Origin of the sequence: Pseudomonas typographi (assembly GCF_014694385.1) — a bacterium.
Taxonomy (GTDB): domain Bacteria; phylum Pseudomonadota; class Gammaproteobacteria; order Pseudomonadales; family Pseudomonadaceae; genus Aquipseudomonas; species Aquipseudomonas typographi.
In genome coordinates, this window is the sequence record NZ_JAAOCA010000002.1 from 226,399 (window position 1) to 274,962 (window position 48,564).

Annotated in this window: 44 protein-coding genes (1 of these 44 only partly in view); 29 read left to right on the forward strand and 15 right to left on the reverse strand. The window is 63.6% G+C overall.

From position 1 onward, the window contains the following. The 5 genes from HAQ05_RS02350 to HAQ05_RS02370 form a co-directional block, all read left to right on the forward strand. Positions 1-60: the end of an HlyD family secretion protein gene (locus HAQ05_RS02350; RefSeq protein WP_190416976.1), read on the forward strand. It extends 1,101 nt beyond the left edge of the window; 60 of the gene's 1,161 nt are visible here — the last part of the coding sequence; the start codon falls outside the window, past its left edge; its stop codon occupies positions 58-60. Next, on the forward strand, positions 57-1,445 hold the full coding sequence (locus HAQ05_RS02355; protein WP_190416977.1) for an efflux transporter outer membrane subunit: 1,389 nt from the start codon (positions 57-59) through the stop codon (positions 1,443-1,445). Before HAQ05_RS02350 ends, HAQ05_RS02355 begins: the two co-directional genes overlap by 4 nt. A gap of 140 nt (positions 1,446-1,585) precedes the next feature. Then, a complete protein-coding gene (locus HAQ05_RS02360; RefSeq protein WP_190416978.1) occupies positions 1,586-2,662 on the forward strand; it encodes an aldo/keto reductase in 1,077 nt (358 codons plus the stop codon). 76 nt (positions 2,663-2,738) lie between these two features. Beyond that, the gene (locus HAQ05_RS02365) at positions 2,739-2,984 is read left to right on the forward strand and encodes a hypothetical protein (RefSeq protein ID WP_190416979.1); all 246 of its coding nucleotides are present in this window, start codon (positions 2,739-2,741) and stop codon (positions 2,982-2,984) included. A gap of 520 nt (positions 2,985-3,504) precedes the next feature. Further along, the gene (locus tag HAQ05_RS02370) at positions 3,505-4,359 is read left to right on the forward strand and encodes an oxidoreductase (RefSeq protein ID WP_190416980.1); all 855 of its coding nucleotides are present in this window, start codon (positions 3,505-3,507) and stop codon (positions 4,357-4,359) included. 40 nt (positions 4,360-4,399) lie between these two features. On the opposite strand, the gene HAQ05_RS02375 is transcribed toward HAQ05_RS02370, so the two are convergent. Continuing rightward, the gene (locus HAQ05_RS02375) at positions 4,400-4,810 is read right to left on the reverse strand and encodes a PA2817 family protein (RefSeq protein WP_190416981.1); all 411 of its coding nucleotides are present in this window, start codon (positions 4,808-4,810) and stop codon (positions 4,400-4,402) included. 75 nt (positions 4,811-4,885) lie between these two features. Further along, positions 4,886-6,238 (reverse strand): class II 3-deoxy-7-phosphoheptulonate synthase, encoded by a 1,353-nt coding sequence (locus tag HAQ05_RS02380; RefSeq protein ID WP_190416982.1) that lies wholly within the window; start codon positions 6,236-6,238, stop codon positions 4,886-4,888. Positions 6,239-6,337: 99 nt separating this feature from the next. On the opposite strand from HAQ05_RS02380, the gene HAQ05_RS02385 reads away from it, so the two are divergent. Together HAQ05_RS02385 and HAQ05_RS02390 are read left to right on the forward strand one after the other, a co-directional pair. Then, positions 6,338-7,123 carry a spermidine synthase gene (locus HAQ05_RS02385; RefSeq protein WP_190417059.1) on the forward strand — a complete coding sequence of 262 codons (786 nt, stop codon included), beginning with the start codon at positions 6,338-6,340 and terminating at the stop codon, positions 7,121-7,123. Between the two features lie 319 nt (positions 7,124-7,442). Next, positions 7,443-9,101 (forward strand): DEAD/DEAH box helicase, encoded by a 1,659-nt coding sequence (locus HAQ05_RS02390; RefSeq protein WP_190416983.1) that lies wholly within the window; start codon positions 7,443-7,445, stop codon positions 9,099-9,101. Positions 9,102-9,178: 77 nt separating this feature from the next. Here the strand turns inward: HAQ05_RS02390 and HAQ05_RS02395 are convergent, their stop codons facing one another. Next, positions 9,179-9,628, reverse strand: a complete 450-nt coding sequence (locus HAQ05_RS02395) for an MFS transporter (protein WP_190416984.1) — start codon at positions 9,626-9,628, stop codon at positions 9,179-9,181. 161 nt (positions 9,629-9,789) lie between these two features. After that, positions 9,790-10,557, reverse strand: a complete 768-nt coding sequence (locus tag HAQ05_RS02400; RefSeq protein WP_190416985.1) for a DODA-type extradiol aromatic ring-opening family dioxygenase — start codon at positions 10,555-10,557, stop codon at positions 9,790-9,792. A gap of 107 nt (positions 10,558-10,664) precedes the next feature. Between HAQ05_RS02400 and HAQ05_RS02405 the strand changes: the two genes are divergently transcribed. Beyond that, positions 10,665-11,321 (forward strand): thiopurine S-methyltransferase, encoded by a 657-nt coding sequence (locus HAQ05_RS02405; protein WP_190416986.1) that lies wholly within the window; start codon positions 10,665-10,667, stop codon positions 11,319-11,321. On the opposite strand, the gene HAQ05_RS02410 is transcribed toward HAQ05_RS02405, so the two are convergent. The 3 genes from HAQ05_RS02410 to HAQ05_RS02420 form a co-directional block, all read right to left on the reverse strand. Beyond that, a complete protein-coding gene (locus tag HAQ05_RS02410) occupies positions 11,300-11,935 on the reverse strand; it encodes a DUF2959 family protein (RefSeq protein ID WP_190416988.1) in 636 nt (211 codons plus the stop codon). The genes HAQ05_RS02405 and HAQ05_RS02410 overlap by 22 nt on opposite strands. Positions 11,936-12,071: 136 nt before the next feature. After that, positions 12,072-12,959, reverse strand: a complete 888-nt coding sequence (htpX, locus tag HAQ05_RS02415) for a protease HtpX (RefSeq protein ID WP_190416990.1) — start codon at positions 12,957-12,959, stop codon at positions 12,072-12,074. 246 nt (positions 12,960-13,205) lie between these two features. Beyond that, the gene (locus tag HAQ05_RS02420) at positions 13,206-14,417 is read right to left on the reverse strand and encodes a pyridoxal phosphate-dependent aminotransferase (RefSeq protein WP_190416991.1); all 1,212 of its coding nucleotides are present in this window, start codon (positions 14,415-14,417) and stop codon (positions 13,206-13,208) included. A 158-nt stretch (positions 14,418-14,575) separates the two neighbouring features. Here HAQ05_RS02420 and msrB point away from each other — a divergent pair, with 158 nt between their 5' ends. Then, complete coding sequence (msrB, locus tag HAQ05_RS02425; RefSeq protein WP_190416992.1) at positions 14,576-14,980, forward strand: peptide-methionine (R)-S-oxide reductase MsrB; 405 nt, start codon at positions 14,576-14,578, stop codon at positions 14,978-14,980. Beyond that, positions 14,977-15,462, forward strand: a complete 486-nt coding sequence (locus HAQ05_RS02430) for a glutathione peroxidase (RefSeq protein WP_190416993.1) — start codon at positions 14,977-14,979, stop codon at positions 15,460-15,462. Before msrB ends, HAQ05_RS02430 begins: the two co-directional genes overlap by 4 nt. A gap of 15 nt (positions 15,463-15,477) precedes the next feature. Here the strand turns inward: HAQ05_RS02430 and HAQ05_RS02435 are convergent, their stop codons facing one another. Next, positions 15,478-17,790 (reverse strand): response regulator, encoded by a 2,313-nt coding sequence (locus HAQ05_RS02435; protein ID WP_190416994.1) that lies wholly within the window; start codon positions 17,788-17,790, stop codon positions 15,478-15,480. 123 nt (positions 17,791-17,913) lie between these two features. On the opposite strand from HAQ05_RS02435, the gene HAQ05_RS02440 reads away from it, so the two are divergent. Then, positions 17,914-18,804, forward strand: a complete 891-nt coding sequence (locus HAQ05_RS02440) for a DUF815 domain-containing protein (RefSeq protein WP_190416995.1) — start codon at positions 17,914-17,916, stop codon at positions 18,802-18,804. Next, positions 18,801-19,283, forward strand: coding sequence for a GAF domain-containing protein (locus HAQ05_RS02445; RefSeq protein WP_190416996.1), 483 nt, complete (start codon positions 18,801-18,803; stop codon positions 19,281-19,283). Before HAQ05_RS02440 ends, HAQ05_RS02445 begins: the two co-directional genes overlap by 4 nt. Positions 19,284-19,361: 78 nt before the next feature. On the opposite strand, the gene HAQ05_RS02450 is transcribed toward HAQ05_RS02445, so the two are convergent. Further along, on the reverse strand, positions 19,362-20,138 hold the full coding sequence (locus tag HAQ05_RS02450; RefSeq protein ID WP_190416997.1) for a hypothetical protein: 777 nt from the start codon (positions 20,136-20,138) through the stop codon (positions 19,362-19,364). A 249-nt stretch (positions 20,139-20,387) separates the two neighbouring features. Between HAQ05_RS02450 and HAQ05_RS02455 the strand changes: the two genes are divergently transcribed. From HAQ05_RS02455 to HAQ05_RS02500, 10 genes are all read left to right on the forward strand, one after another. Continuing rightward, positions 20,388-21,425: an ABC transporter substrate-binding protein gene (locus HAQ05_RS02455; protein WP_190416999.1), complete on the forward strand. Its 1,038-nt coding sequence runs from the start codon at positions 20,388-20,390 to the stop codon at positions 21,423-21,425. Next, positions 21,425-22,294, forward strand: a complete 870-nt coding sequence (locus HAQ05_RS02460) for an ABC transporter ATP-binding protein (protein WP_190417001.1) — start codon at positions 21,425-21,427, stop codon at positions 22,292-22,294. The genes HAQ05_RS02455 and HAQ05_RS02460 overlap by 1 nt, the downstream gene beginning before the upstream one ends. A 2-nt stretch (positions 22,295-22,296) precedes the next feature. Beyond that, complete coding sequence (locus HAQ05_RS02465) at positions 22,297-23,076, forward strand: ABC transporter permease (RefSeq protein WP_190417003.1); 780 nt, start codon at positions 22,297-22,299, stop codon at positions 23,074-23,076. 1 nt (position 23,077) lies between these two features. Beyond that, positions 23,078-23,890 (forward strand): type 2 periplasmic-binding domain-containing protein, encoded by an 813-nt coding sequence (locus HAQ05_RS02470; protein ID WP_238935004.1) that lies wholly within the window; start codon positions 23,078-23,080, stop codon positions 23,888-23,890. 153 nt (positions 23,891-24,043) lie between these two features. Further along, the gene (nadA, locus tag HAQ05_RS02475; RefSeq protein WP_190417005.1) at positions 24,044-25,102 is read left to right on the forward strand and encodes a quinolinate synthase NadA; all 1,059 of its coding nucleotides are present in this window, start codon (positions 24,044-24,046) and stop codon (positions 25,100-25,102) included. Between the two features lie 162 nt (positions 25,103-25,264). After that, complete coding sequence (locus HAQ05_RS02480) at positions 25,265-25,831, forward strand: DUF1120 domain-containing protein (RefSeq protein ID WP_238935003.1); 567 nt, start codon at positions 25,265-25,267, stop codon at positions 25,829-25,831. A gap of 72 nt (positions 25,832-25,903) precedes the next feature. Then, the gene (locus tag HAQ05_RS02485; RefSeq protein ID WP_190417009.1) at positions 25,904-26,539 is read left to right on the forward strand and encodes a DUF1120 domain-containing protein; all 636 of its coding nucleotides are present in this window, start codon (positions 25,904-25,906) and stop codon (positions 26,537-26,539) included. Positions 26,540-26,638: 99 nt separating this feature from the next. Then, positions 26,639-27,346 carry a fimbria/pilus chaperone family protein gene (locus tag HAQ05_RS02490; RefSeq protein ID WP_190417010.1) on the forward strand — a complete coding sequence of 236 codons (708 nt, stop codon included), beginning with the start codon at positions 26,639-26,641 and terminating at the stop codon, positions 27,344-27,346. A gap of 5 nt (positions 27,347-27,351) precedes the next feature. After that, positions 27,352-29,787 carry a fimbria/pilus outer membrane usher protein gene (locus HAQ05_RS02495; protein WP_190417016.1) on the forward strand — a complete coding sequence of 812 codons (2,436 nt, stop codon included), beginning with the start codon at positions 27,352-27,354 and terminating at the stop codon, positions 29,785-29,787. Between the two features lie 2 nt (positions 29,788-29,789). Next, positions 29,790-30,299: a DUF1120 domain-containing protein gene (locus HAQ05_RS02500; protein ID WP_190417018.1), complete on the forward strand. Its 510-nt coding sequence runs from the start codon at positions 29,790-29,792 to the stop codon at positions 30,297-30,299. Here the strand turns inward: HAQ05_RS02500 and HAQ05_RS02505 are convergent. Continuing rightward, a complete protein-coding gene (locus HAQ05_RS02505) occupies positions 30,283-31,446 on the reverse strand; it encodes an OpgC family protein (protein WP_190417019.1) in 1,164 nt (387 codons plus the stop codon). The two genes, HAQ05_RS02500 and HAQ05_RS02505, sit on opposite strands and share 17 nt — an antisense overlap. Before the next feature lie 307 nt (positions 31,447-31,753). Further along, entirely contained in the window at positions 31,754-32,686 is a 933-nt protein-coding gene (locus tag HAQ05_RS02510; RefSeq protein ID WP_190417021.1) for a dihydrodipicolinate synthase family protein, read from the reverse strand. Between the two features lie 196 nt (positions 32,687-32,882). On the opposite strand from HAQ05_RS02510, the gene HAQ05_RS02515 reads away from it, so the two are divergent. The 6 genes from HAQ05_RS02515 (at position 32,883) to HAQ05_RS02540 (ending at position 37,662) form a co-directional block, all read left to right on the forward strand. Then, entirely contained in the window at positions 32,883-33,815 is a 933-nt protein-coding gene (locus HAQ05_RS02515) for a 4-hydroxyproline epimerase (RefSeq protein WP_190417023.1), read from the forward strand. Next, positions 33,812-34,915 carry an FAD-dependent oxidoreductase gene (locus HAQ05_RS02520; protein WP_190417025.1) on the forward strand — a complete coding sequence of 368 codons (1,104 nt, stop codon included), beginning with the start codon at positions 33,812-33,814 and terminating at the stop codon, positions 34,913-34,915. The genes HAQ05_RS02515 and HAQ05_RS02520 overlap by 4 nt, the downstream gene beginning before the upstream one ends. Next, complete coding sequence (locus tag HAQ05_RS02525) at positions 34,912-35,145, forward strand: (2Fe-2S)-binding protein (protein ID WP_190417027.1); 234 nt, start codon at positions 34,912-34,914, stop codon at positions 35,143-35,145. Before HAQ05_RS02520 ends, HAQ05_RS02525 begins: the two co-directional genes overlap by 4 nt. Further along, on the forward strand, positions 35,142-36,410 hold the full coding sequence (locus tag HAQ05_RS02530) for an NAD(P)/FAD-dependent oxidoreductase (protein WP_190417029.1): 1,269 nt from the start codon (positions 35,142-35,144) through the stop codon (positions 36,408-36,410). Before HAQ05_RS02525 ends, HAQ05_RS02530 begins: the two co-directional genes overlap by 4 nt. Beyond that, positions 36,403-37,191, forward strand: a complete 789-nt coding sequence (locus tag HAQ05_RS02535; RefSeq protein WP_190417031.1) for a helix-turn-helix transcriptional regulator — start codon at positions 36,403-36,405, stop codon at positions 37,189-37,191. The genes HAQ05_RS02530 and HAQ05_RS02535 overlap by 8 nt, the downstream gene beginning before the upstream one ends. A 246-nt stretch (positions 37,192-37,437) precedes the next feature. Continuing rightward, a complete protein-coding gene (locus HAQ05_RS02540; protein WP_190417033.1) occupies positions 37,438-37,662 on the forward strand; it encodes a DUF2188 domain-containing protein in 225 nt (74 codons plus the stop codon). A gap of 23 nt (positions 37,663-37,685) precedes the next feature. Here HAQ05_RS02540 and HAQ05_RS02545 read toward each other — a convergent pair whose 3' ends face one another. The 4 genes from HAQ05_RS02545 to HAQ05_RS02560 all read right to left on the reverse strand — a co-directional run bounded on the left by HAQ05_RS02545 (position 37,686) and on the right by HAQ05_RS02560 (position 47,100). Beyond that, a complete protein-coding gene (locus HAQ05_RS02545; RefSeq protein WP_190417035.1) occupies positions 37,686-41,960 on the reverse strand; it encodes a DEAD/DEAH box helicase in 4,275 nt (1,424 codons plus the stop codon). Positions 41,961-42,064: 104 nt separating this feature from the next. After that, on the reverse strand, positions 42,065-43,423 hold the full coding sequence (locus tag HAQ05_RS02550) for an HlyD family type I secretion periplasmic adaptor subunit (protein WP_190417036.1): 1,359 nt from the start codon (positions 43,421-43,423) through the stop codon (positions 42,065-42,067). A gap of 11 nt (positions 43,424-43,434) precedes the next feature. After that, positions 43,435-45,597: a type I secretion system permease/ATPase gene (locus HAQ05_RS02555; protein ID WP_190417038.1), complete on the reverse strand. Its 2,163-nt coding sequence runs from the start codon at positions 45,595-45,597 to the stop codon at positions 43,435-43,437. A gap of 147 nt (positions 45,598-45,744) precedes the next feature. Further along, complete coding sequence (locus tag HAQ05_RS02560; RefSeq protein ID WP_190417040.1) at positions 45,745-47,100, reverse strand: TolC family outer membrane protein; 1,356 nt, start codon at positions 47,098-47,100, stop codon at positions 45,745-45,747. A 515-nt stretch (positions 47,101-47,615) separates the two neighbouring features. Here HAQ05_RS02560 and HAQ05_RS02565 point away from each other — a divergent pair. After that, on the forward strand, positions 47,616-48,564 hold a 949-nt coding region (locus HAQ05_RS02565; protein WP_190417045.1), incomplete at its 3' end, for a retention module-containing protein.

Sequence of the window (48,564 nt, forward strand, 5' to 3'; positions counted from 1 at the left end):
GGCATGTCGGTGGTCACCCATGTCGATACCGCCTCTGCCACCAACGGTACGCAGCCATGATAGGTGGCTATTCTCGTGCATGGTCGTGCCTACCCCTGCTGGCGGCCCTGGGCGTGGCGGCCTGTGCCCCGGCTAAAAAGCCGCCGCCGGTAGAGGCCAAGGTGTTTGCGCCGGCAGCGTGGCGAGCGACCGACCAAGCCGACGGGGTGGTATCGGCCACTTGGTGGCAGGCGTTCAACGACCCACAGCTCAGCGCATTGGTTGAACAGGCCCTGCAACACAACACTGACGTACTCACCGCCATATCCCGTGTCGAAGAGGCGCGGCAGCAGATCCAATTGTCACGCTCTGCGCTGTTTCCCACCGTGGATTTATCGGTGGGGGGGCAGACCACCCGTGAGCTGGGTGTAACCGGGATTACCCATACCCGGTCCGTACAGCCCGAACTGCAAGTGTCTTATGAAGCGGACCTCTGGGGGCGGTTGCGTACACTGGAACAGGCCGCGCGTTTGCAATACCAGGCCACCCAGGCGGACCGTGACAACGTGCGGTTGTCCATTGCCAGTACCACTGCCCAGGCGTACATCACGCTGTTATCGCTCGACACCCAGTTACAGGTAACCCGCGATACCGAAAAATCCCGCCTCGGCGCACTGGCCGTCGCCAAGGACCGTGCAGAGTCCGGGTATACCTCGCAACTGGAACTGACCCAGGCGCAGTCCGAATATGAATCGGCGGCGCAAATGGTGCCGCAAACAGAACAAGCGATACGCCAGCAAGAGAACGCCTTGGCCTTGTTGACCGGGCAACTGCCAGGTTATATCGCCCGGGACCACGGCTTGGAGACGTTGAAGCCGCCCGTGGTCCCGGGCTCGTTGCCGTCTACCTTGCTGCGCAGGCGCCCAGACATCCAGCAAGCCGAGCATTTGGTCGCGGCCAGCGACCTGAACCTTGAGGCGCGCCGCGACGATTACCTTCCGCAGGTGCAGTTGTCTGCCGGTATAGGGCGGCTGTATGTCAATGCGCTTAACTACGACCCGATAAAAGTGTGGGACTTGGGTTTAAGTGTGCTTGCGCCCATTTTTACCGGCGGGCAGTTGGAGGCACAGGTGAACGTGGCGACCGCCGAACGTGACCAAGCCGCTTATGCGTACCGTGCGACGGTATTGAATGCATTTTCCGAGGTGGAAACAGCGCTTTCGGGCGTTACCCGGCTTGAACAACAGATCGTTTGGGTCAGGGCGCGGATCAACACGTTGCGCCGGTCGCTGGAGATCGCCACAGACCGATACCAGGGCGGTTATTCGTCTTACCTGGAAGAGCTGGATGCGCAACGCAACCTGTTCGACAGTGAACTGGCCGCTATCCAGGTGCGCGAAACCCAACTGAACAACATCGTGGCGCTGTACCAGGCGCTGGGTGGTGGCTGGGCGCCAACCCCTTGAGGGGCGAACCGTGGCATACGGGCCAGGCGAACAGCGTATTCGGCGCAAGCGGGGCGGGCGGCCCAGGGCCTTTTCGCTGAACCTTCGCCGGCATGCGGTGTTCCCACCCAGAGACGTTCTTGAACAGCTCTGGAGGCATCATGCAATACCGACAGCTTGGCGATTCGGGCTTGCTCGTTTCCCAATTGGTACTGGGCACACTGCCGTTCGGCGGCCGTGATGGCTTCGAAAAGTGCGGCACTGTGGATGTGGCCACCGCCACCCGGCTATTCGACATCGCCTTCGACGCCGGGGTAAACATGGTCGATACCGCCGACCTCTACTCCCATGGCTTGGCCGAAGAGGTGGTCGGTAAGGCGCTGGGCGGCCAGCGCGATAACATTTTGCTGGCGTCCAAGGGGCGCAGCCCGGTCGACCAGAACCCTAACAACAGCGGTGCCTCGCGTTACCACTTGATCCGCGCCTGCGAAGCGAGCCTCAAGCGCCTGCGCACCGACCACCTGGACCTCTACCAAGTGCACAACTGGGATGGCCTGACGCCGATCGAAGAAACCCTCGAAGCGCTCGGCCACTTGGTGCGTTCCGGCAAGGTGCGCTACTTCGGCACCAGCAACTACACCGGCTGGCAGATGATGAAAACCCTGGGCAAGGCCGAGCTGCACGGCTGGCTCAAACCCATCAGCCAGCAGATCTACTACACCCCGGAATCGCGCGAGGCCGAATACGAATTGCTGCCGCTGGCGCTGGACCAAAAGCTTGGCACGCTGGTATGGGGGCCGATGGGCGAGGGGCTGCTGACCGGTTCCACCCGCCGTGGTAAGCCCGCCCCGCCGAGCACCCGCCAGGGCAGTGGCTGGCCAGAACCTTATGTGCACGATACCGAGCGCGCGCTGGACATCATCGAAACCCTGGCCAGCGTGGGTGACGAGCACGGCGTATCGGTAGCCCGGGTGTGTCTGGCCTGGCTGCTGGAGCGCCCGGGCATCACCGGGTTGATCGTGGGGGCGCGCACCGAAGAACACTTGCGCGATAACCTGGCCGCCACCGAATTGAAGTTGACCGTTGCGCAGCGTAGCCGCATCGAAGCCGCGAGCCGGCCCGCACCGCTTTACCCGTACTGGCACCGCTTCACCGCCGGTATCGACCGCTTCGACCCGGCCGAGCAGCCATTTTTGAACGAGCACCGGCAAACCCTTGAGGCGCGCAAAGACAAATAAGCCATCAATCACTACCAGTGAACGAAGTGGAGAGGGCATCGGTCTATCGTTCAGTAATGGCAAAACGGCAGCAATCATGACTTCCGAAGAAGCACAGCGCTTTCTGGGTGCCTGTATCGCCGAGATCACTCGGGCGACGGTGGCCTCGTCATGCCAGGCGTTCTACCGTAAATCCCTGGCGCTGATCCAGGACATGGCCGAATGTGGTTTGATCGATGGGCAGGATGGCGAACGCTTACGCCTGGCAGCGGCCCAGGCCCATGTCCATTGGGCCTTGCACGAGGCCCAGCCCGCCTCGGAACGCGCCGCGCCGATGCAATGATCGCGGTGGTCGGCCCGTTACCGAAGCGCTAGCGCTTCGGCGGTCAGTTGTCTGAACATCGAACCGCCTACCTCTTCACTCGGGCTGCCGAGGCAATGCGCCATCCCCCTCGAACTCCTTGCTCACAACGGCGTTTCGCCGGCACGAAGGGAATAGGTGGGATGCTGAAGCCGGTTAGTTAGCCGGCCGTAGCGTTGACCGCGTATGGCGTGGGTATTTCCGGGCTTTTGATTAGCAGCAGCGATCGCTTCTCGCATCGCTACCCTGGTAATCACGCCAGTACCGAAGATTTGACGGGGGCAGATAATCCGCGGATCAAGCTCGGTTTACTGCCGTTCGGAACAGCCGACACCGCCAGGCGGCGGTGGCGGGTTTCTCCGTTGGGGGTGCCCTGGTGAAATCACAACGGCCTGGTTAGATTGCCCATTCCTGCCCTTCTGACCTGAGGTCGGGCCTTCGACGAAACGACAGCGATTATGGCCTGTCGCAATCATCAGGTCCTAATGACGGAGAAAGAAACATGCCAAACGACACAACCCACACCCCAGTGTGGCTGATCACCGGCTGTTCCAGCGGCTTCGGTCGCGAACTGGCGAAACTGATCATTGACCGAGGATGGCACCTGGTGGCGACGGCTCGGGACAAGTCACGCCTCGGCGACCTGGTCCAACGCGCTGGGGAGCGTGTGCTGGCCGTCGAACTCGACGTCGGCAAGGCCGATCAGGTCGAGGCCGCCGTGGCGGCCGCCAGGGAACACTTTGGCCGCGTCGACGTGCTGGTCAACAATGCCGGCTACGGTTACCAGAGCTCGATTGAAGAGGGCGAAGAAGCTGAAATTCGCGCGCAGTTCGATGCCAACGTTTTTGGCTTGTTCGCGGTCACCCGTGCGGTATTGCCGATCATGCGCGCGCAACGCAGCGGCCACATCATCAATATCACCTCGGTGGCGGGGTTGATTGGGTTTCCCGGTTCTGGCTACTACGCCGCGTCCAAGCATGCCGTGGAGGGGTTCTCCGATGCATTGAGTGCGGAGGTCAAGCCGTTGGGCATCTCGGTTACCTGCGTAGAGCCAGGGCCATTTCGTACCGACTGGGCGGGGCGGTCGTTACGCCAGACGCCTTCACGTATCGATGACTACAAGGACACGGCCGCCAAACGGATGAACTCGACCAAGCAATTGAGCGGCACCCAGGCCGGGGACCCGGTGCGGGCCGCCGACGCGATGATTGCCTTGACGCAGCGGCCGGACGCCCCGCGCCACTTGGTGCTGGGCAGTTGGGGCTATGACACTGTACTGGCTGATCGCCGGGCGCGGTTGGAGCAGACCGAGCTGCTTCGCGATATAAGTGTTGGGGCAGATTTTCCGAACGAGTGAGGGGCGGTTGGTCTGAGCGGTATTGCAGCGCCGATGATGCTCAATGCTTGCTGGCGCTGTCGCCCAGGGCCAGCAGCTGCTTTTCCTGATTCCAGTCGAACGCCTCGCCCTGTTCCTCGGCCTCGAAGCGGCGTTCGTCCAGTTGCTGGTACAGGTCGATTTCGTCGTCGGGCATGAAGTGCAGGCAGTCGCCGCCGAAGAACCACAATAGGTCACGTGGCACCAGGTGGGCGATTTGCGGATAGCGCTGGATCACTTGGGCGATCAGGTCCTGGCCCAGGTATTGGCTTTGGATCGGGTCCTGCGGCAGCAGCGTGAGCAGTTCGTCGAAGCGCTCCAGGAACAGGGCGTGGCTTTCTTCCGGCACTTGTTCGGCTTCGCCGAGGGCCACGAGGATGCTGCGCAGGTGGGTGAGCAGCGCCAAGTGGTGTTCGAGGTGTGGGTGGGTCATGGCCACTGGCTCCTGGAAAACGGCCGGGCAGTATAACGCCTTGCTGCCCCTTACGGCAGGGGCAGGGGTGGGCGGCTAGGCGGCGGGCTGGGCCTGTTTGAGGGTATCGGCGATCATGAAGGCCAATTCCAGCGATTGGTCTGCGTTCATGCGCGGGTCGCAGTGGGTGTGGTAGCGGTCGCTCAGGGCGTCTTCGGTGATGGGCCGGGCGCCGCCGATGCATTCGGTCACGTTTTGCCCGGTCATTTCGATGTGGATGCCGCCGGGGTAGCTGCCTTCGGCACGGTGCACCTGGAAGAAGGCCTTGACCTCGCTGAGGATCTGGGCGAAGTCGCGGGTTTTGTAACCGCTGCTGGCCTTGATGGTATTCCCATGCATCGGGTCGCTGCTCCATAGCACCTGGCGGCCTTCGCGCTGTACCGCGCGAATCAGCGCCGGCAGGTGTGCCTCGACCTTGCCCGCGCCCATGCGCGCGATCAGGTTGAGGCGCCCGGGGTCGTTGCTGGGGTTGAGCGTATCGATCAACCGCAGTAGGTCATCCGGCGCCATGCTGGGCCCGACCTTCACCCCGATGGGGTTGTGCACCCCGCGTAGGAACTCTACGTGGGCACCGTCCAGTTGCCGGGTGCGGTCGCCGATCCACAGCATGTGCGCCGAACAGTCGTAGTAGTCGTGGGTCAGGCTGTCGCGGCGCACGAAGGCTTCTTCGAAATTCAGCAGCAATGCCTCATGGGCGGTAAAAAAGCTGGTTTCACGCACTTGCGGGGCATTTTCCAGGCCCACCGCGCGCATGAAGGCCAGGGTTTCGTCGATGCGGTCGGCCAGGCGGTGGTATTTGTCCGCCAGGGCCGAGCCGGCGATGAAATCGAGGTTCCAGCGGTGCACTTGGTGCAGGTCGGCGAAACCCCCTTGGGCGAAGGCGCGCAGTAGGTTAAGGCTGGCGGTGGCTTGGTGGTAGGCCTGCAGCAGGCGCTCGGGGTCGGGGGTGCGGTTTTTTTCGTCGAAGCCGATGGCGTTGACGATGTCGCCCCGGTACGCCGGCAGGGTCACGCCCTGCTGGGTTTCTTCGCCACTGGAGCGCGGCTTGGCGAACTGCCCGGCCATGCGCCCCACCTTCACCACCGGGCAACCAGCGGCGAAGGTCATGACGATGGCCATCTGCAACAGTACCTTGAAGGTGTCGCGGATCTTCGCCGCGGAAAACTCCGCGAAGCTTTCGGCGCAGTCGCCGCCCTGCAACAGGAACGCGCGGCCTTGGGTCACTTCGGCGAACTGCCGGCGCAGTTCACGCGCCTCGCCAGCGAACACCAGCGGCGGCATCGCTGCCAGGGTGTGTTCAACCCGCGCCAAGTGGGCGGCGTCGGGGTAGGCCGGTTGTTGGCTGATCGGCAGGTTGCGCCAACTGTCGGGGCTCCAGGGTGCGGTCATGGCAGGCTCTTCGTGTTTATAGGTTACCGCCCGCAATCTTAGCATTGGCACTGGCGCAACATGGCCACGCGCGCCACAATTGGCGCTTTGCAGTTGAACATGGGCAGTACCGTGGAAGACACCCCGCAAACGCCAGCGCCGCGCCAGGAGCGCATGCTCGCCGAAGTGCACGATGCTTTTGGCCTGATCCGGGTGTGGGAGGTCGATGAGTACCGCTTTCTTGAGTTCGGCGCGGCCGTCGAACAAAGTTGCACCTTCATCCCGGACCCCGCCTGGCTTGAATACGACTACACCCGCGCAATGCTGCTGGGCGCGTTGTGCCACCCGGCACCGGACAGCGCATTGTTTCTGGGCCTGGGGGCGGGCACGCTGACCCAGGCCTGCTTGAAGTTCTTGCCGCTCGAAGATGTGGAATGCATCGAACTGCGCCCCGACGTGCCGCGCCTGGCCATGGAGCATTTGGGCCTGGCCGACGACCCGCGGTTGTATATCCGCATCGGCGATGCGCTGGAGCTGCTGCCCAGCGCGGAGCCTGCCGACCTGATTTTCGTCGACCTTTATACCGACCAGGGCCCTGGCGTGGGCCACCTGGCCTGGAATTTCCTGGAACGCTGCCAGCAGCGCCTGCAACCGGGCGGTTGGCTGGTGATCAACCAATGGGGCGATGATAACGGCAAACCGCTGGGCGCGGCCTTGCTGCGAGGGTTGTACCACCGGCATTACTGGGAGCTGCCGGTTAAAGAAGGCAATGTCATCCTGCTGGTGCCCGCCAGCCTTGACCAAACCCTGGACCTGCCCGGCCTCAAGGCGCGGGCCGAGGCCCTGGCGCCGGCACTGGGCTATTCGTTGGCAGCGCTGATCGAGGTATTGCGCCCAGCCACATGAAAGCCCAGCGCGCTGCAGGCAGCAGCACCGGTGGCAGGCTGGCGCGGTAGTAACGGGCCGGCAAAAAACACTCACGCGCTGGCGCGCTTTCGGGTATGATACGCGCCGGCCCGGGAATGGGCCGCGTTAAGCAGCGTTATCTGCCGGAGGCTCCTTCGGCTGACGCCTGGACCACCGGGCTCTTCTTAACGATTCTATTCATTCATTCGTTTTCGCAAATCCCCGCCGCCAAAACTGCCAGGGCGACTCTCGCAAGTCTCAACACGGCATGCGCAGTTTTGGAGCATGGGTCTTTGCGGATGCACCTAGAGGCAGACCCATGACCCAGGAAACCGGCGGCTTCGCCGCTCTCGATCTTCACCCAAGCATCGTCGCTGCAGTCATCGCCACAGGCTATGAAGAGCCTTCGGCCATTCAACAGCAGTCGATTCCGCTTATTCTCGCCGGCCACGACTTGATCGGCCAGGCGCAGACCGGCACCGGCAAAACCGCCGCCTTCGCACTGCCGGTGCTGCACAAGATCGACCTCAGCAAGCGCGAGCCGCAAGCCCTGATCCTGGCGCCAACCCGCGAGTTGGCGCTGCAAGTAGCAACCGCATTCGAAACCTACGCCAAGCAGATGCCTGGCGTGAGCGTTGTCGCCGTTTACGGCGGCGCCCCCATGGGGCCGCAGATAAAAGCCCTGCGCCAGGGTGCGCAGATCATCGTGGCCACCCCGGGCCGCCTGTGCGACCACCTGCGCCGCGACGATAAAGTCCTGGCAACGGTGAACCACCTGGTACTCGACGAAGCCGACGAAATGCTCAAGCTCGGCTTCATGGATGACCTTGAAGTTATCTTCAATGCCATGCCCGCGTCGCGCCAGACCGTATTGTTCTCTGCCACGTTGCCGCCGTCGATCCGCGCGATCGCCGAGCGCCACCTCAAAGAGCCCAAGCACGTCAAGATCCAAAGCAAAACCCAGACCGTAGCAGCCATCGAGCAGGCTTACATGCAGGTGCACGCCGACCAGAAGGCCCAGGCCGTGCTGCGGCTGCTCGAAGTCGAAGAGTTCGATGCGCTGATCGCCTTCGTGCGCACCAAGCAGGCCACCCTTGACCTGGCCAGCGCGCTGGAGGCCAAAGGCTACAAGGCTGCCGCGCTGAACGGCGATATTGCCCAGAACCAGCGTGAGCGGGTGATCGAGTCGCTCAAGGATGGCCGCCTGGACATCGTCGTGGCCACCGACGTGGCTGCCCGTGGCCTAGACGTGCCGCGCATCACCCACGTATTCAACGTCGACATGCCCTACGACCCTGAGTCTTACGTGCACCGCATTGGCCGTACTGGCCGTGCCGGCCGCGAAGGCCGCGCGCTGTTGCTGGTAACGCCGCGTGAGCGGCGCATGTTGCAGGTGATCGAGCGGGTAACCGGGCAAAAGGTCAGCGAAGTGCGCCTGCCGGCGCCCCAGGCCGTGCTCGATGCCCGCATCAAGAAGCTCACCAAAAGCTTGCTACCGCTGGTGGCCGATGCCGAAGCCAGCCATGGCGAATTGTTCGACCGCCTGGCCACCGACCTGGGCTGCACCCCGCGTGCCTTGGCTGCCGCCCTGTTGCGTAAGGCCACCAACGGCCAAGCACTGGATTTGGCCAGCGTCGAGCGTGAGCAGCCCCTGGTGCCGACCGCCGCACCGCGTGAGCGCAGCGAGCGTAGCCAGGGTGGCGAACGCGAACGCCGCGCGCCCATCCCGCTGGGCGAAGGCCGTGCCCGTTGCCGCACCGCGCTGGGCGCGCGCGACGGCATCGCCGCGAAGAACTTGTTGGGCGCCATCCTCAACGAAGGCGGCCTGGCCCGTGACGCGATCGGCCGCATCCAGGTGCGTGAGAGCTTCAGCCTGGTCGAACTGCCCGAAGACGGCCTGGACCGCTTGCTGACCAAGCTCAAGGACACCCGCGTGGCCGGCAAGCAACTGAAGCTGCGTCGGTACCGCGAAGACTGACCGTAGGTTTCAGGCAGTAAGCTTCATCCGCTAAGCGAAAAAGCCGCCAGTCAACGTTGTGTTGGCTGGCGGCTTTTTTAGAGCGCTAAATCTTGGTCTTGCCGTTTGTAAATGCGCGCCATGCTGGCAAGCAATGAGAGTGCAGATATGGCGCAGGCGAAAGCAAATACATACACTGAGAATTCTCCCTCAGTGCTTCCGCTCAATCCGCCCATGAGCGCAAGTACCATGGCGACGAGAGCAGCGACAATGGATTGGCCGGTCGTCCTTGCTGTCGAGAGCACACCCGAAGCAGTGGCAGTTCTGGTTTTTGCTGCATTTGCGAACATTTCCTTGTTATTTGGCGGGAGGAAAAAACCGTATCCCATACCGCATAGCACGACGCGCCATAGGAAGTCTCCAACACTCGGACGCTCCGGTAGAAAGATGAGCGCGCCCAGTCCCAGACAAAAAATCAATACGCCAATGCTCGACACGTGAGTCGCATTAAAGCGATTCGTCAAATTCCCGGCAATTGGGGCGCACATGGCGCTGTTATGTGGCTTCTAGCTAACCAAACCCGGGTTCTGCAAAGTGGCCCCAAGAAGAGCTAACCCACTGCCCCATATACGGTTTCAAGCCTTGCGTGACTTGCACAAAAGACTGGGCGCCGGAGCTTTTTTGTGTCAGGTGGCGATAGGCGATGCCTTTATCCAAACCGATAAATATCCATCCCCAACGCCCCCAAGGTAAACCCTTGGTGCACCCGCTCAAACGCCCCACCGGCAGCCCAGGCGAAATACAGCGGCAACAAGTGCTCGTCACGCGGATGGTTACGCACCGCGTGCGGCGCGCGTTGGCGGTAATCCAGCAATGCGGCTTCATCATTGCTCGCCAGGTGCTCCACCATCCAATCGCGAAACGCCTCGGCCCAGTCACTGGCTTCATCGGCTTTTGAATGCCAGTTCAGTTCGCCGAGGTTGTGGGTAATGCTGCCGGAGCCCACTAGCAGGATGCCTTGCTCGCGTAACCCGGCCAAGGCCCGGCCTACCGCCTGCTGCAGGCGTGGGCCATGGGCGCTGGGCAACGACACCTGCACGATGGGAATATCCGCCGCTGGGTACATCAGCGACATTGGTACCCAAACGCCGTGGTCGAAGGGGCGGTTGGGGTCCAGGGTGGCCGGCAGGCCCGCGCCCGCCAGGCATTCGACCACCTGTGCAGCGACGCTGGGTGAGCCCGGGGCGGGGTATTGCATCGCGAACAGGGCCGGCGGGAAGCCGCCGAAGTCGTGCCAGGTCTGTGGTTGCGCGCCGCTTGCCACTTTCAGTTCACGGCTTTCCCAATGGGCAGAAACCAGTACGATGGCCCGCGGCTTCGGCAGTTGTTCGGCCAGCCGAGCCAGCGCGGGGCCGCTGGCACCCGGCTCCAGTGCCAGCATTGGCGAGCCATGGGAGATGAATAGGCTGGGGAGCATGATCGGTTAGCCTTGATGCAGTAAGATGCCGCCATCTTCAATCAACCGACCGATCGAATTCCAACGGTTTTTTCTGGACGAATTCATCGAAATGCTTGAGGTATTCAGTGCAACCAGGCTTTTGGACTGCGCGCTGGGAGCGCCAACAGATCGGCTTTCATTCCGCCCACCCCAACCCCCAGCTCTGCGCTCACTGGCCGATGATGGCGCGGGCGGGCTCAAGGGTGCTGGTGCCGCTGTGCGGCAAGAGCGTAGACATGGCGTGGCTGGCCGCGCGGGGCCACCGGGTGGTTGGGGTGGAGCTGTCGGCCATCGCGGTGCAGGCGTTTTTCGCTGAGCAGGGCTTGGCGTACACCTGCCACGCTCAGGGCAGCTTCAACCTATACCGCAGCGGTGCGATCGAGATCTGGCAGGGGGACTTTTTCGAATTGGCCACCGAGCACATAGGCCACTGCACCGCGCTGTACGACCGTGCCGCCCTGATTGCCCTGCCGCCGGCGATGCGCAAGGCCTATGTGGAGCACCTGCAACAATTGCTGCCCGCTGGTTGCCTCGGGTTGATGCTAAGCCTCGAGTACGCGCAGGAGAAGATCCCTGGCCCGCCGTTCTCCGTGCTGCCGGCCGAGGTGCAGGCGCTGTATGGGCCGGGGTGGGCGCTGCAAACTCTGGCGTGCATCGATGAAACAGCGCGGGCCGGCCCCCGGTTCCACGCGGCGGGCGTTACCCAATTGCACGAGCGGGTCTATGGGCTCTGTAAGCGCTGAATCAACCCGTTCGCGCCCTCGATAGAGCGCTGCAGGTCGATCAGCAGGGGCTCCACGGTGCCGCTCACCGTGCTGTAGCCCTGTTGCAGGTTACCCACCGTTTGAGCATTCATATGGTGCTTGTAGAACAGTAGTTGATCGTTCAGCGCCCCCAGCGCCGGCAACACCCGGCTTTGTGCATCGCGCATCTTGGCGAGCAACAGTTGGTATTGCTCACGTGTCTGGGCCAGCTCCTGCGCACTGGCTTGCCTCAGCGCGGGGGTTTGGTAGTCGTTCAATTCGTCTTCCCATTCGCGGAACATTGCCTCGGCCACTTGCTCGACCTGGTTGACGCGAGGCTCCACAGCCTGGGCGGCCTTTTGGCTGGCGGCATAGTCGCGTTCAAGCTCGGCATAACGCTGCTGCGGGTCGCCCTCTTGGGCGGCGAGTGCCAGGCGATAATGCTCCAGGGTGCGGTTGAACTGATAACGCGCCTTAATTTGCGCATCGCGGGCGTCTTCGACCCGGTGGCTGAAGATTTCGCGTTTGGGAATGCCGGCCTTTTCCATCATCGACAGGTAGGGGCTTTGGCAGCCGGCGAGCAGTAAGGCGGTGAATAGCAGAAGGTAGCGCATGCTAGGCCTTGGTCAGTGGGCGTGGCCGTTGGACCTGAAAAAACCGCATAACTTCCATGGGCAGGCTTGTTCTGCTGGGCGTAAATAGCAGAAGGCCAGCTTTTGCTGGCCTTCTATAGGCAACCTGGCTAGCCGATCAACCGCGGCGGCGCAACGCTTCGATACGCTCTTCCAACGGCGGGTGGCTCATCAACAGGCCGGCCAGGCCGTGCTTGAGGCCGCCGTTAATGCCGAAGGCGCGGAGCGTGTCGGGCATGTGCACCGGCACGCCCTGTTCGGCCCGTAGCCGCTGCAGGGCGCCGATCATCGCACCGGTGCCGGCCAATTGCGCGCCGGCTTCGTCGGCGCGGTATTCGCGGCGCCGCGAGAACCACATCACGATGATGCTGGCGAGGATGCCCAATACGATCTCGGCGAAGATGGTGGCGATGAAGTAGGCGATACCCTGGCCCTCTTCGTTCTTGAAAATCACCTTGTCGACGAAATTGCCGATGATCCGCGCGAAGAACATCACGAAGGTGTTGACCACACCTTGGACCAACGCCAGGGTGACCATGTCGCCGTTGGCCACATGGCCGATCTCGTGGGCCAGTACCGCGCGCACTTCATCCGGCGAGAACCGCTCGAGCAGGCCCTGGCTGACCGCGACCAGGGCGTCGTTGCGGTTCCAGCCGGTGGCGAAGGCGTTGGCCTCGTAAGCCGGGAAGATACCGACCTCCGGCATTTTGATGCCCGCCTCGCGGGAGAGTTGTTCCACCGTTTGCATCAGCCACTGCTCGTGGCGGGTGCGTGGCTGGGTGATGGTCTGGGTGCCAGTGCTCATCTTGGCCATCCACTTGGAGATGAACAGCGAGAACAGCGAGCCGGCGAACCCGAAGACGGCGCAGAAAATCAGCAACTGGTTGAGGTTGAGGTCCACCCCGTTGGCGGCCATGAAGCCGTTGAAGCCGAACAGGCTCAGGGTGATGCTGGCTATCAGCACGACCGCAAGGTTGGTGGCCACGAACAGCAGGATGCGCATCATGGTGTGAAAGTACTCCTGACGGGTAAGTATGAAGCTTAGTCGGGTATATAAGGTTGCCAGTGGAGGGATTCAACCAAGGTACTATTACAAACTATGTCGCAGGAATTTTCCTACAAGGGCTGCCTAGGTGGAACCCTCTGGCCCTGTGGCCTAGCGTGAAAACATTGCTGCTGAATGGTTTCGCCGGCTGCTTAGGCAATTGAGCCAAAACGTGACGGCGCCGCCGCTGGGGTGGCGCCGTTTTCATCACTGGCGATAGCCGCGCACGAAGCTGCCGATGCGGCTGATGGCCTGCTCCAGGTCATCGACGCGCGGCAGCGTGACCACCCGGAAGTGGTCCGGCCATGGCCAGTTGAACGCGGTGCCTTGTACCACTAGCAGTTTTTCCGACAGCAGCAGGTCGAGCACGAATTTCTCGTCGTTGGCGATCGGGCACACCTTGGGGTCGATCCGTGGGAAGGCGTACAGCGCGCCCATGGGTTTGACGCACGACACCCCAGGGATGTCGTTGAGCAGTTCCCAAGCGCGGTTGCGCTGCTCGAGCAGGCGGCCTGGCGGCAGTACCAGGTCGTTGATGCTTTGGTAGCCGCCCAGGGCGGTCTGGATCGCGTGTTGTGCCGGCACGTTAGCGCACAGGCGCATGTTGGCGAGGATGTCGAGCCCTTCGATGTAGCTCTGGGCTTGGTGCTTGGGCCCGGAGATAATCAGCCAACCGGAGCGAAAGCCGGCCACCCGATAGGATTTCGACAGGCCGTTGAAGGTCAGGCACAGCAGGTCCGGGGCCAGCGCCGCGGTGCTGACGTGCACCGCGGCGTCGTAAAGGATCTTGTCGTAGATTTCGTCGGAAAACACCACCAGGTTATGTTGGCGCGCCAGTTCCAGCATGCCCAGCAGCACTTCGCGGGAGTACACCGCGCCGGTGGGGTTGTTCGGGTTGATGATCACCATGGCCTTAGTGTTGGGCGTGATCTTGGCCTTGATGTCGGCCAGGTCCGGCGCCCAGTCGGCCTGCTCGTCGCACAGGTAGTGCACCGCATTGCCGCCGGCCAGGCTCACCGACGCCGTCCACAGAGGGTAGTCCGGTGCCGGGATGAGCACTTCATCGCCGTTGTTGAGCAGCGCTTGCATCGACATCACGATGAGTTCTGACACCCCGTTGCCCAGGTAGATGTCTTCGATGCCGACACCGGCGATCTCTTTTTGCTGGCAGTACTGCATCACCGCCTTGCGGGCGCTGAACAGGCCCTTGGAGTCGCTGTACCCTTGGGCGGTGGGCAGGTTGCGGATGACGTCCTGGAGGATTTCTTCCGGAGCCTCGAAGCCGAATGGTGCCGGGTTGCCGATGTTCAGCTTGAGTATGCGGTGGCCTTCTTCTTCCAGGCGCTTGGCGTGCTTGAGCACCGGGCCGCGGATGTCATAGCACACGTTGGCGAGCTTGTTCGATTTGCTGAACTGCATGTTGGGATCCTGGGTAAGACGCGAGCGCCCACAAAAAAGGGGTTTGAACAGCAACGGCGCGGGTGACAGACTGGCGCATCGATACGGCGCAATCATACGTGCCAGCCGATTCACCGAAAAGACACAGTGCGGGCTTTTTCCACTGCTGAGGTGTACCCATGCCCAAGTTCGACAAAACCCTGGAGGAGTGGCGCGCCATGCTCGACCCCGAGCAGTACCGCGTATGCCGCCTGGCCGGAACCGAGCCGCCCTTCAGCGGTAAATACAACACCACCAAAACCGATGGCGTGTACCATTGCATTTGCTGCGAGGCGCCATTGTTCGATTCACGGGCCAAGTTCGACTCCGGTTGCGGGTGGCCAAGCTTTTATGAGCCGATCGCCAACAATGCCATGATCGAACTGCGCGACAGCACCCACGGCATGATCCGCACCGAGGTGCGCTGCAGCACCTGCAATGCCCACCTGGGCCACGTGTTCCCAGACGGCCCGCGACCGACAGGGTTGCGCTATTGCATCAACTCGGTGTGCCTCGACCTGCGGCCCAGGGGTGTTCAGGCATGACGCTGGACCCGATGAGCGTGCCCTGCGTGTTGATGAACGGAACGCGCAAGACCCTTGCCGACTACGATGCCAAGGCCCTGCTGGTGGTCAACACCGCCAGCCAGTGCGGCTTTACCCCGCAGTACAAGGCCCTGGAGCAACTGTGGCAGACCTACGGGCCGCGCGGGCTGGTGGTGCTGGGGTTCCCGTGTAACCAGTTCGGCCACCAGGAACCGGGCGACGATCGCGCCATTGCGCAGTTCTGCGACACCACGTTCGGTGTGAGCTTCCCATTGTTTCGCAAGGTAGAGGTCAACGGCGAGCATGCCCATCGCCTGTTCGTGGCCTTGAAGGCTGCGGCCCCCGGCCTGCTGGGCAGCGAGAAGGTCAAGTGGAACTTCACCAAGTTTCTCATCGATGTCCGCCGGCGCCGGGTACGCCGCTTCGCGCCGTTCACCAAACCGCACAAGCTCGCCGGCGAAATCGAGCGTTTGCTGGTGTAGTTTGCAGCCCTCGGGTCAGGCGTGCGGCACCCATTGGTCGATCATGGCAATCAGTTCTTCGCGGCGAAACGGTTTGGCCAAATAGTCGTTCATGCCGGCGGCGCGGCAGCGCTCGCGTTCTTCCGGCATGGCATTGGCGGTCAAGGCTACGATCGGCATTTGCGGCCAGCGGCCGCTCTGGCGGATCCGCCGGGTGGCCTCGTAGCCATCCATCACCGGCATGTTGCAATCCATCAGCACCAAATCGAACGGGGCGTTTTCAAGCTCGGCCAGCGCTTCGCCGCCGTGGGCGGCCACGGTCACCTCGCAGCCGAGTTTGCCGAGCATGCCGCGGGCGACCAATTGGTTAACCGGGTTGTCCTCGACCAGCAGGATGCGCGCGCGCCGCTCTGCGCGGGGTTCGGCCTGGGGCACGGCGCCAGTGCCGGGTATATCCATGCCGAGGGTGCGCCGCAACACTTGCAACAGCGCGTCGCGGGACAGTGGCCGTGCCAGTTGCTGCAGGGCACCCAGGCGGGCGGCTTGGTCGCTGGGCAAGAAATTACCATAGGCAGTCACCAGCAAGATCGGCGTTTGCAGGCGTGGGCGCAAGCGGAACAAGCATTGCGGGTTGTCGGTGATCACCAGGTCGGCGCTGATGTCGTCGAAGGCATCTTCCGGGTCGCGGCGCTGATACACCAGCCCCCAGCAGGGCAATAGGTTTTCCAGTAACTCGGCCAAACCACTGCTGGCGCTGCTTACCCCTACGATCTGACCTTTCAGCGTAGGCAACGGGGCGGCAGGGGTGTGGGTGGGCAATGGCAGGTCGGCGGTGAACTGGCTGCCGAAACCCGGCTCGGAGCTTATCGACAGGCGCCCTTGCATCGCTTCGCACAGGTTATTGGTCAGCGCCAGGCCCAGGCCGGTACCGCCGAATTGGCGGGTGATACCCGCGCCGGCCTGGGTGAAGGGCTTGAAGATCTTAGCCTGGGCTTCCTTGGGGATGCCGATCCCGGTGTCCCGTACTTCGATGCTGACGCCGCTGACCACGGCGCTCAAGCGCACGTCCACGCGGCCGAAACGGGTGAACTTCAAGGCGTTGGATAACAAATTGCTGACGATCTGCCGTACCCGGGTGGGGTCGCCCAGCACCAGTTGGGCAAAGCCCGGCGCCACCAGGCAGGTGAGCTCTACATTCGGTGCCGCATTTTGCGAGAGCAAGTTGGCGGTGTCCTCCACCAGCGCGGCCAGGTCGAAGGGAATGCGCTCCAGTTCCAACTGGCCGGCGTCGAATTTCGACAGGTCGAGAATATCGTTGAGCAGCTCCACCAGCACCTTGCCCGAGTCGTGGGCAATCGACAGTTGCTGGCGTTGCTCGGCGGCCAGGGGGGCGTCCATGGCCAGGGCTATCATGCCCAGCAGGCCGTTGAGCGGTGTGCGAATTTCATGGCTCATGTTGGCCAGAAAGGCGGCGCGGGCCTGAGCCATTTCCATGGCGTTACGGCGGGCGACTTCCAGTTCTTCATTCGACTGGCTCAGGCGCACGTTGCTCGCCTTAAGCTCGGTGGTGCGCGCCGAGACGATGTTTTCCAGCTCGCTGAGGTAATCGGTGAGGCGGTTTTCCGCGGCCCGGCGTTGCTGGATTTCCATGGCCATGCTCACGAACTGCTGGTTGGCGACCTTCACCAGCACGCCGATTTCATCTTGTTCGTGGCCGGCCGGGTAGGGCAGCCGGTTAGGGGCCGCGTTATGCGGGTCGCTGCGGACCAGCGAGCGGATGACCCCCACCAGCGGCTTGGTCAACATGGAGTAGAACATCACCAACAAAATGGCGGTGAGGATCAATGTGCGCATAAAACCGCTGACCAAGGTCACACCGGCACGCTCTAAAAACCGTGTGCCGACCGCGCTGGTGTCTACCCGCAGCGTCAGCGTGCCCAGGGTTTCGGCGGGCATGTGGTCAAGGTACAGGCGGTCTTTGAAGACCAAATTGGTGCCGAACAGTGCGTCGGTGAGCATTCGGCAGCGGCTGCTCGGGCGTTGCCGGTCGACGCTGGCCAGCACTTGGTTGGTGTTGTCGACCAGGCTTGCGCCAATCACCGACTCTGAGCGCAGCAGCCCCCTGGTCAGCTCTTCGGCCAATTCGGCGTCGATGTTATAGGCGATCCGCGATGCCGGGTTGTGGCTGATTTCCAGCAGCGACGTGACTTGGCGGTTGATGGCTTCGTTTACGCTGGCATAATCCAGGGCGATCTGCGCGAAACTCAGTAGTGTCCCGATAACCAGGCCCACCACGACAGTCGTGCGGGCTTGTTTGTACGACAAGCGGTGGGTGAACTTGATATCCATGGATACTGCGCCGGTTCTTGATCGTTAGCCTCGCGCCACGGCGCTCACGGTAATCGACTCCTGGCCCGTGCGCACGTTCACGCGGTCGGCTCTTTTACTCTGTTACTGCCTTGAGGTGAAGACGTGGATGCTCGCTTGACTGCCTTTCTCGACCGTGCCGAAGCCGTATTGGCACGCCTTGAACCTTTGTTGCCGGTGCCGCGCCCGGCCCTGGATTGGTCTAGCACATTGGCCGCGCGCTGGCGCCACGACGGCCGCAGTGGCTACCTGCAGCCGCTTGAGGTGAGCCTGGATATTCGCCTGGCCGATTTGCTCGGGGTTGACCGCCAGCGCGAGCAACTGGGCCGTAATACTCGCCAATTCCTCGACGGCCTGCCGGCCAACCATGCTCTGCTGTGGGGCGCGCGGGGCACCGGCAAGTCTTCGCTGGTGCGCGCCTTGCTGGCCGAACACGCCGCGGCTGGCCTACGGCTGATCGAGATCGAGCGCGACCATTTGGCCGACCTGCCGCGGGTGGTAGAGCAACTGAAGGGTCAATCCCAACGCTTTGTACTGTTTTGCGACGATTTGTCGTTCGAGGCCGGGGAGGGTGACTACCGGGTGCTCAAGAGCGTGCTGGACGGGTCGCTGGAACAGGCGCCGGAAAACCTGTTGCTGTACGCCACCTCCAACCGCCGCCATTTGGTGCCAGAAAACCAAAGCGACAACGACCATTGGCAGCAGGTCGATGGCGAGCTGCATCCCAGTGAGGCCGTCGAAGACAAAATCGCCCTCTCTGACCGTTTTGGCCTGTGGTTGTCGTTTTACCCGTTTAGCCAAGGCCATTACTTGGATGTGGTCTGCCATTGGGTGGCCGAGATCGCCAGCCAGGCGGGGCTGGCTTGGGCCCGTGATGAAGAGCTGGAAAAAAACGCGGTGCGCTGGGCTACTGCCCGCGGCAACCGCAATGGCCGCTGTGCCTATCAATTTGCCCGCTACTGGGTGGGCCTGAAGCTTTTGGAGACGCATCCATGATCGATTTGAACGCCACCGGCGACGGGCTGGAAGGCTACCCACTGTGGGTGGCGCAACTTCAAGCGTTGCTGGCCGGCGAACGGGATTTCATCGCCAACGCCGCGCAATTCTCGGCGTTTGTGTTCAACGAACTGCCTGACCTGAACTGGGCGGGGTTTTACCTGAACCGCAATGGCGAGCTGTTATTGGGGCCGTTCCAGGGCAAGGTGGCCTGCGTGCGCATTCCCTTCGGCCAAGGCGTATGTGGCACCGCTGCCGCCAGCGGCCGGCCGCAACGGGTCGAAGACGTGCACACCTTCGCCGGGCATATCGCCTGCGACAGCGCCTCGAACAGTGAACTGGTGGTGCCACTGGTCAAGCAAGGCCGCCTGCTCGGCGTGTTCGACCTGGACAGCCCACGGGTTGGGCGCTTCAGCGAAGCCGACCAGGCCGGCATCGAGGCATTGCTGGCGGTATTTCTGGAGGCGACCGACCTATAGGCCGCTTACCCACGCGCGCCGCCCGATGCTACAGCCGCCCCACACAGGCTTTGCTGGGTGAAGCGGGTCGGTTAACGCTCAGTCGTAAATCGCCCGTTTCTTCCATTGGGCTTCTTCATCGGCGGTGAGGTCTTTCAGGCCTTCGGTGAGTGCACTGGCGTCGTCCTGATGGTGGCGGATGTTGTTCATCACCATGTCGTTGGCCCGGGCCAGGAGTTTTTCGAGGTAGCGCAGTTGTTCGCTGTACACCGAGGGTTCCGGCTGTTTCTTCAGGTATTGTACGCCGCGCTCGAAGGCCAGCCGCGCATGGCCCGGCTCGCCTTGTTGGAAGGCTTGTTGGCCGAGGTTGTTGAAGAACTCGATGTGCAGCAGCACCAGCAGGTGGCGGATCTGGTTGACCCAGTGGCGGGACTCGCCCGGGGCCAGCACGCCTTCTTGGGTGGCGCGGATGATCTGGTGGTGCATCACCTCTAGCTGGTAGCTGACTTCCTTGGCGCGATCTTCGGTAAGGATAGGGTTGGGCGGGTTGTTCACCTGCACCTCGTTGCCCTGCGCTACCAGCGCCTCGAGTTCGGGAATGCGCGCCTTGAGCGCGGTGTTGCCTTTATCCAGCGGCAGTAGCTTTTGGCTCATGTGCAGTTCGATGCGGTAGAGCAGCAACTTCAGCTCAGGCGTAATCAACTGGCCGGGGAAGGTTTCGCTGATGTCCGCGCAGCGGCGCAGGCGGTCGGTCAATTCGTGGCGCAAGCGGGTGCGCGCAACCTTATTGGCTTCGATCGTATTATTGAGAAGGCCGATCGCGATGAGTACGGCCACCCCCGCAACGATCAGCAGGGTAATCATCATGGGCGTCACGGTTGTGCCCTCGTGCTGTGTCCTAAGTGTAGTGTTCAGTGCCGGGGGCGAAGTTCAGTGCGCCGGGCATTCTGGCCTCGGGCCATTATGCGCGCTGCTCGCGCTGTGGCATAGCCTCGCGACGGGGTACTGACGAGGTGGCCATAAGGCAATAATCATTTGTTATAACGATAAATGATTAAATTATTTCTAAGTATAACCAAAGGAATGCAGCATGGCGGGCTATCACCGCACTCTCAGGACTTTGCCATGGTTACGCCCTCCACCCGAAGAACGTTCGTTAAAAACCTGGCCTTATTGGGGGCCGTGGGCGCCGCAGGTAGCTGGTTGGCCGGGTGCGATAAAGAGGAGCCGGCCAAAAACGCAGGCGCCCCGGGGGTGATCAAGCAGGCCGGGGATAAGCCGGTCGCCTTCAAATACCCCGACAACCCGGCCTTCGACCTGGTGTACCTGGCCGATTCATTGGGCTACTTCGAAGGCACACAGGCGCGCCCGCAGTACATCGGCAAGATCGCCGCGCCGCAGATCATTCCATTGGTCGGTACCGGTGAGATCGACTTCGGCACGCGCATGGTGCCCTTGGTGATCAGCGCCATTGCCAGTGGCCTGGACCTGAAGGTGATCGCCGCCGGCGGCAAAACGCTGCAAGAAGCACCGCACATGAAATACTTCGTGCGCGCCGACTCAGGCATTACCCAGCCCAAGGATTGGGAAGGCAAAACCGTGGGGTTCAACAGTTTCGGTGCCTGCGCCGAATTCGTCAGCAAAAAATACCTGCGTGCGCAGGGCGTGAACGTCGACAAGATCAACTGGGTGGTGGTGCCCGACAACCAGGCTGAGCAAACCCTGGTGACCGGCAACGTAGACATCGCCATTATTCACCCGCCAGCTTCCGGGGGGGCCGAGCACAACCCGGCACTGCGCAAGCTGTGGAGCGACTACGACCTGGACGGTGGCCTGGGCGGCATGGCCCCCTACAGCGGCCACGGCCGTTTCATCCGCGACAACCCCCAAGCCACGAGCGATTTCGTGGCGGCTATCGCCAAGGCCGGCAACTGGGTCAACGCCAACCCCGACGACGCCCGCAAGGTCATTGCCGAGCGCTTGGGCATGAAGCTTGATTTGGTAGAGCGCTACGCGTATGTCGAAGACCTCATCATCACCGAGCCGCCAATCCAGTACTACATCGACATCCTGCAGAACGAAGGCAAGCTGCAGCCGGGCAAGGTGCAGGTCAAGGACGTGTACACCAACCAGTACAACCCGTTCGCCAAAGGCGCGGTGTAATGGCGGGAAGTTCCAAGATCGTGGCGCGCGACCTGCAAATGGCTTACTCAACGCGAAACGAGGCCGGGCGCCAGGAGCAGGTTGAGGTGTTGCAAGGTTTCGACCTTGAGGTAAAAGAAGGGGAGTTTTTGTCCGTACTCGGGCCTTCGGGGTGTGGTAAATCGACGTTTCTCAACATCCTCGCCGGGCTGGCCACTAAAACCGGTGGCAGCTTGCTGGTCAATGGTGAGCCGGTCAGGGGCATCAACCGCAACCAGGGGGTGGTGTTCCAGGGCTATGCGCTGTTTCCGTGGCGCAACGTACTCGACAACATCGCCGTGGGCCTGGAGATCCGTGGGGTGCCCAAGGCGCAGCGGCTCGAACGCGCCCGGCACTATTTGGCGCTGGTGGGGCTGGAGGGGTTCGCCGCCCGCTACCCCCACGAGTTATCCGGCGGCATGCGCCAGCGGGTGGCGATCGCCCGTTCGCTGGCTTACGAGCCGGATGTGTTGCTGATGGATGAACCCTTCGCCGCGCTGGATGCGCAGACCCGTGAGCTGTTGCAGGATGAACTGCTGCGCATTTGGGATGCGCACAACAAAACCATCGTGTTCATCACCCATAGCCTGGATGAGGCGATTTTCCTCTCCGACCGCGTGGCGGTGATGACCGCCCGGCCTGGCCGGGTGAAGGCGATCCTCGACATAGACCTGCCGCGCCCGCGTGCCGCCGAGCTGCGCAATACCGAAGCGTTCGTGCACCTGCGCCAGCAAGCCTGGGAAGTGCTGCGCGATGAAGTCACTGGCCAACCCGGCCCTGCCGTGCCGCCTGCGAAGCCACAGACCTGGCAAAGCGCGGCGTTGGCCGGTGGCCCGCGCATAGGAGTGTGAGCATGCCTAAATGGTTTAGCCCGCGTAGGCTGCTTGACAGCAGCCTGGGCATCATCTTGTTCCTCGCTCTATGGGAGGCGTTGCCGCGCCTAGGCTGGGTCAATGCCGGTTATTTGAGCCCGCCGTCGGCGGTGCTGCAAAGCATCGGCGAATTGGCCGCCAGCGGCGCGCTATGGCAGCACCTGGCAGCCAGCCTGTGGCGTTCGTTGGCGGGCCTCGGCATTGCCATTGTTCTGGGGGTGGGGCTAGGCCTGTTGATGGGCTGGTTCGCCCGCGTCGAAAGCGTGCTCGACCCGGTGTTGCAGTTGTTCCGGCAAACCTCCGCGCTGGCGCTGTTCCCGGTGTTCATCCTGTTTCTGGGCATTGGCGAAAGCTCGAAAATCGCGATTATCTTCTGGGCGTCGTTCTGGCCCATTCTGCTCAGTACCATCAGCGGCGTGAAGCAGGTCGATACCTTGCTGGTGCATTCCGCGCTGTCGATGGGGGCCAACCGGCGCTTTTTGTTTCGCAAGGTGGTACTGCCGGCCGCCTCGCCGTCGATTTTTACCGGCGTGCGCTTGGCCGGGGCCTATAGCATCACCGCGCTGGTGGCCGCAGAGATGATCGGCGCCCACTCGGGGTTGGGCTTCTTGACGCTCAATTCCCAAGAGGTATTCCAGATACCCAGCATGTACGCTGGCATCCTGCTGTTGGCGGTACTGGGGCTGGCCATGAATGCGGTGCTGGCATTGATCGAACGGCGCTTCACCCGCTGGCGCCGTGGGCTCAAGCACGGTGCCTGAGTTGAGTTGGCCACGCAGGGCCCGGCCAACGCGCCGCCGTGGCCTGGCCTTGGTGCTGGCCGGTGCGTCGCTGTTGGCGGCGGCCTATTGGCTGTACCCCGGCGTGCCAGAGCTTGGCCACCTTCAGCCGGGGCCCGTGCTGGCCAAGGCGCAAGCGCAGGGGGTGCTCACGGTGGCGCTACGCAGCTACCCCCGGCCCAGCGCCAGCAGCGAAGCGCTGCTGCCCGAACCCGACCTGATGGACCTGCAACTGGCGCGCTACTTGGCCGCTGCCTTGGGGGTGCGCGTGCAATTGGCCGCGCCGGCCGAGGCGCAGTTGCTGATCAACCCGGCCAACGCACCGCGCGGTATGCCCGCCGAGGCGCCGGCGCCGCCTGCGGGGGCGGTGCTCGGCTTGCGCCTGGCCGCCGGCGACTCGGTGGCCGGGCAGAGCATCTGCCTGGCCCAGGGCAGCCCCTGGCAGGCGGCGTTAGAGAAGCGCGGGGCCCGCGCGCAGGTGTATCCGTCGTCTTTGCGTGCGTCGGTGGCGTTCATGGGCGGTGAGTGCCAGTACTATGCCGATGCACGCAACACCCTTGCCGGGCTGCTGCAATTGCCGCAGTGGCGCTTTTACCGGGTGCTGCCGCTAGCCCTCGACAGCCCGGCGGACGCACGGGTGTACCTGGCCGGCAACGACCCCGCCAGCCGGGCGTGGTTGCAGGCGGCGTTGGCCCAGTGGCACCGCGATGGCCAGCAGGCCAGCGCCTGGGCCCAGCACGCTGACCAACTGCTCACCGACAGCCTGAAGCTGGCCGACGGTTTGGTTTGCCATTGAACCTGAGGGCGGCGCCGCCACGTTGTAACAGAAACGCCTTATTATCATTGCCGCAGCGGAAAAACCGCTTTGGAAATACCTTATTTGGCGGTAGCCTGCGACCGCTCGCCACGGGCGGGTGTACAGCCGCCACCCACGCAGCAGGTCGCCACAATGTCGCAGATTTCCGAACGCCTTTTGCTCCAGGCCCACCTCGACGCTCGCCAGCCCCAGGCTTTAAGCCCCGACGAGCAGGCCTGGTACCGCGACACTATCGCCGAAGAACTCAAGGCCCGCGATGCGGTGTTGGTGGCGCACTATTATTGTGACCCGGTGATCCAGGCCCTGGCCGAACACACCGGCGGTTGCGTGGCCGACTCGCTGGAAATGGCCCGCTTCGGTAGCCAGCATTCGGCAAGCACCGTGGTGGTGGCCGGGGTGCGCTTCATGGGCGAAACGGCGAAAATCCTCACCCCGGAAAAACGCATCCTCATGCCCACACTGGAGGCTACCTGCTCGCTGGACCTCGGCTGCCCGGCCGAGGCGTTCAGCGCCTTTTGCGACCAGCACCCCGAGCGCACGGTGGTGGTGTACGCCAACACCTCGGCCGCGGTGAAGGCCCGTGCCGATTGGGTAGTCACTTCCAGTTGCGCGCTGGAGATCGTCGAAAGCCTGATGGACAACGGCGAAACCCTTATCTGGGGGCCGGACAAACACCTGGGGCGCTATATCCAAAGCCGTACCGGTGCCGACATGCTGCTGTGGGACGGTGCCTGCATCGTTCACGAAGAGTTCAAGTCGCGCCAACTCGAAAATATGAAGGCGTTGTACCCACAGGCGGCGATATTGGTGCACCCCGAGGCACCCGAGGCGGTCATCGCCCTGGCCGATGTGGTGGGCTCTACCAGCCAGTTGATCGCCGCGGCGCAGCGCTTGCCCCACACGCAGTTCATCGTGGCCACCGACCGCGGCATTTTCTACAAGATGCAGCAGTTGTGCCCTGGCAAAACCTTTATCGAGGCGCCTACCGCCGGTAACGGCGCCGCCTGCCGCAGTTGTGCCCATTGCCCGTGGATGGCGATGAACACCTTGCAGCGCACCCTGGCCTGCCTGCGTGAAGGTAGCCATGAGGTGTTCGTTGACCCGGCGCTGGTGCCCAATGCCCTGCGGCCTCTGCAACGGATGCTGGGTTTTACCCAGGCGGCGCGCTTGAACCCGCGCGGTAATGCATAGCCCCTACCAGGCTGCAAAATCAGAAAACCCCTTAGATACCCCGATACCTTTTGTTACCTAGAATCCCCCCGCCCTGGCCAAGGCTCAAATACATCAGCGGAGTGGGGGCGCAATATGCGCTGGAAATATCTAGGTTTATGCTGCTGGATGCCGGTTGCACACATGGTGCAGGCAAACGAAAGCAGTAATTTTGACATCGTGGGCGTTATCAAACCTGGGGTGTGTTCCGTGTCGCTTGAAAACGGCGGTGCGTTGGATTTTGCATCCTATAGCTATTTTGCCTTGACACCGGGTGCGCCGACAGCCTTGAGGGAGGTCAGAACAGCCCTGGATATTACCTGCGGCAGGCCTTCGCGGGTGATGTTTGAAGTGCTCGACAACCGTGCCGACGTTTCCCAACTCGAGCCCACTAAAATGAACCTGGGTTATCAAGACACCCAATCAATCGGTTGGTACACCGTGGAAGTGCCCGGTGGCGGCGTGACGTATGACGGCCGATCCGGGCGCTCGGTCAGTGAACAAACCGACGGCAGTTGGTTCTGGGATAACGCGCTTCGCCACCAAGGTGTGTACAGCATCAGCAAAAACATGCCGCTGCAAGTGGCCGAGTTTTCCAGCGCCCATATCCCCTTGGCGATCAACGCCTATATTGTCGATCAAGACAAACTCGACCCCGCCAAACCGATGGAAATGGACGGCAGCCTGAGCATCTCGCTGCGTTATCTCTGAGCGCGTTCCTATCGGTACGTGCGCTGGTACGTAGCCGAAGGCAAACCCGTTGTCGATCATGGAACAATGAATATGAACGTAATGCGTAAGTGCTTTGCCATCGCATTGTGCGCCATCGCGGCGTGTGCCCACGCCGGTGAAGAGGCGACGTTGAGTGTGACAGGCACGGTAGTCCCAGACACCTGTACGGTGAGTTTTTCTACCTCGACCATCAATCTAGGTGAAATCCATTCCGCTACGCTTGAACCTGCGCAGGCCACCGACTTGAGCGCCCAGGGTTTGTCATATGACATTACTTGCCCGAGCGCCCTCAAGGTGGCCACGCAATGGGCGGATAATCGCCAAGGCACCGCCTACGGTGCTTCCGCGGAGTACTTTGGCTTGGGCGACGTGGGCGGTAAACCCATTGGCGATTATGTATTGAGCTACGACGCCGATCGCGCCTTGGCCGATGGCGCGCCGGTAGCACTGATTGTCAGCCGTGATGGCGTCAATTGGGCCGATGCCCACGATGTTGGCTATGTGATCGAGCCTGGCAATGGCCAGCTCTTTAGCCATGCGCAACCCGGCCTGCCTGCCCCGGCGGCCTTCTCCCGATACGCCGGCTACGTCACCCTGATGCCACGTATCGCGCCAAAGAATACCCTCGACTTGAGCAGCGATATCAACATCGATGGCAGCGCTACGCTGTCGCTGAACTACCTCTAACCCACCGCCGGCGGTAAGCGATGACGGCCGGCGCGGCTCATATTTTATATCCATACACTGCACGGCTCGCGTGCAGTTGGGCTGATAGGTGCCCCTGCTATGTTCTGTCGTTTAATCAGCCGGCCACCCGTCGCGGCTGTGGTGTTGGCATTATGCCCAATCAGCGCGGCGTGGGCGGCGGGCATGCAGCCCGAAACCACGGTGGTATTGATCCACGCCGGTGACGGCGAAGGCAGCCTGAACGTGCGCAACAGCGACCCCCAGGCGGCGTTGTTGCATACGGTATTGGAAGACCTCCCGGAAGATACGGCCGAGCTGCTGATTGTGACCCCGCCGGTGGCCCGGGTGGAGGCGGGCAAGTCGCAGTTGGTGCGCTTTATTCTTCAGCCCACCGAGCCGATCGAAACCCAGCGCATGAAGCGGGTGATATTCGAAGGTATCGCGCCGAAGAACCCTGACGGTAGCTCGCGGGTCAACATTACCGTACGGCACGGCCTGCCGGTGATCATTCATCCACAGGGCATGCCCGTTAAGCGAGACCCTTGGACGCAGTTGCAATGGTCCGTTGAGGGGGGCCAACTGGTAGGCCACAATCCCAGCCCCTATGTGGTGCGCCTGGCCAACCAAGTGATGCTGCTGCCTGGCAAGCAAACGATTGGCTTGCCCAGCACCTACATTTTGCCAAGCCAGCGCATCACTCAGCCATTGCCACCCGGTGTGCCGGTTGTGAGCGCGGTGCGCGTGTACCCGGCCAGCCTCTACGGCTTTGCCGTGGCCCCGTATGAAGCCGCTTTGCAACCGCATTGATCCGCATGCACACGGCAGCCATCCGGGTGGCCGGGGCGACGGCGCTGGTGCTGGTGGCGGTTACGCCAGCGTGGGCCACTGAACCACAGGCACTGGAATTCGATGAAAAAACCTTGCGCCAGCGTGGGATCGACCCCACCTTGGCCAAGTATTTTCGTGCCGCATCCCGGTTCATGCAGGGCCCCCGCCGCATAGACCTTACGCTAAATGGCCAGCGCGCCCGCCGGGTCGCCGCGATGTTCGACGAACAGGGCCAACTGTGTTTCGATCACGCCTTTTTGCAGCAAGCATCGTTGGCGCTGCCGGCAAAGGTCGCCAAGCGCCTTGGCGAGGTGGATTGCTACGACTTCCTCGGTGCCTACCCCAACAGCCAGGTCGAACTGCGCCCGGCAGAGGAGGCTGTGAGCTTGGTGGTGAGCCAGCAGGCGCTACGGCCCAAGGCAAGCGATGCGAGTGCATTCAGCCATGGCGGCGTGGCTGGGGTGTTCAACTACGATGTTTTTGCCACGCGCAGTGAGGGCCGCTGGGGGCGCCAGCAACAATACTTCGCCAGCACCGAGCTGGGGCTCAATGCCGCTGGCTGGACCTTGCGCAGCCGCCAGAGCCATAGCCAGGGCCCCTATGGTTCAACCAGCGACTGGTTGCACACCTATGCTCAAACCACCCTGGAGGCCCAACGCGCGCTGTTGCAACTCGGCCAGCTTACCCTGCAAAACCCGGTGCTGGGCGGTATCCCCATCACCGGCATGCAGTGGTTGCCTGAAACCGCGCTCGCTAACCAACAGCAGCGGCTTTCGCCGATTGGCGGTATCGCCCACGGCCCAGCGCGGGTTGAAGTGCGCCAGGGCCAGGCGTTGATCTACAGCACTCTGGTGCCGGAGGGGCCGTTCACGTTAACAGACGTAAAGCCGCTCAGTACCCAGGGCGATCTTGAGGTGTCGGTAATAGAAGGCAGTGGCGTGCCACGGGTTTATCACGTGCCGCTGGCGGCCGTGCTCACGCGGTCGGCGCCAGCGGCCGGCCTGTCGTTGGCGGTCGGCCAGGCGCGCAGCTATGCCGGGCATGCGCAAGCCACGCCTTGGGTAGCCAGCGCGGGTGGGGGCATGGCACTGGGCAATGCACATACGCTAGGGCTGGGTGGCCTGATCTCCCAAAGCGGCTACCTTGCGCTGGGTGTGACCTTGGATGCCCAGTGGACGGATGCAACCGGTGGGGGGCTGGCGCTTGCCCTGGCGCGCACCCGCCTGCCCCAAGAGCAAGGGGGCAGCCTCAGTGCATCGTTGCGCCACCGGATGGGCGAGCCTTGGCAGGCAAGTGCTACTTTTACCCAACGTACGCCAGGTTACCGGACGCTGGGCCAAACCCTAGGTGAATGGGACGATTACGGCTTTGCCTATCGCAGCCAAGGCTTGGCGTTGGGGTGGGCAACCCCGTTGCTGGGCAGCTTTTCATTCAATTACGTACAGGCGTTCAGCACAACCGCGCGCCGCGCGGTCAGCACCCATTGGAACCGAAAGTTCGGCGACCTCAGTGTGTCGGCGCGGCTCGAGCGCGATATCAGCCCCGCCAATCAGGGCGGTTCCAACCGGTTTGTTCGTAACGACCGGACCGGCTTTCACGTGTCGGTGAGTGCGCCATTGGGCCAGCGGCGGCGCGTCAGTGGTTATGCCCGCGATAGCGGCCAGGGCTTGCGGCTGGGTACCCAATACAGCGCCCCTATAGGCGAGCGGGCCAACTACCGTGTGCACACCGAACGCAATCAGGCCAGCGGCGTGACCGGCAGTGGCGCCGACATCGATTGGCTGGGCAGCGCTACACGGCTGAATATGGGCGTGAACGACACCGGCGATGGCGCGCGAACCTGGATGGGCCGGGCCAGCGGTGGCGCTGCGCTGCATGCTGGGGGCGTGACAGTGGCGCCGGTGGCGCTGGGTGACACCTTTGCGCTGGCCTCGGTTGGCGATATTGCCGACGTGCGCCTGGATACGCCGGCCGGGCCGGTCTGGACCAACCGTAATGGCCAGGCGCTGATCCCTCAGCTTGGCCCGTACCAAACCGCCGAGGTGCGTATCGCCACGCCCACGTTGCCGCGCAACGTAGAGATCGAAAATGCCGTTCAAGGCTTAAGCGTTGGGCGCGGTTCTGTGCAGAGGGTCGATTTCACGGTACAGCGCACCCGGCGCGCGCTGTTAACGGTTCGCACAAGCGATGGCGAATGGTTGCCCAAGGGCAGCGGAGTGTTCGACCGTGACCGCGCCCTGGTGACCGCTGTCGCCACCGGGGGAAAGGTGTACCTGCCGGATGCGCAGGCCCATCAGGGCCTTTGGGTTCAATTGGATGAGGCGCGCAGCTGCCGGCTGCACTTCAGCTTGGCCGACGCGGCGGACCCGGCGCGCCATTATGAGCACGTGCAAGCACGCTGCCTGGAGGAAGATGTTTAACCATGAAAAAAACCACGGTGGCCGTCGTGGCCCTACTTTGGCTAGGCGCAGCGTGCGTGGCACAGGCGCAATGCGAAGCTAAGCTCGGCCAGGCCCGGGTTGACTACGGTGTACTGCGTTCGCCGGCACCGCGGGAACAGTGGCAGGGCCCGGTACGGGAAGTGCTGCTCACGGTCGCTTGCGACCGTGGCGAACGGCCAGGCTTTCATCTTCAAGCCCCGGATGCCGCTGGCGCCATATCGTTCGGTGGCCTTGGCGAAATCGTTCTGACGCTGGGCGATACACTGCTCGATGGGCGGCCCGTCGCGTTGCTCAGGCGCGCGGGCCGGGGCGACAGCGCAGAGCCCGCCGGGGGTTACCCGCCGGTTAACCCTGGGGACACCTGGGTGGCCCCAGGCCCAGGCCGCTGGCTGCAGGTACAACTGCTGATCGATGCGAAGCTGCCGCCACAGGCCTGGCAGGTCCGCGATGAACAGCCGCTCAGCACGGAGCTGGTTATCCGTGCGCTTTGAGTTCGGTGAGCATTTGCCCCGTGCTGGGCGCCACGGGTGGCGCCTTACCCAAGCGCTTGTAAAAGTCCAGCCAGGCCGCCAGGGCAACCATCAACGCGACCGCCAACAAGGCAGTGGTGTGCTGGGCCATCGGGTGGTCACCGCAAAGCGCATTGCCGATGTCTGCCAAGGGCGCCAACAGTACGCCCAGGCAAAACACTTCCAGCGAATGCCGCCCCATGCTACACAGCGGTTGGCATAGCCGCTGTTCGACCCAGGGGCCGCGGGGTAGCAGGCAGGCGCTGCAGTAGGCCAGGGCCAAAAAATGCCCCAGGCGCAGCGGTGAAAGGTTCGTTTTGCCGGGCCCGAATTTCATCAGCGCCATTTCGTCGCCGGTTAACAGCCCAAACCCCAATGCCGGCCAGCGCCAGTTCAGCGCCATCAGCAAGCACACCGCCAGGTAGCCCAGACACAGCACGAACAACGGCTGGCGCAGCAATGGCCTTGACTGCGGCTTGGCCGGCTGCCCGCTGTGCCGCGCCGCCAAACCACCGATCACGAACAGCAATTGCCAGGCGAACGGGTTGAAATACCAGGTGCCACCGCCTTCGTTGGAGAGGTTCCAACCCAGGAACGTCGCCGGCAGGTACAGCGCTAGTGACACCGCCAGGGCCAGTAGCGGCCTGCGCAACAACAGCGGCAGTAGCGCCGGCAGGCCGAACAGCAGCGCGATGTACAACGGCAACGGGTCCATCAGGTTGGGTTTGAAACGCAACAGCAATTCATCGACCAGGGCTTTTTGTGGGTTGTCGACGAAGTACCCAAGGCCCATGTCCTGGACCAGGTCGCGGGTTTCTACGTGCTCGTTGGCGAAGAACATGATGCCCATTAGCAGCACCAGCAAAAAGATATGCACCACATAGAGTGTCCAGCAGCGGCGCAGAATGCGCGCGCTGGCCACGGTATAACCGTCGCGCTGGGCGATTTTGCCGTAGGCCAGCACCGCTGAAAAACCCGCCAGGAACACGAACATCTCGGCGGCATCCGCCAAGCCGAAGTTGCGCAGGGTGACCTCCCCCAACGGGTTGTGGGGTATGTGGTCCCATAAAATGAAAATCAGGGCCAGGCCCCGAAAAAAATCGATCCGCAGGTCTCGTCCGCTGGTCATCGCCGTAGGCCCGTGCAGGTTGTATTTGCAAGGTAGAGGGGCGCGATAGGCTTTGGGTTCCGCGTCGGGTAGACGTACCGGGTATCGCGCCGGATACCGCGCACCGGTCGCGCTTGCCAGGCACGTACGGCGGCGGGCGGCAGGTTGGCCCGAAGCCGTAGCGAATGCAAGCCGCCCGTGTTACGAGATGTTTTCTACCTGGGCGAACGAGCGGAGGTGTGGGCCCCGGATAGGAGGCGGGGCCCACACTGGGCGAGGGCCGTTACGCGTGGGGCGATGCCGGCGGCGGGCGAAAGCCGCCGCCGCTTCAGCGGTCTTCGCCCAGCCCAACGTCGGGCAGGGCGGGGCGGTGTTTCAGCGCATGGGCCACGAGCACCTCCACGTCGGCCAGAGCCTGGCCATGCAAGGCCAGGCGCGGCGGCCGGGTGGTGGCCGAACCGCGCCCCACCAAGGCCTCGCACAGCTTGATGCACTGCACCAGGTCCGGCCGGGCATCCAGGTGCAACAACGGCATGAACCAGCGGTACAAGGCCAGCGCTTCGTCGTAGCGCTGTTGCCGGGCCAGGCGGAACAGGGTTTCACCTTCGCGCGGGAATACGTTCGACATTCCCGACACCCAACCTTCGGCCCCTACGGCGATGGATTCGACCACCACATCGTCGAGCCCGGCGAACAGCACGAAGCGGTCGCCCACCGTATTGCGCAGGTCGATGAAGCGGCGGGTGTCGCCGGAAGAGTCCTTGAAGCACACGATCGTGTCGCAATCTTGCAGGCTCACCAGTACGTCGGGGGTCACGTCGTTTTTGTAGATGGGCGGATTGTTGTACACCATCACCGGCAGGTCGGTGCTACTGGCCACGGCGCGGAAATGCGCGGCGGTTTCATGGGGCTTGGCCGAATACACCAGGGCCGGCATCACCATCACCCCGTCGGCGCCCGCCCGCGCGGCTTCCTTCACAGTGTGCTGGGCGAACGCCGTGGTGAATTCGGCCACCCCGGCGATCACCGGCACACGCCCGCCCGCGGCATCCTTGGCGGCCTCGATCACGGCAAGCTTTTCGGCCAAGGTCAGCGAGGTGTTTTCGCCCACCGTGCCGCACACCACCAGCCCGGAAACACCGTCGGCGACCAGGTTGCTGATCACCCGGTGGGTCGCCTCGATGTTAAGCGAGTAGTCGGCATTGAATTGGGTGCTGACGGCGGGGAATACCCCGCTCCAGGCGATGGCTTTGCGGCTCATGGGGTCATCCTCTTAACTGGTGATAGCCATAGGTTGCTGCGCCACGCGCGCCCCGGCTTGAACGTTTTGCACCACTGGCAGGACGAAATCGGCATAGCCTGGACTGTGCCGATTTCGTCACCTACCCTTGCGAAAACCCACAAGCGCGCCGGGCCCATGGCGCGCCACGCTGTACGCCCTACTGAACGGGGGCCACATGAGACAGATCCGTATCATCGATTCGCACACCGGCGGTGAACCTACCCGCTTGGTGGTATCCGGCTTTCCCGAGCTGGGCCCTGGCACCATGGCCGAGCGCTTGCAACGGTTGCGCAGTGAGCATGACCCTTGGCGCAGGGCCTGCGTGCTCGAGCCGCGGGGCAACGACGTGCTGGTGGGTGCATTGTTGTGTACGCCGCAACAGGCCGACGCCAGCGCGGGGGTTATTTTTTTCAACAACACGGGCTATTTGGGCATGTGCGGCCACGGCACCATTGGCTTGGTACGCTCGCTGCATCACCTGGGCCGGATAACCCCGGGGGTGCACCTGATCGAAACGCCAGTGGGCCCGGTGCAGGCCACGCTGCACCCAGACCTCACCGTGAGTGTGCGTAATGTGCCGGCCTACCGCTACCGCCAGGGGGTGAGCGTAGCGGTGGCGGGGCACGGCAACGTGACCGGCGACATCGCCTGGGGTGGCAACTGGTTTTTTTTGGTTAACGACCACGGCCAGCGCATTGCCGCGGATAACGTCGAGGCACTGACGGCATTTGCCTGGGCCGTGCGCCAGGGCTTGGAAGCAGCGGGCATCCGCGGCGCCGAAGGTGGCGTAATCGACCATATCGAGCTGTTCGCCAGCGATGAACAGGCCGATAGCCGCAACTTCGTGCTGTGCCCGGGCAAAGCCTACGACCGCTCGCCTTGTGGCACCGGCACCAGTGCCAAGCTGGCATGCCTGGCCGCCGACGGCAAGCTTGCGGCCGGCGAGCCGTGGCGCCAAGCCAGTGTTATTGGCAGCCAGTTTACGGCCAGTTACGCCTGGGAGAGCGAGCAGTTGATCCCGACCTTGCGCGGCAGTGCGTACATCACCGCTGACGCCACGTTGTTGATCGACGACGCCGACCCGTTCGCCTGGGGCATTGGGCCGTGACCACGCAGGCCATCGTGATCGGCGCCGGTATCGTCGGCGCTGCCTGTGCCGCCGCCTTGGCCCAGCGCGGCGCCAAGGTGCTGGTGCTCGACGACGGCCGTGGCGGCGCTACCGGTGCCGGGATGGGCCACCTGGTGGCGATGGACGATAACCCCGCGGAGTTGGCCTTGACCCATTATTCGTTGGGCCTGTGGCAGGGGCTGCGGGCGCAGTTGCCCGAGCGCTGCGCCTATCGGGGTTGCGGCACCCTGTGGTTGGCCGCCGACGAACAGGAAATGGCCCTGGCCATGGGTAAGCAGGCGCTATTGGCCGAGCAGGGGGTGGCCAGCGAAGCCCTCGGCACCCAGCGCCTGGCCCAACTTGAACCCATGCTGCGCGCGGGCCTGGCCGGGGCGTTGAAAGTACCCGGCGACGCCATCGTTTATGCTCCTGCCGCTGCGGCCTGGCTGTTGCAACAGGCCGCGGGCGTTACCCTGCGCCCGGCCACGGTGCAAGCGGTACAAGGCCGCCAGGTAACCCTGCAGGGCGGCGAACGGCTGGCGGCCGACATCGTGGTGCTGGCCAATGGCTTTGGCGCCAAGGCGCTGCTGCCAGCGCTGGCGCTACGGCCGAAAAAGGGCCACCTGTTGATCACCGATCGTTACCCAGGACGGGTAAGCCACCAACTGGTGGAGTTGGGGTACGCCGCCAGCGCCCACCACAGCGAGGGCACCTCGGTGGCGTTCAACGTGCAGGCCCGGCCTACCGGGCAACTGCTGGTCGGCTCGTCGCGCCAGTTCGATACCCTTGAAACGCGCGTGGAGCCGGCGGTGCTGGCGCGCATGTTGGCGCGTGCCGTGGCTTACCTGCCCGCGCTTGCCGGGCTCAATGCCATCCGCGCCTGGACCGGTTTTCGCGCGGCCACGCCCGATGGCTTGCCTATGTTGGGCGAGCACCCGGAGCAACCGGGGCTGTGGTTGGCGCTCGGCCATGAGGGCCTGGGGGTGACCACCGCGCCGGGCAGCGCGCAGCTACTGTGCGCGCTGATGTTCGGCAACGCCCCGCTGATCGACGCTCGGCCTTACGCCCCTGGGCGCTTCGCTGAGGGCCAGGCGGCATGATCATCTACCTCGACCAACACGCCGTCGAAGTGCCCGGCGGCATCACCGTGGCTGCGGCCTTGGCCTATGCCGGTTCATCGGCCAGCCGCCGTTCCTGCACCGGCCAGCACCGGGCGCCGTTTTGTGGCATGGGGGTGTGCCAAGAGTGCCGCATGCAGATCGACGGCCAACGCCGCTTGGCCTGCCAAACCCTATGCCGGCCCGGCATGCAGGTGGAGCGCAGCGGATGAACGATTGGGTGGACCATTGCGACTTGCTGATCGTAGGCGCTGGGCCAGCTGGCCTCAGTGCAGCCCAGGCCGCCGCCGAAGCCGGGGTGGCGGCGGTGGTGCTCGATGATAACCCGCGCCCCGGCGGCCAAGTGTGGCGCCATGGCCCAGGTTTCGCGCCCCCACGGCCTGCCCGCCCATTGCTGTCAACCTTGGCCCGGCCCCCGCTGAGGTACCTGCCGGGTACGCGGATCGTCGATGCGCCCGAACCCGGCGTGCTGCTGGTGGAAGACGAACAGCGCGGGTGGTTGCTGCGTTATCGGCAGTTGATTCTGTGTTGTGGCGCGCGGGAGCTGCTGCTGCCGTTCCCAGGTTGGACACTGCCCGGTGTGACCGGGGTGGGTGCCTTGCAGGCGCTGGTCAAAGGCGGCATGCCCCTGCGCGGTGAACGCGTGGTGGTCGCCGGCAGCGGGCCACTGTTGTTGGCCAGCGCTGCCACCGCGCGCCAGGCCGGGGCCACCGTGGTGGGCATGTTCGAGCAGGCACCATTAAGCCAGGTGCGGCGCTTTGCGCTGAACCTCTGGCGCTGGCCGGGCAAGGCGGCCCAGGCCGCAGCTTTGGCCCGCCGGGGTTACCGGCCAGGGGCTTGGGTGGTCGAGGCGCTGGGTACCGATGCCCTGCAAGCGGTGCGGGTACAGACCAACGGCCGCGTGCGCACCCTGGTGTGTGACCGCCTGGCCTGCGCCTTCGGCCTGGTGGCGAACACTGAACTGGCGAGCATGCTCGGTTGCCAGCTCAGTGCCGGCACCGTGGCGGTGGGCGCTGGCCAGCGTACCAGTGTCGAGGGCGTGTACGCCGCTGGCGAATGCACTGGGGTCGGTGGCAATGAACTGGCCCGTGTCGAAGGCCGCATCGCCGGCCTCACCGCCACCGGCCGCCATGCCGAGGCGGCGGCACTGGCGGGCCGGCACCGGCGCTGGCAAGCGTTTGCCCGGCAGCTTCAGGCCAGCTTCGAACTGAACCCGGCCATCGCCCAATTGGCGCGGCCGGACACCTTGTTGTGCCGCTGCGAAGACGTAAGCGTGGCCGAGGTCGCTGGCCACACGGGCTGGGCCCAGGCCAAGCTGCACACTCGCTGTGGCATGGGCGCTTGCCAGGGGCGGGTGTGCGGCACCGCGGCCCGGGCCCTGTTCGGTTGGGGGCCGGGCAACCCGCGCGCGCCCTTGGTGCCGGCGCGGGTGGCTACATTGGGGGTATACGGCACGGGAGGCACGGGGGATGACTGAGGCAGCATTGCAAGGGGTTTACGCCGGGTTCGCGAGCCACTGCGGCCAGGGGCTTGAAGGTTTGCTCGCGGCGCTCGCGCCGATTTTGCCATTGCTCGACGCCGTGCCCAATACCGTGTTCTTCATCAAGGATGCCCAGGCCCGGTACTTGGCGGCCAACCTCACCCTGGCCCAGCGCTGTGGTTTCAAAAGCGTACAGGCGTTGCTGGGAAAAACCAGCGCCCAGGTGTTTCCCGCGCCGTTGGGCGCACGTTACACCGCCCAGGACCACCGCGTGCTGCACAGCGCCCTGGTGCTGCAAGGGCAGCTCGAACTGCACCTGTATCGCAGCCGCGAGCCTGGTTGGTGCCTGACCCACAAACGGCCCTTGCTCGCCGCCAATGGCGAGGTGCTCGGCATGGCGGGGATTTCCGTGGACCTGCAGGCCACGCGCGACAACCACCCTGCCTACCAGCGCCTGGCGGCGGTCGACGACTACATCCGCGACCATTACAACCAGCCCATCGCCCTGGAGCGCCTAATGGCCTTGGCAGGGATGTCGGCGGCGCAGTTGGAGCGCTATTGCAAGCGCATCTTCCACCTCACCCCGCGGCAGATGATCCATAAGGTGCGGTTGGAGCATGCCCACCGCTTGTTACTGACCGCCATGCCTATCACCGAGGTGGCCCTGCTGTGCGGCTACACCGACCATAGCGCCTTCAGCCGGCAGTTCAAGGCGCTCACCGGTGTATCGCCCAGCCAGTACCGGGGCGCCATGGCGGGGAATGCCGCCGAGGGGTAAGGGGGGGCGGGTACGGGCGCCGCTAAGCACCCTTGGCGGAAAGCCCCTCGCCAGCAACGCCCATTGTTGTTTATTTTCGAGGTACCAACGCCTGGAAATGTCCATGGTGAACGCATGGCGGCGGAACTCCGGACTGCGTAGCGTCTCAATACTTCACATCATTGGCCAGGCGCGCCGGCCGTGCGAGGCCCGCGCGGTATCGAGCAGGGGCGGCGTTGCTTGGCGCCTACGTGTAAAGGAGGTTCAATGGACAGCTACCATGTGACGCATGCCGACAATCACTGGGTATTGAAAAAGGCCGGAACAGCCGCGGTGATATTGCAGGCACCCACCAAAGACGCACTGGTCCAGCAACTGCACACGCATTTTGCCAAGACGCCGGTTTCGGTGAGAATCCATAAGCTTGATGGCACGATCGAGGAGGAGCGTACCTATCCTCGCTCAGCCGACCCGCGCGGTAGCAAGGGCTAAAGCACTAGGCCGTGCTCTGCCGGTCAGCTGTCACGTAAGGTGCGTTCACGCAGTTGCGCGGTTTCGTCGGCCCAGAACAGCAGTTTGCCGGCCACCCGTGCGGACACCGGCACGCCGTCACGGAACACCACACGGTTACCGGCCACGGCGGGCACCTTCTGCCCCGGCAGCAGGGTGCCGACCAAATTGAGCGGGTCTACCGCGCTCACGCTTACCAGTGTGCCGGCCTCCGGCCGCTGGCGCACTTCACGCAGCAATGCCACGGCTTCGGGCAGGGCGAATTGCTCACCGGCAAGCCCGGCGACGAAGCGCCCGCCACGCACCTCGCCGCGGGCCTCAAGGCGGTGGAAGGTGCGCAGTAGCTCGCGCCAGGGCGGCAGCCAGTCGCCCTCGCGCTCGAGCAGGCGCCAGAACACCACCCCATAGCGGCGCAGCAAGGTCTTGGCCACCGCTTCGAGCTGGTCGGCGCGCTCAACCGGCGCCCCGGGCGGGCGCAGCAGGGACCAGCGCCCCGCGTCGTCCATGCCGCCGGCAAAGGCACCCCGGCCACGCCGGGGGCTACGCGCCTGGCGGCGGCTGGCCGGGGTGACCAAGGCGCGCAACCCGGCAAAACTGTCGGCGCTGACCATGCCGGCGGCCACTAACTCTTGCAAGGCGTTTTCCAGTTCGCTGGGTAACAGCCGTGCTTCGCTTTGCAGTTCGTCGAAAAACAGCGCCCCTTGGGTGTGCAAGGCATCGGCGACGCGCTGGGCCCGTGGCGACACCTGTGGCGGTTGGGCGGCGGCACTGAGCTGGCGCCAAACACTGAGGCGGCTGCGCGGCAGCAGCAACATCGGTGTGCTGCGCAGCGTGTTGGTGGGTGCCTTGCCGCTGGGGTTGGGCCGCAGCCACACGCTGCGGCCGTTACGGCAGGCGTCATCGAGCCAGTTGAAGCTGTAGCCCTGCAAACGCGGGGCGAGCAGTTCACCCTCCCAACTCGCGGCCGGCGCGCTAAAGCCTTCAAGTTGCTCCAGCACCTCGCCTAGCGCCTGTTGGCCTTGCAAGCGGGGTTCCAGGTGCTGCCAGGCAAAGCTGAAACGCATGAACTGCTGCAACGACACCGGCTCGATTTCCCGGCGCAAGCGCTTGACGGTATAACGATGGATGCGCGCCAGCAGGTGGCGCTCGCACCACTGGGTTTCAAAGATGCCAGGCAAGAACTGCCCCCGCAGCACATAACCCTCGCCTTCCAGCCGGGCCAAGGCCTGTTCCGCCATGGCCGCCGGCAATTGCAGGGGGGCGCTCACCTCGCCCAAGCGCTGCGGCCCGAAGCCACTTAGCCGGGCGCGTAGTAACTCAACGGCGGCATCGTCGCCCGCCGGTGCGCTGTCGAAGCCAGGCAAGGGTGCCAAAGCCGGAGCCATCAACGCCTGCGGGTAGAGCGTGCGCAGCAACGGCAGGCGCTCTATGGCAAACCACAGGCCGTGGCCTGGCGCCACTTGTAGGCGGCTGGCCCGGCCGGCCTTGGCCAATGCCGCCAGCCAGCCCGGCCAGCATTGCTGGCGTTCAGCCTCGGCCTGGGTGACTGCCCCCAGCATCATCAGCGCTTCATGCATTTCGTCGGGGTTGTTCGGCTGCGGCCAGGCTTCTTCGGCCACCGCGCTGATGGCCGCGGCGTCCAGCGCACCCAGGTCGTCGGCCGCCGCCGGGTCGCTCCAGCGCCGCGCCAGCACCGCCTGGGTGCGCCGTTCTTCCAGCGGCGCATCGTCCAAAAAGGCATAGGGCCGTGCGTTGAGAATCGCCGCCGCCAGTGGCGAAGGCGCCGGCAGGTCGCGGCAAATCAACCGCAGTTCACCGCGTTCCATGCGCCGCAGCAAGGCTAGCCAAGCCTCGGCGTCCAGTGCTTCGTGCAAGCAGTCATCCAGGGTTTGCGCCACCAGCGGGTGGTCGGGAATGTCGCGCTCGCCCACGATGTTCTCCAGGCAGGCGATCTGGTCGGGGAACACCTGGGCGATCAAATCTTCGCTTTTCATCCGCTGCAACTGCGGCGCCACCTTGCGCCCGCCGGTGTAGCGCGGCAAGGCCAGCGCGGTCGAGGCGTTCCAGCGCCAGCGCACGCCGAACAGCGGGGCATCGAGCACCGCCTGGATAAGCACGTGTTCGGCGCTGTTGGCGTTAAGGTAACGCCAAACCTCTTCTAGGGCGAAGCTGTGGCTGGTAGACAACGAGAGCACGATGGCGTCTTCACTGGCGGCCGCTTGCAGTTCGAAATTGAACGTGCGGCAAAAGCGCTTGCGCAAGGCCAGGCCCCAGGCGCGGTTCACCCGGCTGCCGAAGGGGGTGTGAATCACCAGCTGGGTTGCGCCGGACTCATCGAAAAACCGTTCCATGATCAGCGTACCCTGCGATGGCAAGGCGCCCAGCGCCTGGTGGGTGCGGCCCAGGTAATCGGCCAATTGCTCGGCGCTGGCGGCATCCAACCCCAGTTCATCGCGCAGCCAGGTGCACGCCCGCTCCAATTGCCCGGGGTGGGCGGCCAGCAGGCTGTCCAGTTGGGCTTGCAGGCGCGCCACCGAAGCGCTCAGTTCGTCGCTGCGCCCCGGGGCCTCGCCGAGCCAGAATGGGATGTTCGGTGCCATGCCGTGGGCGTCTTCGACCCGTACCCGGCCGCTTTCCACACGCAGGATGCGATAGGCGATATTGCCCAGTTGGAATACATCACCGGCGATGCTCTCCACGGCGAAGTCTTCATTGACGGTGCCGATGTTCAAGCCCTGCGGTTCGAGCACTACGCTGTAATCGGCGTTGTCCGGGATGGTGCCGCCGCTGGTGACGGCCGTCAGTTGGCTGCCGCGCCGGCCGCGCAGGGTGCCGGCCACCGCGTCGCGGTGCAGGTAGGCGCCGCGTACACCCAGGCGGCCGGCATAGCCTTCGGCCAAGGTGCGCAGCAAGCCCTGGTAGCTGTCGAAGGCCAGCTCGCGGTAGGGCATGGCCTGGCGCAAAGTGTCGAACAACGCCTGCTCGCTCCACTCCTGGCAGCTCACCTCGGCGATGACCTGCTGGGCCAGCACGTCCAGCGGCGCACGTGGGATGTGCAGTTCGTCGAGCTCGCCGCGGCGCACGCAGTCCAGCAGCGCCGCGCATTCGATCAGGTCGTCGCGTGAGGTGGCGAACAGCCGGCCCTTGGGCGTTCCGCCCACCTGGTGGCCGGAACGCCCCACCCGTTGCAGAAACGCTGCGATCGAACGCGGCGACGCGATCTGGCACACCAGGTCGACCTCGCCGATATCGATGCCCAGCTCCAATGAGGCGGTGGCCACCAGCACCTGCAGTTCACCGGCCTTGAGCCGCTGCTCGGCGGCCAGCCGCTGCTCTTTGGCCAAGCTGCCGTGGTGCGCGGCCACGGCCTCGCGGCCCAGGCGGTCAGACAAATGCCGCGCCAGGCGCTCGGCCAGGCGGCGGGTGTTGACGAATACCAGGGTGGTGCGGTGCTCGCGGGCCAGTTGCGCCAGGCGGTCGTAGACCAATTCCCACACATCGTTGGCCATCACCGCGCCCAGCGGCACGGGCGGCACTTCAATGGCCAAATCCCGTGGGCGGCTGTGGCCCACATCGACGATCCGGCACGGCCGCTGCCCACCCACCAAAAAATGCGCCACCCGTTCAATTGGCGATTGCGTGGCCGACAAGCCGATGCGCCGCAGCGGGCGCCCACACAGCGCTTGCAGGCGCTCCAGGGTCAGCGCCAGATGGCTGCCGCGCTTGCTCGCCGCCACGGCGTGGATCTCATCGACGATCACCGTGCCCACGGTAGCCAGCATCCGCCTACCACTGGCCGAACCCAGTAACACGTACAGCGACTCCGGCGTGGTCACCAACACGTGTGGCGCTTGCTTGCGCAGGCTGGCGCGTTCCTTTTGTGGGGTGTCGCCGGTGCGCACGGCGGTGCGGATCACCGGTGCCGGCAGGCCCATGCCGGCCAGTTGCTCGGTAATCCCTGCCAGCGGGCGCTGCAGGTTGAGCTGGATGTCGTTGGACAACGCCTTGAGTGGGGACACATACACCACGTAGGTTTCGTCGGCCAGTTGGCCACCGGCGGCCAACCCTTGGCACACCAACTCGTCGAGCACGGCGAGGAATGCCGTCAGGGTTTTACCGGAACCAGTGGGCGCGGCGATCAGCGTCGACTCACCGGCCTGGATCAACGGCCAGGCGCGGGCCTGCGCTTCGGTCACACCGGCGAAGGTGGCATCGAACCAGCCGCTGACGGCCGGGTGGAAGGCGGCCAGGGCAGGGTTTTTCAAGGCGGGAGAGGGCATGCCCCTTTTATGCGGGCGCGCGGGGGCGGATGCAAGGTCGTTGGTCGGATTGGCCGCCGGCTGGCGGCACGCTTGAGCCACCCGCCGCCGGGCGTGACCACCGCTTAGCGCTCGCGCATCGCCTCGGTGCGCGCCTTGAGCACCGGCTTGAGCAGGTAATCGAGCACGCTCTTCTCCCCGGTGATGATGTCTACCGTGGCGGTCATCCCCGGGATGATCAACAGCGGCTTGGCGTCGCCGCCAAGATGGTTTTTGTCGGTGCGCACCTGGATCATATAAAAGGCGTTGCCTTTGTCATCGGTCACGGTGTCGGCGCTGATCAATTCCAGCTTGCCCTTGAGCCCGCCATAGATGGTGTAGTCATAGGCGCTGAACTTGACCATGGCAGGTTGGCCGGGATGCAGGAAGGCGATGTCTTGTGGGCGTACCCGCGCCTCGACCAACAGGTTGTCTTCCACCGGAACCACTTCGACCATGTCACTGCCCGGCTGCACTACGCCGCCGACGGTGTTCACCTTGAGGGTTTTGATGATGCCCTTGACCGGCGATACCACGGTGGTGCGGTTGACCCGGTCGTCGATGGCCAGCGTGTTGGCGGTGAGCTTGTTGAGGTCGGTGCGCTTCTGGTTCAGCTCCTTGGCAGCGTCGGAGCGGAAGGTCATCTGCGATTCCTGCAGCTTGCTTTTGATTTCATTCATCGCCGCTTCTGCCCGTGGCACGGCCAATGTGGTGGCGTCGAGCTGGCCGCGTAGTTCTACGCTGGTGCGGCGCAGGCGCAAGATTTCGACCGGGGACACCGCGCCCCGCTGCACCAGTGGCTCGGACATGTTCAGTTCTTGCTGCAACAGCCCAAGGCTGGAGCGGTATTGGTCGGCCTTGGAACGAAACTCGGCCAGTTCCTGGGTTTTTTGCCGCAGTTGTTCGTTCAGGGTGTTCTGTTCGCTGGCTTGGCGGCCTTGGCGGGCGCGGTACAGGGTCATTTCATCGGTGGCCACCTGGGGGGCATGCTCGGTCACTTCCGTGGGCACGACGAAAGGTTGGCCATTGGCTTCGGCCTCCAGGCGTGCCACCTGGGCCATCAGGCCATAGCGGTCGGCGGTGTTTTCGCCCAGGTTGGATTGAAAACGGGTGTCGTCCAGGCGCAGCAGGGTTGCGCCCTTGTCGACCAATTGCCCTTCGTGCACGAATATTTCGCTGACGATGCCGCCTTCCAGGTTCTGGATCACCTGCACCTTACTCGAAGGGATGGCCTTGCCTTCGCCCATGGTGACTTCCTGCAGCACGGCGAACTTGGCCCACACCAGCGCGCTGCTCAGCAAGGCCGCGGCCAGCCATACGATCAACCGCGAGCGGCGTGGGGTGTCTTGCAAGGTGGCGCTGGCCAGTGCCGGCAGGTAGTCGCTTTCGGCGGTTTTGCCAAAGCTTGAGAAATAACCGCGCAGGGCGTTGGGTGTGCGGCTCATGCTGTTCTCCTTCACAGGCCCGCCGCCTGGCCGACGCGGCCCTTGCGCAGGGCTTCGATCACGGTGTCTTTGGGCCCGTCGGCCACGATCTGGCCGTTGTCGAGCACGATCAGCCGGTCGACCAGGCTCAACAGCGACATGCGGTGGGTCACCAGCAGCAATGTTTTGCCCGGCAGCCATGTATGCAGCCGCTGGCGCAGAGCGTCTTCGCTGCTGTTGTCCATATGGCTGGTGGGTTCGTCGAGCACCATCAGCGGTGGTTCGAGCAGCATTGCCCGGGCCAGCAACACGGCTTGGCGTTGGCCGCCGGAAAGCAGTTGGCCACGCTCGCCGACCGGCCGGTCATAACCCCGTGGGTGCAGCCGGGCCAACTCACTGGCGCCGGTCAGCTCGGCCACTTCGAGCATGCGCGCATCGCTCACATAGCGGGCGCCGAGGGTAAGGTTGTCGCGCAGGCTGCCCGACAGTAGCGGCAAGTCATGGGCCACATAGCCCACCTGTTGGCGCAGGTCGGCCACGTCGAGCTGGCGCAGGTCCAGGCCATCGGCGAGCAGGCGCCCGTGCTCGGGCTCATAGAAGCCCATGATCAGCCGTGCCAAGGTGCTTTTGCCCGACCCGCTACGGCCGATCACGCCCACCCGTTCGCCCGCGCGCAGGCTGAAGGTCACATCGCGCAGGGCCGGGGTGTCTTGCCCGGCATAGCGAAAGCTCACCCCTTCGGCCGCCAGGGCACCGGTGAGCTGTGGCCGCTCCAGGGTGCGTTTTTGCGTGTCGCGCTCCTGTGGCAGGGTCATCAGGCCGTCCGTGCTGCGCATGGTCAACTGCGCCTGCTGGTAACGGGTGATTAAACCGGCGATTTGCCCCAATGGCGCGAGCACCCGGCTCCCGAGCATATAGCTGGCGACCAGCGCGCCGACGCTCATATTGCCGGCGATGATGCTGTAAACACCGGCCACGATGGTGGCCATGCCGCAGAATTGCTGGATGAACAACGTGCCATTGGTGGCCATCGCCGACAGTTGCCGGCCGTGGGCCTCAAGCTTGGCCAGGGCGCCATGGGTGTTTTCCCAACGGTATTGCCGTTCGCTCTCGGCGCCGCAAGCCTTGAGGGTTTCCAGGCCGCCCAAGGTCTCGATCAGCAGTGCCTGGCGCTCGGCGCCCAAGGCCAGGCTGCGCTGCACGGTATCGCGCAGCCGCGCTTGGATGAAGAACGCAAACGCCACGGTGACCGGGAAGGCGACCAGCGGGATGATCACCAGCCAGCCGCCAAGCAGCCCGATCACCAGTAGCATCAGGGCGGCGAAGGGTAAGTCGATCAGGCTGGTGAGGGTCACCGCGGTGAGGAACTCGCGAAGGCCCTGGAAGTCATGGATACTTTGCGCAAAGCCCCCTATGGTGGCGGGCCGCGCCTTGAGCGCCATGCCGGTGATGCGTTCGAACAGCGTCGCCGAGAGGATCAGGTCGGTTTTTTTTCCGGCCTGGTCGAGCAGGTGCGCGCGGGTCACCCGCAGCACCAGTTCGAAAGCGGTTCCCACCAGCAAACCAATGGCCAGCACCCACAAGGTGGAGGTGGCTTGGTTAGGCACTACCCGGTCGTAGGTTTGCATCACGAACAGGGGCACCATCAGGCCCAGGGCATTGATCAACAGGCTGGCCAACAGCGCGTCGGCGTACAGCCACCGCGACAGCTTCAAGGTGTCGCGGAACCACGCGGTTACCCGCGGCATCAGCGGGCTGCGGGCGTCTTCCAAGGCGTGCCGTGGGCGCGCGAACAATGCTTCGCCGCTGTAGGCGGCGGCCAGTTCTTCCCGGCTTACCCATTGCTCGCCGCCTTGTGCCTCGCAGGGCAGGATCAACGCCCTGCCGTCGTTTTCCAGGCGTTGCAATACGGCGCAGGCGCCGTCGTTCAGCAGCAATAGCAGCGGCAGGTTCAGCGGCGATATCTGTTCCAGCGGCCGGCGCAGCAGGCGCCCCTGTAGGTTGGCCCGTGCCGCGGCGCGCACCAGCGTGTCTTTACCCAGGCGCTGATGTTGCAACGGTAGGCCTGCGCTGAGGCTGGCACGGCTGGCGGGCAGGCCGTGCAGCTTGCACAGGATAAGCAGGCCGTCGAGTAATGGGTCATCGAAATTCAGCCGGGGGTCGTGCCCCTGGCTCGCGCCCTGTAGAGTGGACATCGCCAAAACTTCCTTGCCGGATGGCATTAAAACAGCATCAAAAAGCCATCTAATCTGCGATCAGAACCCTGTGCTCGGTGGAGGTTCCCGGCGGTGCTATGTGCCATAGGGCTGCACGCGGGGCCCCCGTTGCGGGGGCATTTGGGTTCAGCGCATCGCGGGCAGGTGTGCGTCGCTTTTCACTTCGCTGGTGGCGACCGCTTCGACCGGCAACACGGTTTGGGTCTTGGGCAGCAATTGGCCCATATTGGCCAGCACGCGGTACATCGAGTATTCCTCGGTGTAGCGCACTTCCACGTAGCGGCGGTTGGCGTTGTACAGCTCGTTTTCGCTGTCGAGCACGTCGAGCAGGGTGCGCTGGCCCAGGCCAAATTGGTCTTGGTAGGCTGCCCTGACGCGGGTGGTGGTTTCGGCGTATTCACGTGCGGTCGGGGTTTGGATGCGGGCGTTTTCCATCGCATGCCAGCTCAGCGACATGTTCTCGTTAAGCGTACGCAGGGCATTGTTGCGGATGTCCATCGCCTGGTTGATGCGGTGGGCGTTGCCTTGCAGGCGCGCTTTGTCGCTGCCGCCATGGAACAGGTTGTAGCTGACCGCCACACCGGCCCGCCAGTCATTGGCGTGGCCTTCCTCCCCGGAAATGTTGTCGTTGGCACCTACCGCCAATTCGGCATCTACGCGGGGGTAGAACGGTGACTTGGACTCCTCGTACTGCTGCTCGGCGGCCTGTACGTCGGCTTGGGCCGACTTGAGGTAGGGGTTACTGTCTTGCATCGCCTGCCGCGCTTGCTCCAGGTCCTGGGGCAGGGCGGTGCGAATCGAGGTAGGTTCTTCCAGCTCATCGGGCATGCGGCCGATGGCGCTGTAGAAATTTGCCTCGGCATCGGCCAAGTCTACCAAAGCGGTTTGGTAGTTGTTCTCGGCCAATGCTCGGCGTGCGCGGGATTGGTCGGCGTCGGCACTGCTGCCCACGCCTCGCTCGGTCCGCAGGCCGATCTGGTCGTTGACACGCAGGTGCGCCTGTAAGTTGTTTTTCGCCAGGGTCACTTCCTCGCGGCGCTGCAATACCTGCAGGTAAACCTCTACCGCACGCAGCGCGACGTCTTGTGCCACGCCTTGGGCGTAATACGCCCGGGAGTTGACCACTGCTTGGATGCGGCCCAACTCATACGATGTATTGGCCCCATCGAAGATCATCTGCCGCAAACGCAGCTCCGATTGGGTGTAGTTCAGCGTTTCCCGGTTATGGCCACCGAGTGCGCGCGTGGTGGGCGTATCGGAGCGTTCGCGGCCCCAACCACCGACCAAATCGACACTGGGATAGTAACCGCCCCTGGCAGCCTTGACGTCTTCGTCGGCGGCCAGGCGGCTGTTGATGTTCGATTGCATCTCAGGGTGGTTATCCACCGCCGCCTGGATAGCCTGTTGAAGGTTCATCGCGTGGATTTGAGTGGCGCTCATTGCCAACACGATGGCGCTAAAAAGGGGTGTGAAAACGCGCATCGGGTACTTCTCCATGTGTGTTGTCGTACTGCCTCGCCAATTTATTGACGTATTCTTATAGTCGTCCTGGCGGCGATCGTAACATCAGTTGCGATATTTAATTTCTTTGGCGTTAAGACCATTTCTTCATAAGCGTTATGCAAAAAAAAACTTATGAGCGTTGCGTTGATTCCCGCATTGTGATGTCCCATCAAGCGCCGAATCACCGCGTAACAACGATTCGGTACGCGTTATAAAAGTTCAAAAGAAATTTATGCGCAAAAGTAACAGAGGTGAGGTATTTAAGGGAACGTCGAGCTCGGTAGCCGCCAATAAAATGGCGATATCAATCCAATGGCTTGTTGCTATTATTCGCGCCAGTAAGCCTAATCTTGTTGATTTAATTAGGTTTTTTTTTGCTGCCAGGGAAGCTGTAGTTTTCCGGCACAAGGCCGCTGCGTCGCTCCCTTGAAGACGTTATCCACAGTAGTTTTTGCGCATAGGCCTGATGCCGTCACGGCAATGGAGGAGAGGCAATGGCAAGGTTGGTCGGGGTAGTGAGCAAGGTGATCGGCCAGGTATTCGCGGTGGGGCCGGAGGGTAGCCGGCGCCTGGTCGTCGAAGGGGATCACGTATACGCGGGCGAAAGCCTCGACACCGGTACCGGTGGTGCGGTAGCGGTGGCCTTGCAAGGGGGGGGCGAGCTGACGTTGGGCCGCGGTAGCAGCTTGGAACTGACGCCAGAGCTGCTGGCAGGCCAGGCGCCGCAGTTACATGTTGCCGATGCCACCCCTGATACCGTGCCCGTGACCGACGTCGAGCAATTGCAACAGGCAATCGCCGCGGGTGTCGACCCCACGCAAAACGCCGAACCCACCGCGGCTGGCCCGAGCGCGCCGAGTGCGACCGGTGGCAATACCGCTGGCCCCTTAGGCGGCGGCCACTCCTTCGTGCTGTTGACCGAGGTGGGCGGCAGCGTGGAGCCGGTGGTGGGTTTCTCCACCGAAGGTTTGTCCGCAGCGCAGGTGTTCGCCAACCCCGAAGTGGATGGCAACCCGCGCGCCAGTACGGCGGCAGTGGCCCCGCCCGATAGCCCCGGCACGCCTGTTCCGCCCAGCTCACCTGTCGATAACCCAGTGATCATCAATGCCCTGGACGCCGACGGCGGCGAGCAGAAGGTCTATGAGGCCAACCTGCCGGGCGGCTCGAGCCCTGACGCCGCCGCGCTCACCCGTACTGGCAGCTTTTCCGTCACCGCCGCCGACGGCTTGGCCAACCTCACCATCGATGGGGTCACCGTGCTGGCCAACGGTGCGTTGGTCAGCAGCGCGGTTACAGTCACCGGCCAACTCGGTAACGTGCTGACCATCACCGGCTACGATGCCAGCACCCAAACGCTGACCTACTCGTACACCCTCGCCAATGCTGAAACCCACAACAGTGGGCAAAACGAGCTGTCCGAAGACTTCCACGTGGTGGCCACCG

Bases quoted from the DNA above. Each gene is read 5' to 3' on its own strand.
- HAQ05_RS02355 (WP_190416977.1), top strand. From the start codon at position 57: ATGATAGGTGGCTATTCTCGTGCATGGTCGTGCCTACCCCTGCTGGCG.
- HAQ05_RS02360 (WP_190416978.1), top strand. From the start codon at position 1,586: ATGCAATACCGACAGCTTGGCGATTCGGGCTTGCTCGTTTCCCAATTG.
- HAQ05_RS02365 (WP_190416979.1), top strand. From the start codon at position 2,739: ATGACTTCCGAAGAAGCACAGCGCTTTCTGGGTGCCTGTATCGCCGAG.
- HAQ05_RS02370 (WP_190416980.1), top strand. From the start codon at position 3,505: ATGCCAAACGACACAACCCACACCCCAGTGTGGCTGATCACCGGCTGT.
- HAQ05_RS02375 (WP_190416981.1), bottom strand. From the start codon at position 4,810: ATGACCCACCCACACCTCGAACACCACTTGGCGCTGCTCACCCACCTG.
- HAQ05_RS02380 (WP_190416982.1), bottom strand. From the start codon at position 6,238: ATGACCGCACCCTGGAGCCCCGACAGTTGGCGCAACCTGCCGATCAGC.
- HAQ05_RS02385 (WP_190417059.1), top strand. From the start codon at position 6,338: ATGGGCAGTACCGTGGAAGACACCCCGCAAACGCCAGCGCCGCGCCAG.
- HAQ05_RS02390 (WP_190416983.1), top strand. From the start codon at position 7,443: ATGACCCAGGAAACCGGCGGCTTCGCCGCTCTCGATCTTCACCCAAGC.
- HAQ05_RS02395 (WP_190416984.1), bottom strand. From the start codon at position 9,628: ATGTGCGCCCCAATTGCCGGGAATTTGACGAATCGCTTTAATGCGACT.
- HAQ05_RS02400 (WP_190416985.1), bottom strand. From the start codon at position 10,557: ATGCTCCCCAGCCTATTCATCTCCCATGGCTCGCCAATGCTGGCACTG.
- HAQ05_RS02410 (WP_190416988.1), bottom strand. From the start codon at position 11,935: ATGCGCTACCTTCTGCTATTCACCGCCTTACTGCTCGCCGGCTGCCAA.
- htpX (WP_190416990.1), bottom strand. From the start codon at position 12,959: ATGATGCGCATCCTGCTGTTCGTGGCCACCAACCTTGCGGTCGTGCTG.
- HAQ05_RS02420 (WP_190416991.1), bottom strand. From the start codon at position 14,417: ATGCAGTTCAGCAAATCGAACAAGCTCGCCAACGTGTGCTATGACATC.
- msrB (WP_190416992.1), top strand. From the start codon at position 14,576: ATGCCCAAGTTCGACAAAACCCTGGAGGAGTGGCGCGCCATGCTCGAC.
- HAQ05_RS02430 (WP_190416993.1), top strand. From the start codon at position 14,977: ATGACGCTGGACCCGATGAGCGTGCCCTGCGTGTTGATGAACGGAACG.
- HAQ05_RS02435 (WP_190416994.1), bottom strand. From the start codon at position 17,790: ATGGATATCAAGTTCACCCACCGCTTGTCGTACAAACAAGCCCGCACG.
- HAQ05_RS02445 (WP_190416996.1), top strand. From the start codon at position 18,801: ATGATCGATTTGAACGCCACCGGCGACGGGCTGGAAGGCTACCCACTG.
- HAQ05_RS02455 (WP_190416999.1), top strand. From the start codon at position 20,388: ATGGTTACGCCCTCCACCCGAAGAACGTTCGTTAAAAACCTGGCCTTA.
- HAQ05_RS02460 (WP_190417001.1), top strand. From the start codon at position 21,425: ATGGCGGGAAGTTCCAAGATCGTGGCGCGCGACCTGCAAATGGCTTAC.
- HAQ05_RS02465 (WP_190417003.1), top strand. From the start codon at position 22,297: ATGCCTAAATGGTTTAGCCCGCGTAGGCTGCTTGACAGCAGCCTGGGC.
- nadA (WP_190417005.1), top strand. From the start codon at position 24,044: ATGTCGCAGATTTCCGAACGCCTTTTGCTCCAGGCCCACCTCGACGCT.
- HAQ05_RS02480 (WP_238935003.1), top strand. From the start codon at position 25,265: ATGGTGCAGGCAAACGAAAGCAGTAATTTTGACATCGTGGGCGTTATC.
- HAQ05_RS02485 (WP_190417009.1), top strand. From the start codon at position 25,904: ATGAACGTAATGCGTAAGTGCTTTGCCATCGCATTGTGCGCCATCGCG.
- HAQ05_RS02490 (WP_190417010.1), top strand. From the start codon at position 26,639: ATGTTCTGTCGTTTAATCAGCCGGCCACCCGTCGCGGCTGTGGTGTTG.
- HAQ05_RS02495 (WP_190417016.1), top strand. From the start codon at position 27,352: ATGCACACGGCAGCCATCCGGGTGGCCGGGGCGACGGCGCTGGTGCTG.
- HAQ05_RS02500 (WP_190417018.1), top strand. From the start codon at position 29,790: ATGAAAAAAACCACGGTGGCCGTCGTGGCCCTACTTTGGCTAGGCGCA.
- HAQ05_RS02505 (WP_190417019.1), bottom strand. From the start codon at position 31,446: ATGACCAGCGGACGAGACCTGCGGATCGATTTTTTTCGGGGCCTGGCC.
- HAQ05_RS02510 (WP_190417021.1), bottom strand. From the start codon at position 32,686: ATGAGCCGCAAAGCCATCGCCTGGAGCGGGGTATTCCCCGCCGTCAGC.
- HAQ05_RS02515 (WP_190417023.1), top strand. From the start codon at position 32,883: ATGAGACAGATCCGTATCATCGATTCGCACACCGGCGGTGAACCTACC.
- HAQ05_RS02525 (WP_190417027.1), top strand. From the start codon at position 34,912: ATGATCATCTACCTCGACCAACACGCCGTCGAAGTGCCCGGCGGCATC.
- HAQ05_RS02530 (WP_190417029.1), top strand. From the start codon at position 35,142: ATGAACGATTGGGTGGACCATTGCGACTTGCTGATCGTAGGCGCTGGG.
- HAQ05_RS02535 (WP_190417031.1), top strand. From the start codon at position 36,403: ATGACTGAGGCAGCATTGCAAGGGGTTTACGCCGGGTTCGCGAGCCAC.
- HAQ05_RS02540 (WP_190417033.1), top strand. From the start codon at position 37,438: ATGGACAGCTACCATGTGACGCATGCCGACAATCACTGGGTATTGAAA.
- HAQ05_RS02545 (WP_190417035.1), bottom strand. From the start codon at position 41,960: ATGCCCTCTCCCGCCTTGAAAAACCCTGCCCTGGCCGCCTTCCACCCG.
- HAQ05_RS02550 (WP_190417036.1), bottom strand. From the start codon at position 43,423: ATGAGCCGCACACCCAACGCCCTGCGCGGTTATTTCTCAAGCTTTGGC.
- HAQ05_RS02555 (WP_190417038.1), bottom strand. From the start codon at position 45,597: ATGTCCACTCTACAGGGCGCGAGCCAGGGGCACGACCCCCGGCTGAAT.
- HAQ05_RS02560 (WP_190417040.1), bottom strand. From the start codon at position 47,100: ATGCGCGTTTTCACACCCCTTTTTAGCGCCATCGTGTTGGCAATGAGC.